The organism is Bradyrhizobium lablabi, from assembly GCF_018129385.1.
Taxonomy (GTDB): Bacteria; Pseudomonadota; Alphaproteobacteria; order Rhizobiales; family Xanthobacteraceae; genus Bradyrhizobium; species Bradyrhizobium lablabi_C.
Window position 1 is genome coordinate 1 of record NZ_JAFCLN010000028.1, and the last position, 56,781, is coordinate 56,781.

The 56,781-nt window shown below is 64.7% G+C and carries 53 protein-coding genes and 2 tRNA genes (1 of these 55 only partly in view); 25 read left to right on the plus strand and 30 right to left on the minus strand.

Going from position 1 to position 56,781, the window contains the following annotated elements; all coding sequences use genetic code 11:
• Window positions 1-101 precede the first annotated feature (101 nt).
• On the minus strand, window positions 102-1,067 hold the full coding sequence (locus tag JQ628_RS32060; protein ID WP_212229969.1) for a complex I NDUFA9 subunit family protein: 966 nt from the start codon (window positions 1,065-1,067) through the stop codon (window positions 102-104).
• A gap of 163 nt (window positions 1,068-1,230) precedes the next feature.
• Here JQ628_RS32060 and JQ628_RS32065 point away from each other — a divergent pair.
• The 8 genes from JQ628_RS32065 (at window position 1,231) to ptsN (ending at window position 8,194) form a co-directional block, all read left to right on the plus strand.
• A tRNA-Leu gene (locus JQ628_RS32065) sits at window positions 1,231-1,317 on the plus strand.
• 104 nt (window positions 1,318-1,421) lie between these two features.
• Window positions 1,422-2,036, plus strand: a complete 615-nt coding sequence (locus JQ628_RS32070) for a ribonuclease D (RefSeq protein WP_212229971.1) — start codon at window positions 1,422-1,424, stop codon at window positions 2,034-2,036.
• 118 nt (window positions 2,037-2,154) lie between these two features.
• Complete coding sequence (gene lptC, locus JQ628_RS32075; protein ID WP_212229973.1) at window positions 2,155-2,895, plus strand: LPS export ABC transporter periplasmic protein LptC; 741 nt, start codon at window positions 2,155-2,157, stop codon at window positions 2,893-2,895.
• On the plus strand, window positions 2,892-3,632 hold the full coding sequence (locus tag JQ628_RS32080) for an LptA/OstA family protein (RefSeq protein WP_433996180.1): 741 nt from the start codon (window positions 2,892-2,894) through the stop codon (window positions 3,630-3,632). Before lptC ends, JQ628_RS32080 begins: the two co-directional genes overlap by 4 nt.
• A 327-nt stretch (window positions 3,633-3,959) precedes the next feature.
• Complete coding sequence (lptB, locus tag JQ628_RS32085; RefSeq protein ID WP_212229977.1) at window positions 3,960-4,991, plus strand: LPS export ABC transporter ATP-binding protein; 1,032 nt, start codon at window positions 3,960-3,962, stop codon at window positions 4,989-4,991.
• A gap of 134 nt (window positions 4,992-5,125) precedes the next feature.
• A complete protein-coding gene (rpoN, locus tag JQ628_RS32090) occupies window positions 5,126-6,781 on the plus strand; it encodes an RNA polymerase factor sigma-54 (protein WP_212229979.1) in 1,656 nt (551 codons plus the stop codon).
• A gap of 147 nt (window positions 6,782-6,928) precedes the next feature.
• Window positions 6,929-7,531 carry a ribosome hibernation-promoting factor, HPF/YfiA family gene (hpf, locus tag JQ628_RS32095; protein WP_212229981.1) on the plus strand — a complete coding sequence of 201 codons (603 nt, stop codon included), beginning with the start codon at window positions 6,929-6,931 and terminating at the stop codon, window positions 7,529-7,531.
• A 201-nt stretch (window positions 7,532-7,732) separates the two neighbouring features.
• Entirely contained in the window at window positions 7,733-8,194 is a 462-nt protein-coding gene (ptsN, locus tag JQ628_RS32100; protein WP_212229983.1) for a PTS IIA-like nitrogen regulatory protein PtsN, read from the plus strand.
• A 41-nt stretch (window positions 8,195-8,235) separates the two neighbouring features.
• Here the strand turns inward: ptsN and JQ628_RS32105 are convergent, their stop codons facing one another.
• The 10 genes from JQ628_RS32105 to JQ628_RS32150 form a co-directional block, all read right to left on the minus strand.
• On the minus strand, window positions 8,236-8,742 hold the full coding sequence (locus JQ628_RS32105) for a GNAT family N-acetyltransferase (protein WP_212230116.1): 507 nt from the start codon (window positions 8,740-8,742) through the stop codon (window positions 8,236-8,238).
• A gap of 232 nt (window positions 8,743-8,974) precedes the next feature.
• Window positions 8,975-9,790 carry a phosphotransferase gene (locus tag JQ628_RS32110; protein ID WP_212229985.1) on the minus strand — a complete coding sequence of 272 codons (816 nt, stop codon included), beginning with the start codon at window positions 9,788-9,790 and terminating at the stop codon, window positions 8,975-8,977.
• A 200-nt stretch (window positions 9,791-9,990) separates the two neighbouring features.
• Entirely contained in the window at window positions 9,991-10,257 is a 267-nt protein-coding gene (locus tag JQ628_RS32115; RefSeq protein ID WP_212229987.1) for a DUF1150 family protein, read from the minus strand.
• Window positions 10,258-10,306: 49 nt separating this feature from the next.
• Entirely contained in the window at window positions 10,307-10,732 is a 426-nt protein-coding gene (locus JQ628_RS32120; RefSeq protein ID WP_212229989.1) for an Hsp20 family protein, read from the minus strand.
• Between the two features lie 148 nt (window positions 10,733-10,880).
• Window positions 10,881-11,963: a sn-glycerol-3-phosphate import ATP-binding protein UgpC gene (locus JQ628_RS32125; protein WP_212229991.1), complete on the minus strand. Its 1,083-nt coding sequence runs from the start codon at window positions 11,961-11,963 to the stop codon at window positions 10,881-10,883.
• A 1-nt stretch (window position 11,964) separates the two neighbouring features.
• Window positions 11,965-12,813 (minus strand): sn-glycerol-3-phosphate ABC transporter permease UgpE, encoded by an 849-nt coding sequence (gene ugpE / locus JQ628_RS32130; RefSeq protein WP_212229993.1) that lies wholly within the window; start codon window positions 12,811-12,813, stop codon window positions 11,965-11,967.
• Complete coding sequence (gene ugpA / locus JQ628_RS32135; RefSeq protein ID WP_212229995.1) at window positions 12,813-13,694, minus strand: sn-glycerol-3-phosphate ABC transporter permease UgpA; 882 nt, start codon at window positions 13,692-13,694, stop codon at window positions 12,813-12,815. Before ugpA ends, ugpE begins: the two co-directional genes overlap by 1 nt.
• A gap of 149 nt (window positions 13,695-13,843) precedes the next feature.
• Window positions 13,844-15,160: a sn-glycerol-3-phosphate ABC transporter substrate-binding protein UgpB gene (ugpB, locus tag JQ628_RS32140; RefSeq protein WP_212229997.1), complete on the minus strand. Its 1,317-nt coding sequence runs from the start codon at window positions 15,158-15,160 to the stop codon at window positions 13,844-13,846.
• Window positions 15,161-15,531: 371 nt separating this feature from the next.
• Window positions 15,532-16,737: a CaiB/BaiF CoA transferase family protein gene (locus tag JQ628_RS32145; RefSeq protein WP_212230006.1), complete on the minus strand. Its 1,206-nt coding sequence runs from the start codon at window positions 16,735-16,737 to the stop codon at window positions 15,532-15,534.
• Between the two features lie 150 nt (window positions 16,738-16,887).
• On the minus strand, window positions 16,888-17,316 hold the full coding sequence (locus JQ628_RS32150; RefSeq protein WP_212230008.1) for an organic hydroperoxide resistance protein: 429 nt from the start codon (window positions 17,314-17,316) through the stop codon (window positions 16,888-16,890).
• A gap of 168 nt (window positions 17,317-17,484) precedes the next feature.
• Here JQ628_RS32150 and JQ628_RS32155 point away from each other — a divergent pair, with 168 nt between their 5' ends.
• Window positions 17,485-17,946 carry a MarR family winged helix-turn-helix transcriptional regulator gene (locus JQ628_RS32155; protein ID WP_212230010.1) on the plus strand — a complete coding sequence of 154 codons (462 nt, stop codon included), beginning with the start codon at window positions 17,485-17,487 and terminating at the stop codon, window positions 17,944-17,946.
• On the opposite strand, the gene JQ628_RS32160 is transcribed toward JQ628_RS32155, so the two are convergent.
• The 3 genes from JQ628_RS32160 to JQ628_RS32170 form a co-directional block, all read right to left on the minus strand.
• Window positions 17,943-18,182 (minus strand): GIY-YIG nuclease family protein, encoded by a 240-nt coding sequence (locus tag JQ628_RS32160; RefSeq protein WP_212230012.1) that lies wholly within the window; start codon window positions 18,180-18,182, stop codon window positions 17,943-17,945. The genes JQ628_RS32155 and JQ628_RS32160 overlap by 4 nt on opposite strands.
• A 132-nt stretch (window positions 18,183-18,314) precedes the next feature.
• Window positions 18,315-18,390, minus strand: a tRNA-Ala gene (locus JQ628_RS32165).
• 78 nt (window positions 18,391-18,468) lie between these two features.
• The gene (locus JQ628_RS32170) at window positions 18,469-18,876 is read right to left on the minus strand and encodes a TIGR02300 family protein (RefSeq protein WP_212230014.1); all 408 of its coding nucleotides are present in this window, start codon (window positions 18,874-18,876) and stop codon (window positions 18,469-18,471) included.
• A gap of 144 nt (window positions 18,877-19,020) precedes the next feature.
• Between JQ628_RS32170 and aroA the strand changes: the two genes are divergently transcribed.
• From aroA to JQ628_RS32185, 3 genes are read left to right on the plus strand one after another with little or no spacing between them, the layout of a single operon-like run.
• Window positions 19,021-20,358: a 3-phosphoshikimate 1-carboxyvinyltransferase gene (gene aroA / locus JQ628_RS32175; RefSeq protein ID WP_212230016.1), complete on the plus strand. Its 1,338-nt coding sequence runs from the start codon at window positions 19,021-19,023 to the stop codon at window positions 20,356-20,358.
• 10 nt (window positions 20,359-20,368) lie between these two features.
• On the plus strand, window positions 20,369-20,986 hold the full coding sequence (locus tag JQ628_RS32180) for a hypothetical protein (protein ID WP_212230018.1): 618 nt from the start codon (window positions 20,369-20,371) through the stop codon (window positions 20,984-20,986).
• A complete protein-coding gene (locus JQ628_RS32185; RefSeq protein WP_212230020.1) occupies window positions 20,955-21,359 on the plus strand; it encodes a hypothetical protein in 405 nt (134 codons plus the stop codon). Before JQ628_RS32180 ends, JQ628_RS32185 begins: the two co-directional genes overlap by 32 nt.
• A gap of 12 nt (window positions 21,360-21,371) precedes the next feature.
• On the opposite strand, the gene JQ628_RS32190 is transcribed toward JQ628_RS32185, so the two are convergent.
• Entirely contained in the window at window positions 21,372-22,361 is a 990-nt protein-coding gene (locus tag JQ628_RS32190) for a Bug family tripartite tricarboxylate transporter substrate binding protein (RefSeq protein WP_212230022.1), read from the minus strand.
• Between the two features lie 198 nt (window positions 22,362-22,559).
• Between JQ628_RS32190 and cmk the strand changes: the two genes are divergently transcribed.
• The 11 genes from cmk to JQ628_RS32245 all read left to right on the plus strand — a co-directional run bounded on the left by cmk (window position 22,560) and on the right by JQ628_RS32245 (window position 33,361).
• On the plus strand, window positions 22,560-23,189 hold the full coding sequence (gene cmk, locus JQ628_RS32195) for a (d)CMP kinase (protein WP_212230024.1): 630 nt from the start codon (window positions 22,560-22,562) through the stop codon (window positions 23,187-23,189).
• 447 nt (window positions 23,190-23,636) lie between these two features.
• The gene (gene rpsA, locus JQ628_RS32200; protein WP_212230026.1) at window positions 23,637-25,340 is read left to right on the plus strand and encodes a 30S ribosomal protein S1; all 1,704 of its coding nucleotides are present in this window, start codon (window positions 23,637-23,639) and stop codon (window positions 25,338-25,340) included.
• 196 nt (window positions 25,341-25,536) lie between these two features.
• Window positions 25,537-26,517: a signal peptide peptidase SppA gene (gene sppA / locus JQ628_RS32205; RefSeq protein ID WP_212230028.1), complete on the plus strand. Its 981-nt coding sequence runs from the start codon at window positions 25,537-25,539 to the stop codon at window positions 26,515-26,517.
• Between the two features lie 171 nt (window positions 26,518-26,688).
• A complete protein-coding gene (locus JQ628_RS32210) occupies window positions 26,689-26,994 on the plus strand; it encodes an integration host factor subunit beta (RefSeq protein WP_212230030.1) in 306 nt (101 codons plus the stop codon).
• An 81-nt stretch (window positions 26,995-27,075) separates the two neighbouring features.
• Window positions 27,076-27,465, plus strand: a complete 390-nt coding sequence (locus JQ628_RS32215; RefSeq protein ID WP_212230038.1) for a LapA family protein — start codon at window positions 27,076-27,078, stop codon at window positions 27,463-27,465.
• Window positions 27,466-27,531: 66 nt separating this feature from the next.
• Complete coding sequence (locus tag JQ628_RS32220; RefSeq protein WP_212230040.1) at window positions 27,532-28,191, plus strand: phosphoribosylanthranilate isomerase; 660 nt, start codon at window positions 27,532-27,534, stop codon at window positions 28,189-28,191.
• A complete protein-coding gene (gene trpB, locus JQ628_RS32225; protein ID WP_212230042.1) occupies window positions 28,188-29,405 on the plus strand; it encodes a tryptophan synthase subunit beta in 1,218 nt (405 codons plus the stop codon). The genes JQ628_RS32220 and trpB overlap by 4 nt, the downstream gene beginning before the upstream one ends.
• Window positions 29,402-30,238 carry a tryptophan synthase subunit alpha gene (gene trpA / locus JQ628_RS32230; protein ID WP_212230044.1) on the plus strand — a complete coding sequence of 279 codons (837 nt, stop codon included), beginning with the start codon at window positions 29,402-29,404 and terminating at the stop codon, window positions 30,236-30,238. The genes trpB and trpA overlap by 4 nt, the downstream gene beginning before the upstream one ends.
• 95 nt (window positions 30,239-30,333) lie before the next feature.
• On the plus strand, window positions 30,334-31,275 hold the full coding sequence (gene accD / locus JQ628_RS32235) for an acetyl-CoA carboxylase, carboxyltransferase subunit beta (protein ID WP_212230046.1): 942 nt from the start codon (window positions 30,334-30,336) through the stop codon (window positions 31,273-31,275).
• A complete protein-coding gene (locus JQ628_RS32240; RefSeq protein ID WP_212230048.1) occupies window positions 31,272-32,615 on the plus strand; it encodes a bifunctional folylpolyglutamate synthase/dihydrofolate synthase in 1,344 nt (447 codons plus the stop codon). The genes accD and JQ628_RS32240 overlap by 4 nt, the downstream gene beginning before the upstream one ends.
• Before the next feature lie 5 nt (window positions 32,616-32,620).
• Complete coding sequence (locus JQ628_RS32245; protein ID WP_212230050.1) at window positions 32,621-33,361, plus strand: metallophosphoesterase family protein; 741 nt, start codon at window positions 32,621-32,623, stop codon at window positions 33,359-33,361.
• Here JQ628_RS32245 and JQ628_RS32250 read toward each other — a convergent pair.
• The 12 genes from JQ628_RS32250 to ubiE form a co-directional block, all read right to left on the minus strand.
• The gene (locus tag JQ628_RS32250) at window positions 33,358-34,377 is read right to left on the minus strand and encodes an ATP-dependent DNA ligase (RefSeq protein ID WP_349628150.1); all 1,020 of its coding nucleotides are present in this window, start codon (window positions 34,375-34,377) and stop codon (window positions 33,358-33,360) included. The two genes, JQ628_RS32245 and JQ628_RS32250, sit on opposite strands and share 4 nt — an antisense overlap.
• A gap of 136 nt (window positions 34,378-34,513) precedes the next feature.
• Complete coding sequence (gene trxA, locus JQ628_RS32255) at window positions 34,514-34,834, minus strand: thioredoxin (protein WP_212230054.1); 321 nt, start codon at window positions 34,832-34,834, stop codon at window positions 34,514-34,516.
• A 110-nt stretch (window positions 34,835-34,944) separates the two neighbouring features.
• The gene (addA, locus tag JQ628_RS32260) at window positions 34,945-38,418 is read right to left on the minus strand and encodes a double-strand break repair helicase AddA (protein ID WP_433996181.1); all 3,474 of its coding nucleotides are present in this window, start codon (window positions 38,416-38,418) and stop codon (window positions 34,945-34,947) included.
• Window positions 38,412-41,555 (minus strand): double-strand break repair protein AddB, encoded by a 3,144-nt coding sequence (addB, locus tag JQ628_RS32265; protein ID WP_212230058.1) that lies wholly within the window; start codon window positions 41,553-41,555, stop codon window positions 38,412-38,414. The genes addA and addB overlap by 7 nt, the downstream gene beginning before the upstream one ends.
• A gap of 209 nt (window positions 41,556-41,764) precedes the next feature.
• Window positions 41,765-42,487, minus strand: a complete 723-nt coding sequence (locus JQ628_RS32270; protein WP_212230060.1) for a nucleotidyltransferase family protein — start codon at window positions 42,485-42,487, stop codon at window positions 41,765-41,767.
• Between the two features lie 115 nt (window positions 42,488-42,602).
• Window positions 42,603-42,920 (minus strand): PilZ domain-containing protein, encoded by a 318-nt coding sequence (locus JQ628_RS32275; protein ID WP_212230062.1) that lies wholly within the window; start codon window positions 42,918-42,920, stop codon window positions 42,603-42,605.
• 96 nt (window positions 42,921-43,016) lie between these two features.
• On the minus strand, window positions 43,017-44,540 hold the full coding sequence (gene tsaE, locus JQ628_RS32280) for a tRNA (adenosine(37)-N6)-threonylcarbamoyltransferase complex ATPase subunit type 1 TsaE (RefSeq protein WP_212230069.1): 1,524 nt from the start codon (window positions 44,538-44,540) through the stop codon (window positions 43,017-43,019).
• Window positions 44,537-47,041, minus strand: a complete 2,505-nt coding sequence (locus JQ628_RS32285) for a PAS domain-containing sensor histidine kinase (protein ID WP_212230071.1) — start codon at window positions 47,039-47,041, stop codon at window positions 44,537-44,539. Before JQ628_RS32285 ends, tsaE begins: the two co-directional genes overlap by 4 nt.
• Before the next feature lie 184 nt (window positions 47,042-47,225).
• Window positions 47,226-47,684 (minus strand): dUTP diphosphatase, encoded by a 459-nt coding sequence (gene dut / locus JQ628_RS32290; protein WP_212230073.1) that lies wholly within the window; start codon window positions 47,682-47,684, stop codon window positions 47,226-47,228.
• A complete protein-coding gene (coaBC, locus tag JQ628_RS32295) occupies window positions 47,681-49,087 on the minus strand; it encodes a bifunctional phosphopantothenoylcysteine decarboxylase/phosphopantothenate--cysteine ligase CoaBC (protein ID WP_212230075.1) in 1,407 nt (468 codons plus the stop codon). Before coaBC ends, dut begins: the two co-directional genes overlap by 4 nt.
• A gap of 59 nt (window positions 49,088-49,146) precedes the next feature.
• Window positions 49,147-50,721: a 2-polyprenylphenol 6-hydroxylase gene (gene ubiB, locus JQ628_RS32300; RefSeq protein WP_212230077.1), complete on the minus strand. Its 1,575-nt coding sequence runs from the start codon at window positions 50,719-50,721 to the stop codon at window positions 49,147-49,149.
• Window positions 50,718-51,479 carry a bifunctional demethylmenaquinone methyltransferase/2-methoxy-6-polyprenyl-1,4-benzoquinol methylase UbiE gene (gene ubiE, locus JQ628_RS32305; protein WP_212230118.1) on the minus strand — a complete coding sequence of 254 codons (762 nt, stop codon included), beginning with the start codon at window positions 51,477-51,479 and terminating at the stop codon, window positions 50,718-50,720. The genes ubiB and ubiE overlap by 4 nt, the downstream gene beginning before the upstream one ends.
• Window positions 51,480-51,561: 82 nt before the next feature.
• Here ubiE and mutM point away from each other — a divergent pair, with 82 nt between their 5' ends.
• Window positions 51,562-52,443 (plus strand): bifunctional DNA-formamidopyrimidine glycosylase/DNA-(apurinic or apyrimidinic site) lyase, encoded by an 882-nt coding sequence (mutM, locus tag JQ628_RS32310; protein ID WP_212230079.1) that lies wholly within the window; start codon window positions 51,562-51,564, stop codon window positions 52,441-52,443.
• A gap of 312 nt (window positions 52,444-52,755) precedes the next feature.
• On the opposite strand, the gene JQ628_RS32315 is transcribed toward mutM, so the two are convergent.
• Window positions 52,756-53,481, minus strand: a complete 726-nt coding sequence (locus tag JQ628_RS32315; RefSeq protein ID WP_212230081.1) for a ParA family protein — start codon at window positions 53,479-53,481, stop codon at window positions 52,756-52,758.
• 228 nt (window positions 53,482-53,709) lie between these two features.
• Window positions 53,710-54,447 carry a ParA family protein gene (locus tag JQ628_RS32320; RefSeq protein ID WP_212230083.1) on the minus strand — a complete coding sequence of 246 codons (738 nt, stop codon included), beginning with the start codon at window positions 54,445-54,447 and terminating at the stop codon, window positions 53,710-53,712.
• A 242-nt stretch (window positions 54,448-54,689) separates the two neighbouring features.
• Between JQ628_RS32320 and ggt the strand changes: the two genes are divergently transcribed.
• Window positions 54,690-56,369 (plus strand): gamma-glutamyltransferase, encoded by a 1,680-nt coding sequence (gene ggt / locus JQ628_RS32325; protein ID WP_212230085.1) that lies wholly within the window; start codon window positions 54,690-54,692, stop codon window positions 56,367-56,369.
• Between the two features lie 132 nt (window positions 56,370-56,501).
• Here the strand turns inward: ggt and JQ628_RS32330 are convergent, their stop codons facing one another.
• On the minus strand, window positions 56,502-56,781 hold the 3' end of the coding sequence (locus JQ628_RS32330) for a serine protease (protein ID WP_212230087.1). It continues 1,076 nt past the right edge of the window; only the last 280 of its 1,356 coding nucleotides appear in the window; its start codon lies beyond the right edge, outside the window; it ends in the stop codon at window positions 56,502-56,504.

Sequence of the window (56,781 nt, forward strand, 5' to 3'; positions counted from 1 at the left end):
CGCCTCAAATGCCTCGGCTACCAAGCTCCCATCCAGGCTCTTGCCAATCCCACGGGACCGAACACGTTCGCAGGGACGACGTGGGAATAGAGACGCGCGCCCTACGCGCTCTTCTTCTGAAACTGCCCCGTCGCGCGGAAGCGCCAGAGATATTGCGGGACGATCGCTTCCATCGGCTCGGGGGCGATGCCGAGGCCCTCCAGCGTCAGCCCGGCGGCCTTCGCGGCTTCTGACACCACATTGTCGGTCTGCAACAGTTCGACCTGGTCGGGTGTCAGCTTGAAGGCGCCCGGCGCGAATTGCAGGAAGAATGCCTGGAATTTGGCGAGGCCGACCGACAGCGGCAGCAACGTGGGGTCGCGGCCGGTGGTCGCGCAGATCCATTGAATGATCTCGCGCATGGTCAGCACCTCGGGGCCGCCGAGTTCGTAAGTGGCGCCGGCCTTGGTCTTGCCGTCGACGGCTTCGGCCACGGCGGTGGCGACATCGCCGACATAAGCGGGCTGCATCTTCGTCTCGGCGCCGACCAGCGGCAGCACCGGCAACAGCCGCGCCAGCGCGGCAAAGCGGTTGGTGAACTGATCCTCGGGGCCGAACATCAGCGACGGGCGAACGATCGTGGCCGAGGGCACGGCCGCCAGCACGGCCTTCTCACCGGCCGCCTTGGCCCGGGCATAGCGCGAGGGCGATTTCTCGTCGGCGCCGATCGCCGAGACATGCACCATCCGGGCTCCCGCCGCGGCGGCTGCCTTGGCGACGGTGTCGGCGCCTTTCACCTGCACGGCGTCAAAGGTCTGCGCGCCGCCTTCGGCCAGGATGGCGACGAGGTTAACGGCCACGGCTGAATCGCGCATCGCCGCCTCGACCGAGGCGGGGTAGCGCAGATTGGACTGCACGACGTGGATCTGGCCGACCCGCCCGAGCGGCTGCAAATGTCCGGCGAGCTCCGGCCGGCGCACCGCGACCCGGATGCGGTAATCGCGCTTGGCCAGCGCCCGCACCACATTGCGCCCGAGAAAGCCCGAGCCGCCGAAAACCGTAACCAGGGTGTCCAGATTCGATGCCATGGGGTATTTCCTGGGGTCAGTTACTGCCGGGCCAAATTCGGCCGTTCGCCGTGATATTTAGCCGTTTCGCGATACGCCATCATGTCAGCCGTGTATAGCGTGTTTGGATCGCAAACTGGCAATTTGACAATCGCGTAACCGGTCCTTACTAACCCGGCCCAATGCCCAGGTGGCGGAATTGGTAGACGCGCTGGCTTCAGGTGCCAGTGGCTTCACGGCCGTGAAGGTTCGAGTCCTTTCCTGGGCACCATCTCTTTGCCCTCCAATGCTATTGAGAAGGCCTGCGGACGCTCGCTTGCGGCGGGATTGGGCGCTAGCTTGGTCTGGGAGCGATTCGACGAGGTTCCTGAAAACATGACCATCCGCCTGCATCGCGGCGACCTGCCCGATCTTTCGCGCTACACGACTTCGGTGGCGATCGACACCGAGACCATGGGGCTCAACCCGCATCGCGACCGGCTTTGCGTGGTGCAGATGTCGAATGGCGACGGCACGGCGGACGTGATCCAGATCGCCAAGGATCAGCGCGAGGCGCCGAACCTGAAGGCGCTGCTGGCCAATCCGAACATCACGAAAATCTTTCACTTCGCGCGCTTCGATCTGGCGGTGCTCTATCACACGTTCGGCGTGATGCCGCAGCCGGTCTATTGCACCAAGATCGCATCAAGACTTTCGCGCACCTATACCGACCGGCACGGCCTGAAGGATCTGGTGCGCGAGGTGCTGAACATCGAGCTTTCAAAGCAGCAGCAGTCGAGCGATTGGGGCGCGCAGAGCCTGAGCGAGGCGCAGCTCGCGTACGCCGCCTCCGACGTCCTGCATTTGCATGCGTTGCGTGAGCGCCTCGACGCCATGATGGCGCGCGAGGGGCGCACAGAGCTTGCAAAAGCCTGTTTCGAATTCCTGCCCACCCGCGCCAAGCTCGATCTCAGCGGCTGGGAGGCCGAGGACATTTTTGCGCATTCTTAAGACGGGATGCCGCAGGCTGGTTTTCGCCCCGTTTCGGTCACACTGGCGGGGGAAGGGGCGGGCTGCATTATTGGCCGACGCAGGGTAGAATAGCTGGCCGCCAGCTCCCGGAGCCGCTGTGAACTATATGCAAAACCCCGTCTATGATTCCGGCCTGGAGGCGCGCTTCGCCAGCGCAGCTCGCCACAGCCGGATGGTCCGGGTGTTGCGGATCGCGGTGCCGGCGGCGGTGGTGCTGGCGATGGCCGCGGTGGTGGCGGTGTCGGTCTTCAATCCGTTCCGGATGCTGGGGATCGTGAAACTGCCGGTCGATATCGGCAACCTCGTCGTATCCGGCACCAAGATCACGATGGAATCGCCGCACATGGCCGGCTTCTCGTCCGACCGGCGGCCGTATGAACTGACGGCGAAAACCGCCGTGCAGGACCTGACCAATCCGGATCACGTCGAGCTCAACATCATCCGCGCCAAGGTGCAGATGGAAGACCGCTCGACCGTCACGATGGATGCCCGCACCGGCCACTACGACAGCAAGCAGCAGACGCTGGACCTGCGCAAGGATATCTTCCTGCAATCCTCCACCGGCTATGAGGCAAAGCTTTCGCAAGCGCTGATGGATATCAACAAGGGGACGGTGACCTCGGAAGAACGCGTCGACGTCAAGCTTTTGAACGGCACGCTGGTGGCCGACAAGCTTCGCATCCTCAACAGCGGCGAGATCGTGCGGTTCGAGGGCAATGTGGTGATGAACCTGGTGATGGATCCGCCGGAGGCCGCAGCCGCAGAGCCGGAAACGCCGGAGCCTCCGCCGCCGCCGAAGACGCGGTCGATCTCGCCCAAGCCGGCCAATTTGAGATGATCTCGATGACAGATTATTCGCTCCGCAGCGCGCTTGCCTCGCGGAACGTCCTGAGCGCCTGCGCTGTCGCGCTGACGCTTGCACTGTTCGCGGCCGGATACGCATATGCGCAGGGCTCGATGTCGGGCGTACCCAACGCCATGCAGGGCTTTACGCAAAACCGCGACCAGCCGATTCAGATCGAGGCGGCCTCGCTGGAGGTGCGCGACAAGTCCAAGGAGGCGACCTTTTCCGGCAATGTGAAGGTCGTGCAGGGCGACACCACCATGACCTCGAAGACGCTGGTCGTGTTCTACGAGGAAAAGGCGCAGCAGCCATCATCGTCACCGCCGGTCAAGAAGACGGCGGCCAAGAGCGCTTCCGGCGCACCGATGCAGTCGGCTCAGCCGGGGCCGGGCGGCAGCTCGTCGATCAAGCGGCTCGAGGCGCGTGGCAATGTGGTGGTCACGCAAAAGGATCAGGTCGTGACCGGGGAGACTGCGATCTTCGACACCAAGGCCAATCTGATCACGATGCAGGGCGGCATCGTACTTACCCAGTGCAGCAACGTGTTGCGCGGCGACCGTCTGAAGGTGGACATGACGACCGGCGTCTCGCGGGTCGAGTCCGACAGCGGCAAGGTGCAGGGCCTGTTCATTCAGGGGCAGGGACAGGGGCAAGGGTGCGGCGGATCAGCGCCCGGGTCGGGCTCGCCGCCGGTGGCGATACCTTCCCTGATCCCGGGTAAACAGAAGTAAAATCAACAGGTTGTGTATTGGCCGGGGCGACCGAGGTTGAAGCCGGCGGTGCGAGCCTGTATCTAGGCTGCAGCATGATCCCGGAAAAGTGGGTACCGGTTTTCCAAAGGATCATGCTCAAACAATGAACTATACCCGACGGCGGGATAACCAGGTGTTCCGCTGGGCAAGGGACATCCCTTCATTCAATGTTCGCGCGGGACGAATCGAACTGCCCGCGTTTGTTGCGCGGGAATCGGAGCATGATCCGGAAAAGTGGGTACCGGTTTTCCGATGAGATCATGCTCAAACCAGCAATAGAGGCCTGAAGGGCTGAGCGAAGCGGGGATGGTGGATCTTCTCGGCATGTTCCGGCGGCGTCCGGCCAAGCGTAGCCCGGGCGGCTTTGCGCGCTCGCGCGAGGACATCACCGCGCTCGGCGACACCATGGGCGACATGCTGACAAACCCGGTGCGGGATGCGCCGCCGATCGCGCGCGATGCGGCGATGGCAGGCATGGACCTGCCGCGCGCGCTAGCCGATGTGGAGCCGCCGCGCGCCGAGCCGCCGCGCGCACCCGTCAAAAAGGCGAAGGCGAAGAAACCGGCAAAGCCGAAAAAAGCCAATGGCGCCGCCGCGCCACAGCTCCTGAAGCGGCCGGGCTTTCTGGCTGTGCATAGCGTGGAAAAGAGTTTTGGCAGCCGCCAGGTCGTGCGCGGCGTTTCCATCTATGTCCGCCGCGGCGAGGCTGTCGGCCTGCTCGGCCCGAACGGCGCCGGCAAGACCACCGTGTTCTACATGATCACCGGGCTGATCAAGGCCGACCGCGGCGCGATCGAGCTCGACGGCCACGACGTCACAAAGCTGCCGATGTATCAGCGCGCGCGGCTCGGCATCGGCTATCTGCCGCAGGAAGCCTCGATCTTCCGCGGCCTCACCGTGGAGCAGAACATCCGCGCGGTGCTCGAAGTGGTCGAGCCGAGCCGCAGGAAGCGCGAGCGTGAACTGGATTCGCTGCTCGACGAATTCAACATCACGCGGCTGCGTAAATCGCCTTCGATTGCACTGTCCGGCGGCGAGCGCCGCCGCGTCGAAATCGCGCGCGCGCTCGCGACGCGTCCGAACTACATGCTGCTCGACGAGCCCTTTGCCGGCATCGATCCGATCGCGGTCGGCGACATTCAGGATCTCGTCCGCCACCTCACCAACCGCGGCATCGGCGTGCTCATCACCGACCACAATGTCCGCGAGACGCTGGGCCTGACCGACCGCGCCTACATCGTCTATGCCGGTGAGATTTTGACCGAAGGCAGCCCGGACGAGATCGTTGCTAACCCCGATGTGCGGAGGCTTTACCTGGGGGAGGAATTCCGGCTTTAATCTGCTGCGCTGCGGTAACCACCTTTTGGGGTCGCGCGCTCTAGCCCAAAAATTGCATCCGTCAAGCCGTGTACATCGGCTTTGGTTTCGTCTAAGCAAGAATCGGACCAAGTTTTGGACGGTTTCTTGCCCAAATGGCACTGACGCAGAGATTAGAGTTCCGCCAGTCGCAGTCGCTGGTGATGACGCCGCAGCTGATGCAGGCCATCAAGCTGCTGCAACTGTCCAACCTCGATCTGACTACCTTTGTCGAGGAAGAGCTGGAGCGGAACCCGCTGCTGGAGCGCGCCAGTGACGAGCCCGAGGCCCCGGTACGAGGCGAGGGGTCCCCTGAAGGCGCCGAGTTTTCAGCATCGGCCGAGAGCGGCTACGGCGAAGATGGCGGCGGCGATACGGCCGGTTCGGCCGAAAGCTTCGAGCCCAGCCAGTTCGAGCCGGGGCAGGAGGAGTGGCTGAACCGCGACCTCGGCACCCGCGCCGAGATCGAGCAAACGCTCGACACCGGGCTCGACAATGTCTTCTCCGAAGAGCCGGCGGAGGCCGCCGCGCGCGCGGCGCAGGACGCGGCGCCCACCGCCTATACCGAATGGGGCGGCGGCGCCTCCAGTGATGAGGACTATAATCTCGAAGCTTTCGTCGCCGCCGAAGTGACGCTTGGCGATCATCTCGCCGAGCAGCTCGCGGTCGCCTTCACCGCGCCGGCGCAGCGCATGATCGGGCAGTATCTGATCGACCTAGTCGATGAGGCCGGCTATCTGCCCGCCGATCTCGGCCAGGCCGCCGAGCGGCTCGGGGCATTGCAGGCCGATGTCGATGTCGTGCTGGCGACGCTACAGACGTTCGATCCCCCCGGTATCTGCGCGCGTAATTTGAGCGAGTGTCTCGCGATTCAGCTGCGCGAGCTCAACCGCTACGACCCGGCAATGCAGGCGCTCGTCGAGAATCTCGATTTGCTGGCGAAGCGCGATATCGCCGCTTTGCGCAAGCTGTGCGGCGTCGACGACGAAGACATCACCGACATGATCGGCGAGATCCGACGGCTCGATCCAAAACCGGGATTGAAGTTTGGCGCCTCACGCGCGCAAACAATGGTGCCGGATGTGTATGTGCGGCCGGGCCCCGACGGCGGCTGGCATGTCGAGCTCAACAGCGACACGCTGCCGAAAGTGCTGGTCAACCAGACCTATTACAGCGAATTGTCGAAAACGATCCGCAAGGATGGCGACAAATCGTACTTCACCGACTGCCTGCAGAATGCGACCTGGCTGGTGCGCGCCCTCGACCAGCGCGCCCGGACGATTCTGAAAGTGGCGACCGAGATCGTACGCCAGCAGGACGGTTTCTTCACCCACGGCGTCGCGCATTTGCGGCCGCTGAATCTGAAGGCCGTGGCGGATGCGATCCAGATGCACGAATCGACGGTGTCGCGCGTCACCGCCAACAAATACATGGCGACCAATCGTGGCAGTTTTGAATTGAAGTATTTCTTCACGGCGTCGATTGCCTCCGCCGACGGCGGCGAGGCGCATTCGGCGGAGGCGGTGCGGCATCACATCAAGCAGTTGATCGACGCCGAAAGCCCGTCCGCGATCCTTTCGGATGACACCATCGTGGAACGATTGCGCGCTTCGGGCATTGATATTGCCCGCCGCACGGTTGCGAAATATCGCGAAGCCATGCGTATCCCTTCCTCGGTGCAACGCCGCCGCGACAAGCAGAGCATGCTCGGTAATGCCCTTTCGGCGCCTGCGACATCTTCGGACCGGTCCCGCGATACCGCAACCGCCTGATTGCATCGGCGGGAAATAGGGATACGCTCAATTCCCCCGCGAGCATGATCCGGAAAAGTGGGGACCGGTTTTCCCTCGCGACAAACGCGAAGCGTTTGCGCGGAGATCATGCTCAAACAGAGAGCAGAACCTTATCGAGGCATCCACATGACTCTTCGGATCTCGGGAAAAAGCATCAGCGTCGGCGAAGCGCTGCGCGGCCGCGTCAGCGAGCGCACGGACGAGGTGTTGCGCAAATATTTCGACGGCAATTATTCCGGCCACATCACGCTGTCCAAGGACGGTTTCGGTTTCCGCACGGATTGCGCGCTGCATCTGGATTCCGGGATTACGCTGGAGGCCGAATCCAACGCCACCGATGCCTATGCCAGCGCGGACCAGGCGCTGCTGATGATCGAAAAGCGCCTGCGGCGCTACAAGAGCCGGCTGAAGGACCGCTCCGCGCGCAAGGCCTACGCCGAGGCCGCCGCGATCGCCGAGCTGAGCGCGCCGACGCTCGATGCGCCGAGCTACGTGATCGAGGCTCCATCGGAGAGCGACGAGGAAGTCGACGGCTATAGCCCCGTGATCATTGCGGAGGCCACCACCTCGCTGAAGCGGCTGTCGGTGAGCGAGGCCGTGATGGAGCTGGACCTTACCGGGGCGGCCTGCCTGGTATTCCAGCATGGCTCCAGCGGCCGAGTGAACATCATCTACCGGCGGGCCGACGGCAATGTCGGCTGGGTCGATCCCCCTGCCGTTTCCCCCTGATTCGGCAAGCCCCGACCGCATGATTGGCCGCCAAAAGATAGGTGCAGGAACAGCCCCGCGGGTGTTGGCACCGGGCAGTCGTTGGGGTAGAAGCCCCTCCAAAATCGGGACCCGGGTCCAACCCCGCCTCCCGTCTCATCTTCTTGACGCTCGCGCCTTCAAGACTATTTCGCAACCTGACGGTTCACCTCGGAACGCCCCATGACGATTACGGATCTGGTCGCACCAGAGGCGATTCTCCCGGCGTTGAAGGTCAACAGCAAGAAGCAGGCGTTGCAGGAGCTGGCGGCGCGCGCGTCCGCGCTCACCGGCCAGAACGAACGCTCGGTGTTCGAGGTTCTGTTGCAGCGCGAGAAGCTCGGCACGACGGCAGTGGGCTACGGCGTCGCCATCCCGCACGGCAAGCTGCCGAAACTGGAAAAGCTGTTCGGGCTGTTCGCGCGCCTCGAGCGTCCGATCGATTTCGAGGCCATGGACGGCCAGCCCGTCGACCTTGTGTTTCTGCTGCTCGCACCTGAAGGCGCCGGCGCCGATCACCTCAAGGCGCTGGCGCGGATCGCGCGCCTCCTCCGCGACCAGGACATCGCCAAGAAGCTGCGCGCCTCGCGCGATGCGCAGGCGATCTATTCCGTGCTGGCGCTGCCGCCGGCGAGTGCGGCTTAAGGCCGCTGGCAACGGGCGGCCGCCAAGCGCGCATTTTCTGCCTACAGCATGTGCGCGAGATAGCGGACCTCCTTGCTGTCGTCGTGGATGCTGGCGCGGCCTGTTTCGACAAATCCAAGCGCGGCATGAAAGGCGTCCGATTCCGGATTGGGCGGACGGCTGTTGACTTCGCAAACCACGCGCGCGTGCCCTGCTGTTACCGCCTGCTCGAACAGGTCGCGGTAGAGCGCTCGCGCCAGCCCACGGCCCCGCGCGGCCGCGGCGACTACGATCCTGTCGACATAGACGAAGCGCGGAAAGCGCGCGCGAAACCAGAGAAAATTCGGGCTGTCGTAGGGGGCATCCTGGTCGAACGCCAGCAGGAACGCATCGACCTCGCCGGTTCGCCGCACGAGAAAAGCGTTTGCCGCAAGATGTTGCAGCCGCTCCGGCGCGAGCCATGACAACTCTTCGGCGTGCGCATTGTTGAGCGCGAGGATGGTAGCGCCAAGCGACGTGCCAGGCGCGACGTCAGCAACGGTAAGGTTTTGCGGCGTCGATGCACTCATCATGGCACGTGCGCTGTGGCAGATGGTGCGATCCTGGAGCATGATCCGGAAAAGTGTGCAGCGGATTTCCCTGCGACAAACGCGAAGCGTTTACGCGGAGATCATGCTCAAACAAAGAGTTAGGGCTGGATGAGGGTTCGAAGAAAAGTCATCTCGCTCCGGCGGCCGCAGCCGGCTTGCGCAGCATCACGATCAGCCCTTTCGATCGTACGCCGCATCGAGCGCGCTGCGTTCAGTCTTCCGAGCGCAGGGCCGCTTCGATGCGCTCGATCAGCCGTTCCCGCTGGGCAGGGCTGGGCACCGGGCCTGTGAGGAACCAGGTGCGCGCGATCGGCAAGTAGAGCTGTGTCGCCGCCGTCAGCGACGCCGGGGACATGCCGGCCAGCCGCGCGTACTCGGACTGCACGGCTGCATTGAGCGCGCGCGGCCGCTCCGGATCGTCGACGACATCCGGAGCAATCTCGGAAAGGGCGACGTGGGCTTGCGCAAGGTCAAGGGCGGCCGGCGCGCGAACCACAAAGGGCCAATCGATCAGTCTTGGACCCTCCGCCGTCATGATCACGTTGCCGGGGTGAAGGTCGACATGGCACAGCCCGTCCCCCGGCGCGAGGTGATCGATCAGGGCGAGGATGCCGGTGGCGATGTGCTTCGGAATCCTGTCAGCGTTGCTCCGCAACGCGCCATCCATCCAGTCGCGCAGGGGGAGTACGTCCGGCGGCGGCGGTGTCTTATGAACGGCCATGTAAAGGGTCGCGAGGATCGCGCCCGCCTGCTCGCGCGTCACGCCGCCGCTCCGCGAGAGCTGCAGCAGGGTCGGCCCGTCGAAGCGCGGCAGCACGATGCCGAAGCGCCCGTCAAGGGTCACCTTGTCGAGCACCTCCGGCGCCGGGCCGCCGGCGGCGAAGACGGCGCGGGTCATTCGCGCCTCGTGCCCGCTGAGCCGCCGCGAGACGCCGGCCTTGAACAGCTTTACGACCTGACCGGGCGCCCAGGCGTGGACATCAGCGAAGACGCCTTCGCCGATCTTCTCCCCCAGCGATCCCCGCATCGCCCCGTCCTCCCGCCGCGGCAGAGCAAACACCCGGTGGCGAGCAAAGGCAAACCCCGGGCATGACGAGAGTCCTGTGCAGCCGTCAAAAATACGCGGGCGGTCTCCGGATCAAGAAACCACCCGCGTATGGTTGAATCAGTCCGGCGGCGAATTTCGGCCGCGAGAAACCTGCTTGGCTAAAGCGTCAGACGCCCGCCTCAGTGGACGCTGACGGCCTGAAGCTCGTTGCTCCACGCATTCGCAATCGCTGCTTCCCGGCTATCGGTCAGCATGATCGGCGTGCCGTCGGCGGCATGCAGCGCGAACAACTTCAAGCCCGGTGCGATCTTTGGCGCCTGCGGGAAGAGCCCCGGCACATCCTCGGAACGGACCTGCTTCACATAGGCGATATGGCCTTCACCAAGATGGGCCAGCGCCTCTTCAGAGACCCTTTCGGGTTCGAACGTCACAGTTACATCACTCATGGTCTCGACTCCTCAGTCAGACAAGCGGTCGAGTCCGCTCCTCGTTCCATTATTCGTGTTCATTGATAGCTATTGTCTTAACGACCCGTTCAGGTTCCGGCCTGGCGAGGTCGATCGACAACAGCCCGTTCTTCAAGTCCGCGCCCAGCACCAGCATCCCCTCTGCCAGCACGAAGGTGCGCTGGAAGTGGCGCGCGGCGATGCCGCGATGGATGTATTGCCGGGCCTTGTCGTCCTGCTGGCGTCCGCGGATGACGAGCTGGTTTTCCTCAATGGTCACATCGAGTTGGTCGCGGGTAAAACCCGCCACCGCCAGCGTGATGCGCAGGCGTTCGGGCTGGCCGTTGGACCGGTCGCAGCGCTCGATGTTGTAGGGAGGATAGCCGTCAGCGCCTTTGACGACGCGATCGAGCGCACGCTCGATTTCGTCGAATCCCAGCAGAAAAGGGCTCGATAACGATGGAACACGAGACATACAAAGTCCTCTCGAAGCGACTTTGAGGGGCCCTTGCGGCGCCCCATGTGACCGTCTGGCGGACTGCCCTCCGGTCAAGGAACAATATGGGGGTGCTTGGGGATGCGTTCAAGCACCTCAAAAACCTGCCTGAATCGGCCCGAAAGCGTCAAGCCTCGACGCGCTTGCGGCCGTCGGCCGAGAACAAGTGCAGCTTTTCGCGGGCGGCTGCCACCCTGATCCGCTCCCCGATCGCGGGGCCGACCGCGCCGGGGATGCGGACGATCACCTCGCCCGGCGGCAGTTCGCCGGGGTTGGAGGCGACGCCCTGGGCCTCGCGCTCGCGGGTGCCGTAGACAAAGGTTTCGGCGCCGACTTTTTCGATGGCTTCCACGGTCAGGCCGAAAGCGACACCGCCGGCCACCGTCTCCTTGGTGATCTCAAAATCCTCAGGACGGACGCCGAGGATGCCGGCTTCGGTGCCGGCCAGTTGCGACTTGAGCTCGTTGTCCTGCTGTAGCGGCATCAGGTTCATCGGCGGCGCGCCGATGAAGGAGGCGACGAAGGTGGTGTTCGGCCTCTGGTAGATATCGAGCGGATTGCCGATCTGCTCGACCAGGCCGGCGTTCATCACCACCAGAATATCGGCGAGCGTCATTGCCTCGAGCTGGTCGTGGGTGACGTAGATCGAGGTCGTGCTCAGTCGTCGCTGGAGTTTTCGGATCTCGACCCGCATGGCGATGCGCAGCTTGGCATCGAGGTTCGACAGCGGCTCGTCGAACAGAAACACTTCTGGCTGACGCACGATGGCACGACCCATCGCGACGCGCTGGCGCTGGCCGCCGGAGAGCTGCCGCGGCTTGCGCTCCAGCATGGCCGACAGCTCGAGGATGCGCGCGGCTTCGGTGACGCGGGTCTTGATCTCGGGCTCGGGCATGCCGCGGTTGCGCAGGCCATAGGCCATGTTGTTGAACACGCTCATATGCGGATAGAGCGCGTAATTCTGGAACACCATCGCGATGTCGCGGTCGGCCGGCTCGATCTCGTTGACGACGCGACCGCCGATGTCGATCTCGCCGCCGGTGATGGTCTCGAGGCCCGCGACCATGCGCAGCAGCGTGGACTTGCCGCAGCCGGACGGGCCGACCAGCACGCAGAACTGACCGTCGCCGACCTCGAAATCGACGCCCTTGATGGCTTCGAAGCCGCCGACATAGGTCTTGCGGACGTTGCGTAGGGTTACGTTGGCCATTTCACTTTTCCGTCTGGACCAGTCCGCGCACGAACAGCCGCTGCATGAAGATCACGACCGCGACCGGCGGCACCATGGCGAGCACCGCGGTCGCCATCGCGAGCTGCCATTCGGCAAGCTCGTCGGTCGCCACCAGCATCTTCTTGATGCCGATGACGATGGTCTGCATCGAATCCTGTGTGGTGATCAGCAGCGGCCAGAGATATTGATTCCAGCCATAGATGAACTGGATCACGAACAGCGCCGCCATGGTCGTGACCGACAACGGCAGCAGCGTATCCCAGAAGAAGCGGAAGGGTCCGGCGCCGTCGATGCGCGAGGCCTCCAATAGTTCATCCGGAACGGTCATGAAGAACTGGCGGAACAGCAGCGTGCCGGTGGCCGACGCAATCAGCGGCAGGATCAGCCCGGCATAGGTGTCGAGCATCTTCAGGTCGGCGACCACCTTGTAGGTCGGATAGATGCGCACCTCGACCGGCAGCATCAGGGTGATGAAGATGATCCAGAAGGCGGTCTTGCGGAACGGAAAGCGGAAATAGACCACCGCATAGGCCGAGAGGATCGAGATGAAGATTTTTCCGACCGCAATGCCGATCGCCGAGATGAACGAATTGATCAGCATATTGGCCACCGGCTCGCGGCTGGTGCGCGATCCGCCGACGAAGATGGCGCGGTAATAGTTTTCCAGCGTCTGGCTGCCGGGCGTCGCGGGCATGTGGCCGCCGACCACGGTCGCCGCGTCATGGGTCGAGGCGATCAGCGCTAGGTAAACCGGAAAAGCAACGATCAGTACACCGAGCGTGAGGATGGCGTAGGCGATGAAATCACTTAAGGGACGGTGCTCGACCATCAGTACTGCACCTTGCGTTCGACGTAGCGGAACTGGATCGCGGTGAGCGCGATCACGATCACCATCAGAATCACCGACTGCGCCGCCGAGCCGCCGAGATCGCCGCCGAGCCGGCCGTCGGCGAAGACCTTGTAGACCATGGTGGTGGTGGCGCCGGCGGGGCCGCCGCCGGTGACGGCATCGATGATGCCAAACGTGTCGAAGAACACGTAGACGATGTTGACCACCAGCAGGAAGAAGGTGGTCGGCGACAGCAGCGGGAAGACGATGGTCCAGAACCGCCGCATCGGACCCGCGCCGTCGATCGCGCCGGCCTCGATCACGCTTTTCGGGATTGCTTGCAGGCCGGCGAGGAAGAACAGGAAATTATAGGAGATCTGCTTCCACACCGAGGCCATCACCACCAGGATCATGGCGTGGGTGCCGTTGAGCAGGGGATTCCAGTCGATGCCCATACCGCGCAGCGGACGCGACAGCATGCCGAGTGACGGCTGGAACATGAAGAACCAGAGAACGCCGGCGACGGCGGGCGCCACGGCATAGGGCCAGATCAGGAATGTCTTGTAGGGGCCGGCTGCTTTCAGGTTCTTGTCGGCCTGCGTCGCAAACAACAATGCGATGGAGAGCGAAAGCGCCCCGACCGATATGGAGAAGACCACGGTCGTCAGCATGGCCGCGTAGTATGCGGGCGACAGAAACAGCGTTTGATAATTTTCCAGGCCGACGAATTCGGAGACGAGGCCGAACGCATCCTCGCGCAGGAAGGATTGCCAGACCGCCTGGCTCGCAGGCCAATAGAAGAAGACAATGGTGATGACGAGCTGCGGGAACAGCAGGCAATAGGGCAGCAGCTTGTTGTTGAAGACGGTGGACTTTTCCATGCAGACCCATCGTCATTGCGAGGAGCGAAGCGGCGAGGCAATCCATCGGTCCGCTGTGCGGCGCTATGGATTGCTTTGCGGAGCTTGTCATCCGGCGGCGCTTTCGCGCCGACCGGATGGCTCACAATGACTTCCCCCGAGTTGTCGCTCTATTTTGCAGTCTTCTCGAACGTCCGCAACATGGCGTTGCCCTTGGCGACGGCCTCATCGAGTGCCTGCTGGGCGGTCTTCTTGCCGGCCAGCGCGGCCTCGATCTCCTCGGCCCAGATATCGCGCATCTGCACCATGTTGCCGAAGCGCAGGCCGCGCGAATTCTCGGTCGGCTCCTTGTTGGTGAGTTCCTTCAGCGGCGTCTGTAGGACCGGGTTCTTCTCGTAGAAACCGTCCTTGATCGACTTCTCATAAGCCGCCTTGGTGATCGGCAGGTAGCCGGATTCCTGGTGCAGCCTCGCCTGGCGGTTGGTGTCCGACAGGAAGGTGAAGAACTTGGCGACGCCCTTGTACTCTTCCGGTTTCTTTCCGCCCATCACCCACAGCGAGGCACCGCCGATGATCGAGTTCTGTGGGGCGCCCGCGACATCAGGATAATAGGGCATCGGAGCCGAGGTGAAGTCGAACTTCGCGGTGGCCTTCGCGGTGCCGTAATAGCCCGACGAGGTCAGGAAGATCGCGCATTCGCCGGAGCCGAAGCGGGCTTCGTTGGCGCTGGTGCGCCCGCCATAGTCGTAGGTCTTGTCCTTTTGCAGGTCGACGAGGTTCTGAAGATGCTTCACATGCAGGGGCGAGTTGAACTTCAGCACGGTGTCGAAGCCGTCGAGGCCATTGGCCTTGGTGCCGATCGGCACGTTGTGCCAGGCGGAAAACTGCTCGATATGCGCCCAGGTGACCCAGGCGTTGGAGAAGCCGCAGGTGCTGTGGCCGGCCGCCTTCAGCTTCTTGGCCGCCTCGAACACTTCAGGCCAGGTCTTCGGGATTTCGGTGACGCCGGCCTTCTTCAATTCATCCTTGTTGATCCACATCACCATCGATGACGAGTTGAACGGGAACGACAGCATGTCGCCCTTGGCGGTGGAGTAGTAACCGGTGATGGTCGGCAAATAGGCCTTCGGATCGAACGGCTCGCCGGCATCCTTCATCAACTGGTAGACCGGCTTGATGGCGCCGGTCGCGCCCATCATGGTCGCGGTGCCGACCTCGAACACCTGCATGATATGCGGCGCGTTGCCCGCCCGGAACGCCGCGATGCCGGCGTTCATCGTATCAGGATAGTTGCCCTTGTAGGACGGCACGACCTTGTAGTCGGACTGGCTGGCGTTGAATTCTTCGGCAAGCCTGTTGACGACGTCATTGTTGGCACCGGTCATGGCGTGCCACCACTGGATCTCGATCGCCGCATGCGCGGGCGAGGCGGCGAAAGCCAGCGTGACCGCGACGGCCGCAGCCGTGCCGAATTGTCGAAGAGCCATCAAATTCCTCCCGGTTGGAACCGTCATCGATTTGTTGCGCTAGCAGCCGCGGATGACGTGCAAATGACCGTATAAGCGAGCCAATCCTAGGGGGGAAGTGAACCTTAGGGGAAGCGGGAAAGATTGGTGCGATGCGGCGCGCCGGGCCCGTCTCTTCACCTATCCTGTGGGAGAGGTCGGATTGCGAAGCAATCCGGGCGAGGGGCTTTTCGGTCCCACGGGAGACCGTAATCCCTCACCCGGATCGCATCTGGCGATGCGCCATAGCCGAAGCTTGCTTCGGCGTTCCTGGGTGACGGCCGCTGCAAGCGGCCTATGCCTCTCCCGAACGGGAGACGTGGACCGTCAATGCCGCAACATTTGAGGCTACCTTACCGCTTCCGCTCCGAGCCGCAGACGACGCCTTTGGCAACCAGCGATTCGATCTCGCCCTTCGAGTAGCCGAACTCGCCGAGCACTTCGGCCGAATGCTGCGAAAATTTCGGTGGCGTGCGGCGCAGGCTCGGCTTGGTCCGTTCCAGCCGGATCGGGGAGGCGACGCCCTTGTACCAGTCCTTGGCAACGATATCGCCGCGATGGATGGTGTGCGGATTGGTCAGCGCCTGGTCGATCTTTTGCACGGGGCCGGCGGGCAGGCCCGCCGCGAGCAGGCGGTTGCACAAGGGTTCGGCCTCATGCTGGCTGAACACCGCGGCGAGTTCTGCGCGCAGCGCCTCGCGGTTGGCGATGCGGTCCTTGTTGCGGGCAAAGCGCGGATCGGTGCCCAGTTCAGGCTTGCCGATTTCCCTGGCCAATTTCCGGAAGGTGCCGTCATTGCCGACGCCGATGAAGATGTCGTCGGTCTTCGTCGGGAAGATCGCGTAGGGCACGAGGTTCGGATGCTCATTGCCGGTGAGCGAGGGCGGCTTGCCGTGCATGAAATAATTCGCGGTGTGCGGATGCATCACGGCGAGCCCGGTTTCGTACAGCGTGGTCTCCAGGAATTGGCCGCGGCCGGAACGCTGCCGCTCCGACAGCGCCATCAGGATGCCGATGCAGGCGTAAAGGCCGGTGGTGATGTCCACCACGGGCACGCCGATCCGCATCGGGCCGCTCTCGGGCGAGCCGGTCGCCGCGATCATGCCGGTCATGGCCTGGATGATGGCGTCATAGCCGGGGTTGCCGCCGCGCGGGCCGTCGGCGCCGAAGCCGGAGATGCGGCAATGCACGAGGCGCGGAAATTTCTGGCGCAGCACCTCGTTGCCGATGCCCCATTTGTCGAGCGTGCCGGGCTTGAAATTCTCGATCAGGACGTCGGCGGTCTCCAGCATCTTCATCAGCACGGCGCGCCCGCTTTCCGAGGCGAGGTCGAGACCGATCGAGCGCTTGTTGCGGTTGATGCCGACGAAGTACGCGGCGTCCTCTTCATGGAAGGGCGGGCCCCAGTCGCGCACCTCGTCGCCGGCGGGCGGCTCGACCTTGATGACGTCGGCGCCATGGTCGGCGAGGATCTGCGTGCAATAGGGGCCGCCGAGCACGCGCGTGAGATCGATCACGCGCAGGCCTGCCATCGCGCCCGGGGCGGGTTGGGAAGTCATGAAAAGCAACCTTCACTCAGGAATGGGATCGGTCCAGAGCTAGCGGGCTTCGGCTGAGGCAGCAATGCCTTCGGGTGCACAGGCATATGCTGCGCGCGAAAACGGCCCGCTGCGGAAGCAACGGGCCGTTTCGGTGAAGTGGCGTATTGGTCAGACGACGGTCAGGCGGACGTCGACATTGCCGCGGGTCGCGTTCGAGTAGGGGCAAACCTGGTGGGCTTTTGCCACCAGCGCCTCGGCGTCAGCCTTGGCGAGGCCCGGCAGCGAGACCGCAAGGTCGATGTCGAGGCCAAAGCCGCCCTCCGAGCGCGGGCCGATGCCGACCGTGGAGGTGACGGAAGCGTCCGCAGGCACCTTCACGCCGCCGCCCTGGGCCGCCACCGCCTTCATCGCGCCGATGAAGCAGGCGGCATAGCCGGCCGCAAACAGCTGCTCGGGGTTGTTGCCGGTCCCGCCGCCGCCACCGAGTTCCTTCGGGGTCGAGAGCTTGACGTTGAACGCGCCGTCCGCGGTGGAAGCGGTACCGTCGCGGCCGCCGGTGGCTGTTGCGGTGGTCTTGTAAAGCACTTTTACCGACATGGTGGTCTCCCTTGGGGTTGGGGCTGAGCTTGTTGGACGGGGTTTTGTATTGCACACAGTTAGATTGTGCACAATATAAAATATGCGGCCTCACATTTAATTGTTCGCAATTGAATGCAGGCCCGGTCCGGCCCATCATGAGGGCCGAAAGCGCCTTACGAGGGTATCATGGCAAGGAAAGTGGCGGCGGACCAATGGCTGCGGCTCGATAATCAAATCTGCTTCGCGGTCTATTCGGCCGCGCATGCCTTTAACAGGGTCTACAAACCGCTATTGGACCGGCTCGACCTGACTTATCCGCAATATCTGGTGATGCTGGCGCTGTGGGAACACGACGGCGTGCCGCTCAAGGATATCGGCGAACGCCTGTTCCTGGATTCGGGAACCCTGACGCCGCTGCTCAAGCGGCTGGAGGCGGCCGGGCTCGTCAAGCGTACGCGCTCGACCGAGGATGAACGTCAGGTGCTGATCGCACTGACGGCGCAGGGTCAGGCGCTAAAGGAGAAAGCGCGTTCGGTGCCGCAGTCGATCCTGGAGGCGTCGGATTGTTCGGTCGGGGAGCTCGTCGCGCTGAAGAGTGAGATCGTGGCGCTGCGCGACCGGTTGAATGCGGCGTTGGGGGAGGGCTAGAAGCGCTTCTTGGCAAAGGCGCGGCCAGAGTGGGACTTGAGATATTTTTCGAAGGCCAGCGCTTTGTATTTGTCAGGGAAGGCGCAGTACCAGACCAGCTTCCATGGCTTGAATTTGGATGTGTGGGCGGATCGGCCGGCGTTGTGTTCGGGGATACGGCGCTTCAGGTCCTCGGTAGCGCCAATGTATTCTTGGTCGGGGAATTCGATGCTGCGGATGATGTAGACGTACCACATCGAGATTGATGTCCGCGGCGAGGATTGATCCCACTACCAGCCCGTCTTCGCCCAAGAGGGCTTCGCCGGGCACCACGCTTCACCCTTCAGGCAACTCGTGGCTGCGCCACGCGTAGCCCGAAGGGTGAAGCGTGGTGGAGCCAGGCGGGATCGAACCGCCGACCTCTTGCATGCCATGCAAGCGCTCTCCCAGCTGAGCTATGGCCCCTTGACCTGATCGGCGCGCCTGGGCGACGCGCGGGGTACTCCCAGAACACAGTTCTGGTTTTATCTCAAGTATCTTCTCTCAGCTCTCTTCGTCGTTGCCGACATCGCCGATGATGTCGGTGACGTCCTCATCGCCTTCCTCCTCGTCGGCGATGAAGGTCGAATCATCGTCCTCATCGTCATCGATGGTCTCGTCGACCTCGATATCGTCCTCCGATTCGGGAACGACGGCCTTCACCTTGCCGGTGTTCTCCTCGGCGTCGGCTTCCTCGAGCGACACCAATTCTTCGGCTTCCGCGGGCTCCGGCATGTCGGCGGCAGTGGCGGGCGCAGCGGCCGCAGCGCCGCGGCCGCGCGGCGGGGCGACGGGCGCGATCGGCACGACCTCGCCGGTATAGGGAGAGATCACCGGATTCTTGTTCAGGTCGTAGAACTTCTTACCCGTCGTCGGGCAAATGCGTTTGGTTCCGAGGTCGGATTTGGCCACGTCAAGGTCCTGGGAATTTTTCGAAAAACGGTGCTTCACTTGGCTAGTTGAGGGGCTGCTGTCAATAGCGGTTTGCGGGCAAATTTCGAGCCCGTGACGCCTTCTGCCGCATGTGATACTGCGGCCGCGCGAAAGGACACAATCTTGACCCATTCAGGCCCGGCAACCCCCCTCGAAGCCCGCTCCTCGGGCCCCCTGAGCGGAAAAGTCCGCGTCCCCGGGGACAAGTCGATCTCGCACCGCTCGCTGATCCTGGGGGCGCTGGCGGTCGGCGAGACCCGGATTTCCGGCCTGCTCGAGGGCGAGGACGTGATCAACACCGCAAAATCGATGCGGGCGCTCGGCGCGAGCGTGGAGCGGACCGGCCCGTTTGCCTGGACGGTGCGCGGGGTGGGTGTCGGCGGCTTTGCGGAACCGGCCGCGGCGCTCGATTTCGGCAATTCCGGCACCGGCTGCCGGCTGGTGATGGGGGCGGTCGCGGGCTGCCCGGTCACCGCCGTGTTCGACGGCGATGCTTCGCTGCGCTCGCGGCCGATGCGGCGGATCCTCGATCCGCTGGAGCTGATGGGCGCCAGGACCGGCGACATCAAGGAGGGCGGCCGCCTGCCGCTGACGCTGCATGGCGCGCGCGATCCCGTGCCGATCGTCTACCGGACGCCGGTCGCCTCGGCGCAGATCAAGTCCGCGGTGCTGCTGGCGGGGCTGGCCGCGCCCGGAATCACCACCGTGATCGAGACGGAAGCAAGCCGCGATCACACCGAGCTGATGATGAAACATTTCGGCGCCGACATCACTTCCGAGCGAGAAGGCAGCCACGGCCGAAAGATTTCGCTCGCCGGCCAAAGCGAGCTGCACGGCGCCGAGGTGGTGGTGCCCGCCGATCCGTCTTCCTCGGCGTTCCCGATCGTGGCGGCGCTGATCGTCGAGGGCTCCGACATCGTGCTGTCCGACGTCATGACCAATCCGCTGCGCACCGGGCTGTTCACGACGCTGCGCGAAATGGGCGGCTCGATCGAGGAGAGCGAGGTGCGGGGCGACGCCGGCGAGCCGATGGCGCAGCTGCGCGTGCGCGGCTCAAAACTGCGCGGCGTCGAGGTGCCGCCGGAGCGCGCGCCTTCGATGATCGACGAATATCTGGTGCTGGCGGTTGCGGCCTCCTTTGCCGAGGGCACGACGGTGATGCGCGGCCTACAGGAATTGCGCGTCAAGGAATCCGACCGGCTGGCCGCCACCGCCGACATGCTGCGCGTCAACGGCGTCAAGGTCGAGATATCGGGCGACGATCTGATCGTCGAGGGCCGCGGTCACGTCCCGGGCGGCGGCCTTGTCGCCACCCACATGGACCATCGTATTGCCATGTCCGCGCTGGTGATGGGCTGCGCCGCCGACAAGCCGGTGAAAGTCGACGACACCGCCTTCATCGCCACCAGCTTCCCGGACTTCATCCCGATGATGCGCGCGCTGGGAGCGGAGTTTTCATGAGGCGGCCGGGATGAGCGCAGCCTTCGACCGCGATGCGCTGCTCGATGCGTTCGACAGGATCGGGCGCGCGGCAGTCGAGGCGGGAACGAAGCTGCAAATCGCGGTCTATGGCGGATCGGCGCTGATGCTGGCGAGCAATTTCCGCTTTGCCACGGAAGATGTCGATATCGCTGAAATCGGGCAGCAGTGGCCGGCCTGGCTTTCAACGGCTGTCCGGCAGATCGCCGAGGAAAATAACTGGTCGGACGCCTGGCTCAACGACGCGGTGACGTTTCATCTCAGCCATCTGGCGCGCGCGGACCGCGATCTCACGGCGTTCGGCACCTTTCCGCGGCGGCAGGAGAAGGTGGGGCTTTGCGTCTTCGTGCCGACAGCCCGATACATGCTTGCCTTGAAGCTCAAGGCACTGCGGATCTCCAGTTTCGAAAAAGGCCAGCAGGATATGACTGATGTCGCGCATCTCCTGAAGGCGCTCCAATTGACGGAAGTCGAGCCGGCAATCGCGATTTTCGCCGAATTCTTTCCCGTTAGCGCCGCCGATGCCGACAAGCAGCGCTTCGTGCTAAGACATCTGCTTTCCGGAGCCACGACCGTCGATGCGCCCCATTACCCTCGCTCAGACCGCTGAACGCGTCGCGTCCGGCCAATCGGCGGACAAGGCGCTGCCGGAGTTTCTCGACGAGTTCTACCTCGCCACAAGTCCGGAGCAGCAAAGCGCGATGCTTGCGGAAGAGCCGCGGCCGACGGGGGACCCGCGGCTGGACGGACTGTTCGGCGCGGTCGCCGAATATCTTGCCCATGAGTTCGGTTTGCCGCGCGTTCCCTCCTGGGCCTACATGCCGGGCCGATACCTCGATCGGGCCTGGCACACCTCGCCGATCGCCGACAAGGGATTTCGGGAATATCTCACCTTCGCCAGCCCCGCCGAGTTCGCCTCGCGCAACATCTTTACCGAGGAGCGGCCGTTGCGCCGGGCGCGCGGTCCCCGGCCGTCGCAATGAGGCCAGCGCGCCTTACGACGGCGCAATTCCAAGGCTGGTCACCGCCTCGATCCAGACCGGCGATTCTTCCTTGTAGAGTTTTTGGGTGGCCTCAAAGGTCATTGCCGTGTCGTCGACGCCGAATGATTTCATGACCTGAAGCACCTTTTCGCTTCTACCGCCGGCCACCAGCAGCTTTGACAGCTTTTGAATGATTTCCGGCGGCGTGCCCGCGGGCACGGCGCAGCACTGGAAGCCGGTGAGCTGGAAGATGCGCGAGGTTGCGCCCTGCTCGGTGAAAGTCGGCACGTCAGGCAATACCGACATGCGCTTGCGCGAGACGGCGACCGCGCGGCCGCGGCCGCTCTGAAGCACGGACAATGCCGCCGAGTAGCTGCCGTGGGCGCCGTCGATGAATCCGCCGGCAAGATCGGTCCACATCGGCGCCTCGCCGCGATAATGCACCGCCTCCATCTTCAGGCCGTACTGCTTGTTCATCTCGGCAACCGCCATATGCGCGTAGGAGCCGGCGCCGTAGGTGCCGATGTTGACCTTCTCGGCCTTCTTCGCATAGGCGATGAATTCGGCGAGCGTCTTGGCGCCAGTCTTTTCGGCGACCGCAAACGGCAGGCTGCCCGCCGGCATGATCGAGACGAGGACGAAATCCTTTTCGGCGTCGTAGGGGATGTCCTTGATCAGCACGCGGTTCATGATCATCGTCGTCGAGATCGTGAACATCAGCGTGTAGCCGTCGGGCGCCGCGCGCTTGGCTTCCACCGCCGCGACCGAGCCGGAGGCGCCGGCCTTGTTTTCCACCACCACGTTCTGGCCGGTCTCGGCGCGGATGTATTCGCCATAGGTGCGGGCGAACAAATCCGTCTGCCCGCCGGCCGGATAGCCGGCGATGATCCTCACTTGCCGGTTCGGCCAGTCGGTCTGCTGCGCCTGGGCCGCGCCGATCAGCGGTAACGCCGAGGCGGCGGCAGCACTTCCGATAAAGCGACGTCGCGAAATCGCGCTCATTGGTTTTTCTCCTCCGGCCCATGCAATTTCTTTTGAGTGAATTGCTTCCGAGCCCCGGTGGCCAGCATAGAGGCGCGGGAGGAGGCAGGCGAGGACATTTGGACGCATCAATTTTGCTGGAATTCTGTGCGGCGGAAGATGCCGTTCTGGTGTGCCACGGCCTTGACCATCTCGCCGCTGTGTCGCACATGGCTCCCCATGATCATCGCCATCGACGGACCGGCGGCCTCCGGCAAGGGCACGCTCGGCAAGCGGCTCGCCCACCATTACGGCTTTCGCCATCTCGACACCGGCGTGATCTATCGCGCGGTCGCCAAGGCATTGCTCGATATCGGCGCCGATCTCACCGACGAGGCGCGCGCGGTTGCGGTTGCGATGGAGCTCGATCCGGAAAAATTCGGCCATCCCGAATTGAAGACGCAGCGAATCGGCGAGGCCGCCTCAGTGGTGTCGGCGATCCCGAAGGTGCGGGAAGCGCTGGTCAATTTTCAGCGGCAGTTTGCGGCAGATCCGCCAGGCGCCGTGCTCGACGGCCGCGACATCGGCACCATCATCTGCCCGCATGCCGATGTGAAAATCTTCGTGGTGGCCGACCCGCGGGTGCGGGCGCGGCGACGCACCCTGGAGGCCCGCGCGCGCGGCGAGGATGCCGACGAGGCGGCGGTGCTGGCTGACATCCTCAGGCGCGATGAGCGCGACCGCAATCGCGCGATTGCGCCGCTGGTAGCGGCGCCGGACGCGCACACCCTGGACAATTCCAATCTCGATATCGAGGCCGGCGTCCGCGCCGCCATCGCGATCGTCGAAGCTGTCCGCGGCGGAAAATAGTTTCTCAGTTCCTCGCCCGAGAACGGTAGTTTCCGCGCGAAATCGCGGTCAACAAGCCTTGAGACGCGGGTCGGCCTTCGTCAAATGCGAGCGTTAACGCCCCGTAAACGGGCCATTTTTGCTTGCCGCTGGTGGCCCGGAGGATTATATCAGCAGCGTCCGGGCTACCCCCGATGAGATCAGGGCAGTCCGAGCGGGCCGGTCAGGGAATTCGACACCCTGCCGTCATCTGGAGGAAAGCCCGCTCCCCGTCTTGCACGCCGGCCCATTCGGCCGGCACATCCAGGGTCCCGGGAAAATCACCGTATCGGATATGCAGCCATGCTGCCGGCCCGCTGTTGCGCGTTTGCGTGACCAGCGGTCGTCGGGTTTGCGGAACCCGACACTGCATTTTCGATGCGCCCCTTAACCCGAACTGCCGGCAAGTATCCCGCATCTGGAGAACAAATGGCTTCGAATACTGCTGCTTCCTATAATCCTACCCGCGACGATTTCGCCGCGATGCTCGACGAATCCTTCGGCGGTGGCAACCTTCAGGAAAGCTCCGTCATCAAGGGCAAGGTCGTCGCGATCGAGAAGGACATGGCCGTCATCGACGTCGGCCTGAAGACCGAAGGCCGCGTGGCGCTGCGCGAATTCGCAGGACCCGGCCGTGAAAGCGATCTCAAGGTCGGTGACGAAGTCGAGGTGTTCCTCGACCGCATCGAGAACGCGCTCGGCGAAGCTGTGCTGTCGCGCGACAAGGCCCGCCGCGAGGAAAGCTGGGGCAAGCTCGAGAAGGCGTTCCAGAACAACGAAAAGGTCAACGGCGTCATCTTCAACCAGGTCAAGGGCGGCTTCACCGTCGATCTGGATGGCGCAGTGGCCTTCCTGCCGCGCTCGCAGGTCGACATCCGCCCGATCCGCGACGTCGCCCCGCTGATGAACAACTCGCAGCCGTTCCAGATCCTCAAGATGGATCGCCGCCGCGGCAACATCGTGGTGTCGCGCCGCACGGTGCTGGAAGAGACCCGCGCCGAGCAGCGCCAGGAATTGGTGCAGAACCTCGAAGAGGGTCAGGTGATCGACGGCGTCGTCAAGAACATCACCGATTACGGTGCGTTCGTCGACCTCGGCGGTATCGACGGCCTGCTGCACGTCACCGATATCGCCTGGCGCCGTGTCAACCATCCGACCGAGGTGCTCACCATCGGCCAGACGGTGAAGGTCAAGATCATCAAGATCAACCACGAGACCCACCGCATCTCGCTCGGCATGAAGCAGTTGCTGGACGATCCGTGGCAGGGCATCGAGGCGAAGTACCCACTCAATGCGCGCTTCACCGGCCGCGTCACCAACATCACCGACTACGGCGCGTTCGTCGAGCTGGAGCCGGGCATCGAAGGCCTGATCCACGTCTCGGAGATGTCGTGGACCAAGAAGAACATGCACCCCGGCAAGATCGTTTCGACCTCGCAGGAAGTCGAAGTGCAGGTGCTGGAGGTGGATTCGGTCAAGCGCCGCATCTCGCTCGGTCTCAAGCAGACCATGCGCAACCCCTGGGAAGTTTTCGTCGAGAAATTCCCTGTCGGTTCGACCGTCGAGGGCGAGGTCAAGAACAAGACCGAGTTCGGGCTCTTTTTGGGCCTCGAGGGCGACGTCGACGGCATGGTGCATCTGTCCGACCTCGACTGGAAGCTTCCGGGCGAGCAGGTGATCGACAATTTCAAGAAGGGCGACATGGTCAAGGCCGTGGTGCTCGACGTGGATGTCGAGAAGGAGCGCATCTCGCTCGGCGTCAAGCAGCTCGAAGGCGACCCGTTCGCCGAGCCGGGCGACGTCAAGAAGGGCGCTGTCGTGACCTGCGAAGTCCTCGACGTGAAGGAATCCGGCATCGACGTGAAGATCGTCGGCACCGATTTCACCACCTTCATCAAGCGGTCTGAGCTGGCCCGCGACCGCAACGATCAGCGCGCCGAACGCTTTGCCGTCGGCGAGAAGGTCGATGCCCGCGTGATCCAGTTCGACAAGAAGGCCCGCAAGGTGCAGGTCTCGATCAAGGCGCTGGAAGTCGCCGAGGAGAAGGAAGCCATCGCGCAGTACGGTTCCTCCGATTCGGGCGCCACGCTGGGCGACATCCTGGGCACCGCGCTCAAGAACCGCGACAAGTAAGCGTTCGCGCATCTGTCACACGCAAATCAGGCCCCGGTTTCGACCGGGGCCTTTTTTCTTCCTTCTCCCACAAGGGGAGACGGGAAGAGGGGAGGCCTTGTTTTCTTCAAATTGCACCGCAATTGGTGTAATCGGATAAGCGAAAAGTCACGCTGCTGCTGCAAGACGCGGCGACTGTTTTTTCAGGAGATTTTCGATGTCGCTCGATTCAGACGTGATCGTCGATCGCCGCCGGATCCGCCGCAAGCTGACCTTCTGGCGTGTGGCCGCCGTGGTGGTTGCGATTGCCGCCATCGTCACCGTCGGCCTGATCGCGACGCCGGCCGGCCGCGGCGCGCTGACGACGTCGGGCTCGATTGCCCGCATCAATATCGACGGCCTGATTCGCAGCGACCGCGAGCGCGTCGAGGCGTTGGAACGGCTCGAAAAGTCTTCCGCCGCCGCGGTCATCGTGCACATCAATTCGCCCGGCGGCACCACTGCCGGTTCCGAGCAGCTCTACGACGCCCTGACGCGGCTCAAGGCGAAGAAGCCTGTGGTGGTCGTGGTCGAGGGGCTGGCGGCTTCCGGCGGCTATATCACGGCGATCGCGGCCGACTATATCGTCGCCCAGCAAAGCTCGCTGGTCGGCTCGATCGGCGTGCTGTTCCAGTTTCCGAATTTTTCCGAGCTGCTGAAAACCGTCGGTGTGAAGGTCGAGGAAGTGAAATCCTCGCCGCTGAAGGCCGCTCCCAACGGATTTGAGCCGACCAGCCCGGAAGCGCGCGCGGCGATCGACGCGCTGGTGAAGGATTCCTATGCCTGGTTCCGCGGCCTCGTGCAGGCGCGGCGCGGCATGGACGAGGCTCAGCTCGAAAAAGTCGCGGACGGACGGGTTTTCACCGGCCGGCAGGCGGTCGAGCTGAAGCTGATCGACGCGCTCGGCGACGAGAAGACCGCGGTCGAGTGGCTGGTGGCGAACAAGAATGTCAAGAAGGACCTGCCGGTGCGCGACTACAAGCTGACGCCGCGTTTCGGCGACCTCACATTCCTGCGGACGGCGGCCTCCGTGACGCTCGATGCGCTGGGTCTGAGCACCATCGCGCGGAATATCGAGCAGGCGGGCGTCACCCAGGCGGTCGACCGCCTGGCCCTCGATGGCATGCTCGCCTTGTGGCAGCCGGCCGGCTCGAACTGAGCGGCCGAACAGGCATTTTGGGTGCCATTCCCGCATTGCGGGTATTGTGACAAATCCGGCCCGGGCGGTTTGTCACGTCATTTCGCGCCGCCCAAAATCGATTTAGCGTCTTGACAGTTCAAGGCATTTTCACGGAAATGGATATCCGCAAGGTCCCGGGTCCCATTCTCGATGATCAAATCCGAACTCGTTCAGCGCATTGCCGAGCACAACCCGCATCTCTACCAGCGGGATGTCGAGAACATCGTGAACGCGATTCTCGATGAGATCGTCGCTGCGCTGGCGCGCGGCGACCGCGTCGAGCTGCGCGGTTTTGGCGCGTTTTCGGTGAAACATCGTCCGGCGCGCGCGGGACGCAATCCGCGCACGGGCGCCCATGTCCCGGTCGACCAGAAGAGCGTGCCGTTCTTCAAAACCGGCAAGGAAATGCGCGAGCGGCTGAACCGCGAGGACGGTACGCCCGAGGCCGGCGCCTAGTCTCATCCGCCTGTTCAGACCATGGCGGTTGCGGTATGCGGGACGTGCTTCCCGCCGTCCTGATTCAGACGAGAGATGGTCATGCGAAAATTCGTCAACACGCTCGTCATCATCCCCCTCGGCGTCTTCTTCGTCATCTTTGCGGTCGCGAACCGCCATCTGGTCACGGTCTCGTTCGATCCCTTCAATTCCGCGACACCCACGGTCGCGGTGACGCTGCCGCTGTTCGTGGTGATCATCGCCTTCACGATGTTCGGTGTGCTGGCCGGCGGCATGGCCACCTGGTTCCGGCAGGGCCGCTGGCGGCGCGCGGCGCGCCAGAGCGAGGCCGACGCCCGGCAGGCGCGGTCACAGCTCGCTGACCTGCGCGCGGAGGCGGCCCGCAGCGGCGAGCAGCAGCGATTTCTGGCGCCGGTCCAGGGCGGTTTTTACGGTTCCGCCGGGCGAGACAAGCGCGGCGCGACGTTGTAGAACCCGCCCCGTCACGACCCCGTCAAAAACCGCTTTCACGGCCCCAAGGAACGGCCTCAAGGAACCATGCCCCTGCTCGTCAAGATTTGCGGCCTGTCCACGCGCGAGACGCTCGACGTCGCGCTTGCGTCTGGCGCCGACATGGTGGGCTTTGTGTTCTTTCCGCCCTCGCCGCGGCACCTGTCGCTCGAAAAGGCGCGTGAACTCGGCGCCGTGGCGAAAGGCCGCGCGACAAAGGTGGCCCTCACCGTCGATGCCGACGATGCGACGTTCGAGAACATCATCGATGCGCTGAGGCCCGACATCCTGCAAATCCATGGCCAGGAAACCACCGCGCGCGTGCGCGACATCAAGCAGAAATTCGGCCTGCCCGTCATGAAGGCGCTGGCGGTTGAGACCGCAGCCGACCTTGCCGCGCTGCCCGGCTATGCCGCGGTCGCCGACCGTATCCTGTTCGACGCCCGCGCCCCGAAGGGCGCCACCCGCCCCGGCGGGTTAGGCGCGGTGTTCGACTGGCACGTGCTGGAAAACCTCGATCTCAAATTGCCCTTCATGGTCTCGGGTGGCCTCAATGCCGGCAATGTCGCGGAGGCCGTACGCGTCACCCGCGCCGGCGGCGTCGACGTCTCCTCCGGCGTCGAGCGTACGCCGGGCGTCAAGGACGTCGAGATGATCCGCGAATTTATCCGCGCCGCGCGCGCCACCCAGGAATTGACGGTCCGATGAATCAACGCCTGCCAAATTCCTTCCGTACTGGTCCCGACGAGCACGGGCACTTCGGCAATTTCGGCGGACGCTTCGTCGCCGAAACCCTGATGCCGCTGATCCTCGATCTGGAAAAGGCCTACGCTGCGGCGAAGGCTGATCCGTCCTTCCAGCGCGAGATGAACGGCTATCTCAAGGACTATGTCGGCCGGCCGTCGCCGCTGTATTTCGCCGAACGTCTCACCGAGCATCTCGGCGGTGCGAAGATTTACCTGAAGCGGGAGGAGCTGAACCACACCGGCTCGCACAAGGTCAACAACGTGCTCGGCCAGATCCTGGTCGCGCGCCGCATGGGCAAGAAGCGCATCATCGCCGAGACCGGCGCCGGCCAGCATGGCGTGGCAACCGCAACGCTGTGCGCGCGCTTTGGCCTCGAATGCATCGTCTATATGGGTGCGGTCGACGTCGCGCGGCAGGCGCCCAACGTGTTCCGCATGGAGATGCTCGGCGCAAAGGTCGTCCCCGTGCAATCCGGTACGCGCACGCTGAAGGATGCGATGAACGAGGCGCTGCGCGACTGGGTCACCAACGTGCACAACACCTTCTATTGCATCGGCACGATCGCCGGCCCGCATCCCTATCCGATGATGGTGCGCGACTTTCAGTGCGTGATCGGCAACGAGGTTCGCACGCAGATGCAGGAGGCCGAGGGCCGTCTGCCGGATTCGCTGGTTGCCTGCATCGGCGGCGGCTCCAATGCGATGGGCCTGTTCCATCCCTTCCTCGACGATCCCTCGGTCGAGATCTTTGGCGTTGAGGCGGCCGGCCACGGGTTGACGCAACTGCATGCGGCCTCGATCGCCGGCGGCCGGCCGGGCGTGCTGCACGGCAACCGCACTTACTTGCTCATGAATGACGACGGCCAGATCCAGGACGCGCATTCGATCTCGGCGGGCCTCGATTATCCCGGCATCGGCCCGGAGCATTCCTGGCTACATGAGACCGGCCGTGTCACCTATCTGTCGGCAACCGACGACGAGGCGCTTGACGCGTTCATGCTGCTGTCGCGGCTGGAAGGCATTCCGCCCGCGCTGGAATCCGCACACGCCATCGCCAAGGTGATGGAGCTCGCGCCGAAGCGGCCGAGGGATCACCTGATGGTGGTCAATCTTTCCGGCCGCGGCGACAAGGACATTCCGCAGATCACGGAAATCCTGAAAGGCAGGAAGCAGTGACAACCCGTATCGATACGCGTTTTGCCGAACTCGCCAAGGAAGGCCGTTCGGCCTTTGTCACCTACGTGATGGCAGGCGATCCCGATCCCGCCACTTCGCTCGATATCGTCAAGGCGCTGCCCAAGGCCGGAGCCGACATTATCGAACTCGGCATACCCTTCACCGATCCGATGGCGGATGGTCCCTCGATCCAGGCTGCGGGCCTGCGTTCGCTCAAGGGCGGCATGACGTTGAAGAAGACGCTGGATATGGTGCGCGGCTTCCGCAAGGACGACAACGCGACGCCGCTGGTGCTGATGGGTTACTACAACCCGATCTACATTTACGGCGTCGACAAGTTCCTTGCGGACGCAAGGAGCGCCGGTGTCGATGGCCTGATCATCGTCGACCTGCCGCCGGAGGAAGATGAAGAACTGTGCCTGCCCGCGATGCGTGCCGGACTTAATTTCATTCGGCTGGCGACGCCGACCACCGACGACAAGCGCCTGCCGGCGGTGCTCGCGAATACCTCCGGCTTCGTCTATTACGTTTCGATCACCGGTATCACCGGCGCCGCGGCGGCCGATTCGAAGGTAGTCGGGGAAGCGGTGGCGCGCATCAAGCGTCATACCAAACTTCCGGTCTGTGTCGGCTTTGGCATCCGCACGCCGGAGGCGGCGCGCGCGATCGCACAACACGCCAATGGCGCCGTTGTTGGCACCGCGCTGGTCGATGCGCTGCGCACCAGCCTGGACGAAGAGGGCCGCGCGACATCGAAAACTGTTACCGCCGTGGCCGATCTGGTAGCCTCATTGGCGCAGGGTGTTCGCGGGGCGAAGCAGGCGGCGGAATAGCTGCCGCGAAAGAAGCACAGTGAGGCGGCTTGCCGGGAACTATCCCGGCCGCCATATAATTCGGACCGTGCGTTGACCGCATTTCGGAGCGAACCATGAACTGGCTCACCAATGTCGTCCGGCCAAAAATCCGCAACATGCTGCGGCGTGAGACGCCGGAGAATCTGTGGATCAAGTGCCCGGATTCCGGGCAGCTCGTGTTCTACAAGGATGTCGAGGCCAACCAGTTCGTCATTCCCGGCTCGAACTACCACATGCGCATGGGCGCGGTGGCGCGGCTGAAATCCGTCTTCGACAACGAGACCTGGTACGACATCGCGCTGCCCGAGGTGACGCCCGATCCGCTGAAATTCCGCGACGAGCGCAAATATGCCGACCGCATCAAGGATGCGCGTGCCAAAACCGGGCTGAACGATGCCATCAAGGTCGGCTTCGGCAAGCTGGAGGGCATGGGCGTCGTCATCGCCGTGCAGGATTTCGATTTCATGGGCGGCTCGCTCGGCATGGCCGCGGGCGAAGCGATCGTGCGCGGGCTGGAGCTTGCGGTCGAGAAGAAGTGCCCGTTCATCGTGTTCGCCGCTTCCGGCGGCGCGCGGATGCAGGAAGGCATATTGTCGCTGATGCAGATGCCGCGCACCACGGTCGGCGTGCAGATGCTGCGCGAAACAAAACAGCCCTACATCGTGGTGCTGACCAACCCGACCACCGGCGGCGTCACGGCGTCCTACGCCATGCTCGGCGACGTGCAGATCGCGGAGCCCGGCGCGCTGATCGGCTTTGCCGGCGCGCGCGTCATCGAACAGACCATCCGCGAAAAACTCCCCGATGGTTTTCAGCGCGCCGAATACCTGCTCGACCACGGCATGGTCGACATGGTGGTGCACCGCCACGAGATGCGCCCGACGCTGGCGCGGCTGTGCCGGTTGTTCACCAAGGCGCCGGCGCCGGAAACCGTCTCGAAACCCGCGCCCGAAGTCGCTTCGGCGGCCCAGATCGTATCGGCTCCCGAGACGGTGCCGGCTGCGCCCCACGCGTGAACGCGCCGGCGGCCAAACCGTCGTCGTCGCTCGCCGAAGTGGTCGCGCGGGTCTCGGCGCTGCATCCGGTCAGGATCGACCTCAATCTGGATCGCATTAGCCGGCTGCTCGAGCGGCTCGATCATCCCGAACGAAAATTACCGCCGGTGATCCATGTCGCCGGCACCAACGGCAAGGGCTCCACGATCGCTTATTTGCGCGCGACGCTCGAAGCCGCGAATCTGCGCGTCCACGCCTACACCTCGCCCTACCTCGTGCGGCTCAACGAATGCTTTCGGCTCGGGCGCGCGGGCGGCGGTGTCCTCGCCGGCGATGACGAAATAAGGGAGGCGCTGGAGCGCTGCGAGCGCGCCAATGCCGGCGCGCCGATCACGGTGTTCGAAATCAAGACCGCGGCCGCGTTCCTGCTGTTTGCGCAAAACCCGGCCGACGCATTGCTGCTGGAGGTCGGCCTCGGCGGGCGGCTGGATGCCACCAACATGGTCGAAAAGCCTGTGGCCAGCGTGATCACGCCGGTCAGCATGGACCACACGGAATTTCTGGGCACCACGCTGACGTCGATCGCGGGCGAGAAGGCCGCGATCATCAAGCGCGGCGTGCCGGTGATTGTGGCCGAGCAGGCGCCGGAGGCGATGGCCGTCATCGAGGCGCAGGCGGCCCGCATGCGCTCGCCGCTGCATGCCGCAGGCCAGCAATGGCATGTCAGCATCGAGCACGGCCGCCTCGTCTACCAGGATGACCGCGGCCTGATGGATCTGGCCGCACCAAAACTGTTCGGCCGGCATCAGTTCGACAATGCCGGACTTGCGATTGCCACGCTGCGCGCGATCGATACGTTCAGGATCAGTCCGGCCGCGTTCGAGGCCGGCATCGTCAATGCCGAATGGCCGGCGCGGATGCAGCGGCTGGCTTCCGGCAGGCTCGTTGACCTCGCGCCCGCCGGTTCGGAAGTCTGGCTCGACGGCGGGCACAATGCCGAAGGCGGCCGCGTTGCCGCCGCCGCGCTCGGCGATCTCGAGGAGCGCGTGCCGCGTCCGCTCGTCATCATTGCCGGCATGATGGGCAACAAGGATGCCTCCGGATTTCTGGCCAACTTTGCCGGCCAGACCCGCCACATCATCGTCGTGCCGATTCCGGATCAGGACAACGTGATGCCGCCGCAGCGCCTGGCGGACGCCGTGCGCCAGCTCGGCATGCGCGTGGAAATCGCGACCGGCGTCGACGCGGCGCTACGCACGCTCGCGGGCCTCGCCTACGAAGTACCGCCGCGCATCCTGATCACAGGCTCGCTCTATCTTGCCGGTCATGTGCTCGCCGCCAACGGCACGCTGCCGGGATAGCAAGAATGCGCTTTGCCGCCATCGCCGACGTGCACGGCAACCATCTCGCGCTCGAGGCCGTGCTGGCCGACATCCGCGCCCATGGCATCAGCGAGATCGTCAATCTCGGCGACATGGCGAGCGGGCCGCTCGACGCGCGCCGCACCATGGATGCGCTGATGGCGCTCGATGCGATCCATGTCGCCGGCAATCACGACCGCTGGCTGATCGATCGTCCCTTCGAGAAGATGGGCCCGTGGGAGCGTCCGGCTTATGAGCAGCTCGATAGCAGCCATCTCGATTGGTTGCGCGCCGTACCGATGACGCGCGTCTATCGAGATCAGGTGTTCCTGTGTCATGCGACCCCGGCGGACGATAACGTCTACTGGCTGGAGGAAGTGAAGCCTGACGGTTCGGTCGTCATGGCGTCGCTGGACGCGATCGAGAAGGGAGCGGCCGGAATTTCTCAGCCGCTGATCCTGTGCGGCCACACGCATATCGCACGGGCGGTGCGGCTTCGCGACGGTCGGCTGGTGGTCAATCCCGGCAGCGTCGGCAGCCCCGGCTTTTCCTACAACGTGCCGCATCCGCATGTCGTCGAGGCAGGAACGCCCGATGCCCGCTACGCGATCCTGGAATTGTCGTCGGCAGGCTGGAGCGTGACGTTCCGGCACGTGCCATACGACAACGAAACGATGGCGGCACTGGCGCGCCGCGCTGGCGACGCCGAGTTTGCTGCGGCGCTGGCCACGGGCCGGGTGCGTTAGCGCAGCAGCTTCATCGGATCGGCGGCCTTCTGCTTGAGCTGATCGAGGGTGCATTGCTTCGGCGCCTTGTCGGGACGCCAGCGCAGGATCGAGGTGCCGTGGCGAAAGCGTTCGCCGCTGAAATGGTCGTAGCAAACCTCGATCACGAGTTTTGGTTTTAGCGGACACCACTGCGCCGACCGCTCCGTCGACCAGCGGCTCGGCCCGCCCGGTGCATTGCCGGTGAAGCCGGGCGGGCCGATCAGCGGCTCCAGCTTTGCCGTCAGCGCAGGCTTGTCCTCGCGTTTGATCGCGGAGGTGAAGCCGACGTGATGCAGCAGGCCCTTGTTATCGTAGAGGCCGAGCAGCAGCGAGCCGACCGTCTTTCTGCCGTTGAGCTTGTTGCTCGCGTAGCGAAAGCCGCCGATCACGCAATCGGCGCTGCGGAATTTTTTGATCTTCTGCATGCCCTCGCGATTGCCGGATTGATAGGGCAGGTCGAGACGTTTTGCGATCACGCCGTCCGAGCCGCCGCCGGCTTGCCGAAGCCACTTCTTCGCAACCGCGTAGCTGGTGGTTACGGATGACAGGTGGAACGTCTTGTTCGATTTGAATTGCGATTTTGCGAAGGCTTCCAATGCGGGCCGGCGCTTGCTGAGCGGCTGGCTTGCCAGCTTTCCATCCTTCGCGGTCGCCAGCAGATCGAACGCGAGAAACAGCGCCGGCGTCTCCTGCGACAATTTCCTGATGCGGCTGGTGGCCGGATGAATCCGTTGCAGGAGTTCGTCGAACGAAAACGATTTGCCGTGCGGCACCACGATCTCGCCGTCGAGCATGAATGCCGTCGCCTTCAGTTGCAGCGCGGCCTGCACCAGTTCCGGAAAATACCGGGCGAGATCCTCACCCGACTTGGAGCGAAGGTCGACGCGCTCGCCCCGCCGCGACAGCAGGCAACGAAAGCCGTCCCATTTCGGCTCGTATTGCCATTCGGCGCCGCGCGGGATCGCATCGACCGAGCGCGCTTCCATCGCCGCGATGCGGGCAGATTTTGGGGCGGTCTTTCGGCGCGGGGCGGGCAAGGTGCAGGGCTTTCAAACGCGAGACATGCCCCACCAACGCAAACGGCCGGCGAATCGCCAGCCGTTGCCAGAAATTATTGTAATAGAAGCGCGATCAGACCGCGGCGGAAATCCACTGCTGGAGCTTGGCCTTCGGCGCAGCGCCGACCTGGCGGGAAGCCATCTCGCCGCCCTTGAAGATCATCAGGGTCGGGATCGACATCACGCCATACTTCGATGCCGTCTTCGGGCTCTCGTCGACGTTGAGCTTCACGATCTTGACCTTGTCGCCCATCGAACCTGCGATCTCATCGAGCGCGGGCGCGATCATGCGGCAGGGGCCGCACCATTCGGCCCAGAAATCGACCACGACAGGCCCTTGCGCTTTCAGCACTTCGGCTTCGAAATCGGCATCAGAAACCTTGCCAACGGCCATGGGAGTACCTCGTTCAGTTGAAGAAAAAGGGCGCGGGGTGAGAATCGCGCCCGGGATCATGCGAGGAAACGTATGAACGCACCCTTTCCGGGTCAAGCTTGGTCACACCGTCATGCTCGAAATGCCAGTCCGGCGTCCAGCGCGGGGGTCGAAATTTCCATCAAATCAGGCGTTTCGGTCCAAAAAAGCGCTGCCCGGACCGTCCGCTGGGGATAAAGTTTTCCGAGCACCGCCCGGTAAAGCGCGAGCTGGCGGACATAGCCTTGCGGCGCCTCCTCCGCCTTGGCAGGCGGGGCGTGGTTGGTCTTGTAGTCGACGATCAGCACTTCGGATGGCGTCACCACCAGACGGTCGATCTGGCCGGAAACCAGCGCCGGCGGCTGCCCCGGCCGCTCCAGCCGGCCGACGATCGGCACTTCGGCGCGGCTGCCGGGCGCGAACACCGCCGCGAACCTGGCATCAGCGATCAGGGCCAGCACCCGTTCGGCAAGCGCGATGCGTTCGGCCTCAGGCCAGCCATCGGCGTTGCGGGCGAGATATTGCAAGGCAAGATCGCGGCGGCGATCGAGGGCGACATCGGGCAGCGATTGCAGCAGCCGGTGCACCAGCACGCCGCGCTGTAGCGCGCGGGCGCGCTGCGTGACGGATTCGCCGGTGCGGAATTTTCGCCCTTCATCCTTGCCGGGATCGGACGGGCGCAACTGGCGCGCCGCGGCGTGCTCCGGTGCAGCGGGCGCGTGCAGCCAGTCCGGCAGCGGCGGAGCGACGCTGGCTGCAACGTCGAAAGCGGGTTCTGCGCCGGGCCCCGCATCTTCCGCGCGCCGGTAGCTCTTCACCACGCCGTCGCCGGCCGGGATTTCCTCGAACGTCAAGTCTGACTGCTCAAGGCCGCGCTTGACCAGATCGTACCAGGAATATTCGCGCACACTGTTCCGGTTGCCCGGCATGCAGCCCGAGATGATCAGCCGGTCGGCCGCGCGGGTCATGGCGACATAGAGCAGGCGGCGATATTCGTGCTCGGTCTCGTCCAGCATCGCGCTGCGCGCATCGGCCACCAGCGGCGGATCGTCCGCCTTGCGTCCGGCCCACACCACCACCTTGTTGCCGTTTCCTGTCGGCAGATGAATGAGGCGCAGGCGCTGGGTATCGGACGGCGAGGTCGTGGTGTCGGCCATGATCACCACGGGGGCTTCCAGCCCCTTGGCGCCGTGCACGGTCATCACACGCACCTCGTCGCGCGAGATTTCCATGTCGCGCTTTACCTCGGTGTCGGCGGCGCGCAGCCAGGCCATAAAACCCTGGAGCGATGCCGGCGCCTTCCTTTCGTAAGACAGCGCCAGTTCAAGGAACTCGTCGAGCGCATCATTGGCTTCGTGTCCCAGGCGGCGCAGGATGCGTGCGCGGCCGCCATCGCCGCCGAGCAGCCAGGCATAGAACGTAAACGGCGTCTGGTTGCGGAAACGATGCTCGCACTCGGCGAGCCGACCGAGCGCATCCTTGAACCTGCCATTCCCGGCGGCATGGGTAGCCAGCGCGTCGCGCAGCGATCCCTCGCGATTCCATGCCAGCGTGAACAGCTCGTCCTCGCTGAGGCCAAAGAGCGGGCTCTTCAGCGCGACCGCGAGCGCCAGATCGTCCTGCGGCAGCAACAGGGCGTCGGCGAGATGCATCAGATCGATGATGGCAATGTGCTCGGTGAGCTTGAGCCGGTCGGCGCCGGCGACGGGAATGCCGGCGTGCTTCAGCGCCTGGATGACGGCGTCAAACAAATTGCCGCGACGCCGCACCAGCACCAGCACGTCGCCATAGCTGAGCCGGCGGCGGTTGCCGCGGCGTCCGGTCATGGTGCCACCGGCGACCAGTTTTCTGATCTCGGTCTGGATGCGCTTCGACAGCTTGACCTCGGCACTCGTCACCGGGACGCCGTCGAACGGCGCGCGCCAGCCTTCGATGTCCTGCTTGTCGTCGGCGACCGCAAGCTCCCAGAGATCGATCTGGCTTGGCCCGGCATCGGGCAACGACTCGTGCAGCGGATAGGTCTTTTCCGCGTGAATGCTGCGGTAGATCGTCTCCTCGCGGAACACATGGTCGACCGACTTCAGGATCGCCTGTCCCGACCGGAACGAATAGGTGAAGGGGATCGACTCGAATTTCAGCCGCGCGGCTTCGAACTTCCGCTTGAGCTCCCAGCGCCGTTCGGCAAATTCGCGCGGCGCGGCGCCCTGAAAGGAGAAGATCGACTGCTTCTCGTCGCCGACGGCGAACACGGTGCGTGCCAGGCCGTCGCGCGCGCCCGCGCCGGTGGTGAATTCCGAAATCAGATGCTCGATGATGTCCCACTGCCGAGGGCTGGTATCCTGCGCCTCATCGATCAGCACATGATCGACGCCGCGGTCGAGCTTGTAGTGCACCCAGGCCGCCGCGCCGCTTGCCAGCAGGGTCAGCGTCTTGTCGATCAAATCGTCATAATCGAGCAGGCCGCGTTCCAGCTTTTCGCGCCGGTAGTTTGCGGCCACCGCGATCGCGATATGCAGCAGAGCTTCGGTCCGGTCGCGCGTGACGACGGCGCGGCGCTTTTCGATCAGCCGCCCGAGCCGGGCCGCCTCGGCGTCGAATCGGCCGCCGAGCTCGGCATTTGCCTTCCGGAAATTGTTGGTCACGACCGAGGCGCGTGGGCTCTTGCCGTCAGTGAGGAAGACGCAAAGATATTCGTCGACCTGGGCGGTGTCGGTCGCGCGCATGGCTTCGAGGAAACGATCGGCCTGCGCCTGATCGGCTTTGCTGCTCGCAGCGAGCGCGGCGGCAGCCCGCTGCCAGAGCGACCGGGGCAAGTTCGGGCCATCGACGATCTCGCGATCGATATCGTCGAGGCGATCCGCGTCATCGACCCCGAGCGCCGCCGAAACTTGCGCCGCCGCGGTAGCGGCGCTGCCGGCGGCATCGGTCCAGGCCATGAAGTGATCGCGGCTGAGGCAGGCCTCGCGCAAGACTTCCTTGAAGGTGACGTCGGCCGCATTCGCCATCGCGGCGAGCAACGCGCGGCCGATGGCGCTGTCGGGCGCGCGCGAAGCATCCAGCATCACCGCCAGGCTGGCGCGCTCCAGCATCTCGGTCTGGTCGCGGTCATCGAGCACCGCGAAGCGGGCCGGCACGTTGGCCTCGAACGGGAATTGCTGCAACAGGCGGGTGCAGAGCGCGTGAATGGTCTGGACCTTCAGCCCGCCCGGAGTCTCCAGCGCCGAGGCAAACAGCTCGCGCGCCGAGCGGCGCAGGCGCGGCGTCGGCTGGGCGATGCCGGCGTCACGGATCGCTTCATCGAGCGCGTCGTCGTCGAGCGTTACCCAATGGCCGAGCGTCGTGAACACGCGCTCGGACATATTGGCGGCGGCGGCCTTGGTGAACGTCAGGCACAGGATTTTTTCCGGGGCCACACCCGACAGCAGCAGGCGGATCACGCGCTGCACCAGCACATGGGTCTTGCCGGAGCCGGCATTGGCCGACACGAAGGCGGATGCGGCGGGGTCGGAGGCGCGCGCCTGCGCGTCGCGGACCGGCGCGGGAATGGTGCGCGGGGCCATCAATATTCCTCCAGCGCGATGCCGCCGGCGGCGGACCATTCCTTGACGCGGGCGAGGTTGTCATAGTCACCATAGCGCGCCGTCCACATCGACAGCACCAGCGAGCGGTAGGGCTCATCCGGGCTATCGAACCGGCGGATCAGCGCCTCGAGCTGTGCGCGGGCATAGTCGGCCGCATCGTCGGGCAATTGCGGCGTGTCGTTCTGCTTGATCTTCAGCTCCAGCGTCTTGTGCTCGCCCGGCGGATTGTTGCCGCTCAGCCTGACATAGGCCAGCTCGCCGACGGAGCCGCCCGCATCGATGCCGTCGAATCCGCCCTCGCGCAGAATGGCCGCCTCCAGCGTGAGCTGCGGCGACAACCCCATCCGCACCTGCTTTCCGGTCGGCGGCTGGCCGGTCTTGTAGTCGAGGATGATGTAGCCGCCGTCGCTGTTGCGTTCGATACGGTCGGCGCGCGCCGTCAATATGAACTTCCTATCTCCGCCGAGCAGGATTTCGATCTTGCCTTCGGTCTCGGCGACGATCGAGGCGATGTCGCCGCGGCGTGCGGTTTCCCAATCGGCGAACCAGCGTGCGATGCGCTGGAAGCGCGGCCACCACAGCGCGCGGGCTTCCGGCCGCTCCATCAGCGGGGCAAAGTGCTTTTCGCCGATGCGGCGCAGATTGCCGAGGATGTCGTCAGGCAGGGTGTTCGCGAACGCCTTGGTGAATTCGCCCAGCGATTCGTGGATCGCGGAGCCGCGGTCGGCCGCCGACAACGGCATGTCGACGGGATCGAGCGGCTGAAGCCTGAGAATGTGGCGGGCATAGATCGTGTAGGGATCGCGCAGCCAATCCTCGATGGCGGTGACCGAAAGCTTCGCAGGACGCGCCTCAAGCGGCGGCCTGGGCTGCGGCTGCTCGATCGCTTTCACTGCCGCGGGCTGGTCGATCGCGTCGGCGTAGTGAACATAATGGGCGCCGGCCGCCTTCGCGGCCTGCCAGCGGTCTTCGCCCGCGACGGCTTCCAGCCGGTGCAGGAAGCGCGAGGCAACCGCCGGCGCGCCGCCGACCTTGGCCGCATGGGTGAGGATCACCTCTTCATGGCCGAGCAATTGCGCAAAGTCGTGCGCGGAAAGGCCGATGCGCCGTTCCGGCAGATCGAGACCGAGTTCGTGACGCATCGGCCGGCTCAGCCAGGGATCGACGCGCGGCGCCGGCGGCCACACCGCTTCGACCAGCCCGCCGAGGATGACGCGGTCGGATTCCGTCAAGCGCGCTTCGAGTTGGCCGAAGATATGGAGCTGCGCACCCGGCAGTTCGCGCCGCCGCACCAGCCGGTCGGCGAAGGCCGTCTGGAATAATTCGGCGTAGTCGCTCCGCTCGACCATCAGGCCGGTCTTCTGCTGCCGGTCGAGCAGCTCGTCAAAGGCGGATGCAAGGGCGAGCCCGTCCTGATCTTCGAAGGCCGTGGCCATACCGTGTTCGTCGGTGGAAAGATTCACCAGCGTCTCGCGATGACGTTCCGCAAGTTCGGCAAAATCATGCGGTCTGGAACCGGAAAGGCTTTCGAGTGGCGCCAGGGCCTTGCGCAGGGCCGCGATCAGCGATCCGGCCCGATCGAGTTCGCGGTCTTTCAGCCGGGCTCGCGGTTCGGCGCGGTGGAGCGATGAAGTCTCGCCCTTGTCCAGCTTGCGCAGTTCGTCCCGGAACCGCTCGAAGTCGGCGGCGAGGCCCTCGCTTCCGGCCTGCGGCCGCGTGCCGCGCAGCAGTGCGAGTTCGAGCGCCGCGATGCCGCGCGTCAATGCGCCGGGCGCACCGCCCAGCCGGACCATCGGATGCTTGAGCAGCGCCAGCAGCGTTGGCGGCTCCAATCCCTTGGTTGCGGCTTCCGCCACCAGTCGCGCAAAGATGCCGGCGGGCGTTTCCATCAGGGCATCGCCGCCGGAATCATTGAATTCGAGATTCCAGCGCGCCAGCGCCGCCGTCACCCGCCGCGCCAGCGCGCGGTCCGGCGTCACCAGCGCCACCGATTTGTTCAGATGCCGCGCCTCGCGCATCGCGACCGCAATCGCAAGCGCTTCCATTTCCGGATTGGGCGCCTCGATCACGGCGAGCTTGTCCATGCCGGCTGCGATCTGCGCCGCGATGTCCAGCCGCTTCAGCCGGTCGTGCCATTCGGCGGTGGCGTGCGAGGGCCGCATCGCCTCCGACACCAGCACCTCGCGGCCGCCGGGCGCGGGTTTTCCGAGCGGTTGGACGTCGCGGCGCTTGATGCCGAAGCGCGACAGCAGCGCGTGCATCGCATATTGCGGATGGTTGGAAGCGGGCGGCGTGGTGAAGATGCCGTGCGAATTTTTGATACCGCCGATCGATCGCCAGGCCTCCTCGTCGAGGTCGGTGTCGAGGCCCGGCAGCACCACCGCGCCGTTCGGCAGCCGTGCCACCGCGTGCAGGAATTTTGCGGTCGCCGGCATCGAGCCGGTCGAGCCTGCCGCGATGACCGGGCCGTCGTGATGTTTGGTCAGGCGGGCGGCTTCCGCGTCGATCAGCATGTCACGGCGCGCCGCCGGCTCGATCCGGTTTTCCTCCGCGAGAAAAGCCGGCCAGTATTCGCGGGCGATCTGCAGGAATTGCAGCGTGTGCTGCCAGTATTTATCGAACTGGTCCGGCACGAGGCTATCAAGCGCGTTCCAGTCGACGGCGCGCGTCACCATGTCGTCGATCAGCCGTGCGAGATCGCCGGCCAGCGTCAGGGTGGAGGCGGGGCCGCCGACCACCAGCGGTGACAGCACCGGGCGCTTCGCCCAGGCCGCGACCAGACGCGTCAGCGCCAGCCGCCGTTGCAACTCGCCGAGGTTCGGCGGAATGTCGAGCGGCGCGATGCTGCCCGGCTCGTTGTCTTCCGAGAACGCCAGTTCGTCCTCGTCGATATCGCCGAGCGCGACGATGCGCGGCAGGATCGCGGCATCGGTGCCGAGCACGTCGAGAAAGATCTCGCGCGCCAGCCGCCCGGCGCGGCGGGTCGGCAAGTACACCGTCGCCTGCGCCAGTCGTTCCGGATTTGCGCGCGCCTCGAATCCGTCCACCAGCCGGCCATCGACCAGAGCAGCGATGACGGTGCGCAGAAGCGGCACGGAAACGGGAACGCTGAAAACGCGCATGGGCATCCTGATTCGAAAGTCAGGGCGCCAATATAGGGAGGGAATTCGGGTTGGGCACCCTTCATCGTCGCCTCAAACCGTCATCACCCGCGAAGGCGGGTGATCCAGTATCCCAGAGGCGGTGGAGACAAATTCGAGGGGCTGCGGCGTACTGGATGCCCCGCCTTCGCGGGGCATGACGAGTTTGGTTTGTGGCTAAGCCTCGGCCTCTACGCCACGCTTTCCAGAAACGCCTCTTCCGCGGCGGCGACCGCGTCGGGGGTGCCGACGTGCATCCAGACGCCGTCGAGGCGGAGGCCGAACAGCCGTTCCTGCTCGTTGGCGCGATCGAACATTTTGGTCAGCGAGAATTCGCCTGATGGCGCATCGGCGAACAGCGAGGGCGACATGATCGCTGCGCCCGCATAGACGAACGGAACCACCTGCAACTCGCGGCGCTTGCGCAGCGCGCCATCCGGCAGCATCGAGTAATCGCCGCGGCCGTTATAGCCGATGCTGCTGGTGGTCGGCGCCATCAAGAGCAGGATGTCCATGCGCGCGGGATCGAAGGCTTCCGCCAGCCGCGCCAGATTGGGCCGCACGCCGTCGATCCACATGGTGTCGGCGTTGACATGGAAGAACGGCGCGTTGCCGAGCAGCGGCAGCGCCTTGACCACCGCCCCGCCGGTGCCGAGCACCTGGTGGCGTTCATCGGAGATGATCACGCGCGGGCCGGTGCGGCCCTTGGTGTGCTCGATGATCTGATCGGGCAGATAGTGCACGTTGACCACGGCTTCGGTGACGCCGGCACCGCCGAGCTTGTCCAGCACGTGATCGAGCAGCGGCTGGCCGGCCACCTCGATCAGCGGTTTCGGCTTGTGGTCGGTGAGGGGGCGCATGCGTACGCCGAGACCGGCGGCGAGAACCATGGCTTTGGTGGGGCGGACGGACATTCGGCGGAATTTCTCGGACTGGCTTTGCCGCGGATCATATCACGGCGATTCGGCTGCTGTGTAACCTTGACGCCATAGTCACCGGACATGACGGCCATACGACGGCCGCAAGGGCTCAAACCTCGGCCGCGGCGCGGCGCCCAGCCTTTTTCTTCTTGTCGCCTTGCTTGAGGAAATTGACGCCGATCTGGTCGCCGTTGACCCAGGCCAGCTCGCAGCGGCGATAGGCTAGCCCGGTGGACGACAGCAGCAGGAAAAATTCTTTCAGATGCAGGCCCTCGACCGAGCCTTCCACCGTGAGCTTGGCACCGGTCTCGGAGACGTCCTCCATGGTGCAGTCGCGACGCCAGGTGCCGTCGATACCCATCATGTGCGCCGGAATGCCGCGCTCGAAGGTAACGCGCTCGCCCCTGCGCCGTTCTGTTGCCACCATGGCCTCTCGTCCCCCGTGCCCCAATGCGGCAGCACCGCACATCGTCGTGTGGACCCCCTCCGAACATTAGTGCCGTGGCGGCTAACAGAAGGTAAATCAGGGAACCGGCGGGGGGACGTTGGCCTCGTACCATTCGCGAAAGCCCGCCAGCGCCGGGTGAGCCAATGACCGGGAGAGATAGGTCCAGATCCGCGGCTGGTGCTTCAGGTATTGCGGCTTGCCGTCGCGGCGGTTGAGCCGCGCGAAGGTGCCGAGCAGCCGCGTGTTGCGCTGCGCCGACATGATGGCATAGAGCTCGGCGAAACCGGCAGCATCGAAACTCTCGTCCGCCTCGCGGCGCGCCTTGGTGTAGCGCGTCAGCAGCGCGAGCTCGAGCTGCTCCGGGATGTCGATCCGCGCATCCTGGAGCAGCGACACGAGGTCGTAGGCGGCCGGCCCCAGCACCGCATCCTGGAAATCGATGATGCCGATGCGCGCGATGCCGTCGCGATCGCCGAGCCAGATGATGTTGGGCGAATGAAAATCCCGCAGCACCCAGGTTCGTGCTGTCGACGCCGCCTTGGAGTCCAGTAGCTCGCGCCACATCGCGGCAAATTGCGAGCGTTGCTCGGTGCTGAGTTCGACGCCGCGATCGGGCAGGTACCATTCCGGCATCAAGCCGATTTCGACCAGCATCGCATCGGTATCGAAGACAGGAATGCTGTAGGTGATCTGCGGCGCCAGAGGCAGCGTCTCCGGCAACGCCTCGCGATGCAGCTCCGCCAGCATGTCGGTGGCGGCCTCATAGCGGTCGGCAATCGGCTGCGGCGGATCGCCTTCGATCACGCTGCCGGTGCCAAAATCCTCGGTGATCAAAAATCCCGCATCGAGATCGGCGTAACGGATGGCAGGCGCCGACAGTTTTCGCGCCCGCAAGCCGTTGGCGATGGCCACGAAGGGTTTCACGTCCTCGGCCAGATGCACCGCCGCGCTGTAGGATTTTCCGTCATAGACCGCAGGTCCATCGGGACGCTTCGGTGAGTTCATCAGGATGAAGGAGCCGGCATCGCGGACCAGCCGCGCATAGGAGCGGATCGAGGCATCTCCCGGCATCCGCAGTCGCTTCGATTCGCCAAACCCGGCTTCGTCGAGGAACTGGCGCAGCGCCTTCAGCCGTTCGACGACCGCGGCCGCCTTGCCGTAGCCGGTGATCTCGGCGGCACGTGCGGTCGAGCCCAGCGCGGGCCGGTGGCTGAGCGCGATATCGATGCGGTCGGCGGGAAGCGCCTCCGGCGCGCGCTCCGGCCATTCGATCAGCGCCACCGTGCCTTCCGGCAGTGGCGAAAGGCCGATCTCCTCCAGCTCGGACGCATCGTTGATGCGATAGAGGTCGGCGTGGACAAGCGGAAGCGCCAACTCGTAGCTTTGCGCCAGCGTGAAGGTCGGGCTCGGTACCTCCAGCTCATCGTCGCCTGCGAGATACCGGATCATCGCCCGTGCCGCCGCGGTCTTGCCGGCGCCGAGATCGCCCGACAGCGTGATGGCGTCGCCGGGGCCGATCAGGAGCGCGAGGTCGGCCATCAGTTGCGCGGTCGCGGCCTCGTTTGGAAGCGCCAGCGAGAATGTGGTCCGTGCCGTCATTCGGCAGCGTTGCGCGCGGCCTGGTCGGCCGGGAATTCGCAGGTGACGGTCGTGCCCTGGCCGACGATGGAATCGACGCGCACCTTGCCGCCGTGGAGTTCGACAAAGGAGCGCACCAGCGAAAGTCCGAGACCGACGCCGCGGTGCCGCGAGCCGTTGGAATGGCTTTCGAACCAGTTGAATACCTTGTCCTTGACCTCGGCAGGAATACCCGGTCCGGAATCGGTGACGGTGAAGACGACGCTATGCTCGGTGCGTCGCGCGCGAACGGCAACGGCGGCATCTTCCGGCGAGAAACCGACGGCGTTGGCAAGCAGGTTATAGAGCACCTGCACCACGCGCCGCTCGTCGCCCGTGAAGTCACCGATGCCGGGATCGACTTCGACGTTCAGCGTGATGCGATCGGTGGCGAGGCGGTCCTGAATGCCTTCGGCTGCGGCCGCGATCGCCTTGCCGACATTGACAGGACCGAGCTCCAGCTTCATGGCGCCGGCATCGATGGTGGCAAGGTCGAGGATGTTGTCGGTGAGCGCGAGCAGCGCATTGGTCGATTTGGTGACGTAGTCGAGATACTCGGCCTGTTTCGGCGTCAGCGGCCCGGTCGAGGGATCGCTGAGGAAATGCGCGAAGCCGACGATGGTGGTCAGCGGCGAGCGCAGCTCGTAGGACACGTGCTGCACGAAATCGACCTTCATCTGGTCGGCGGTTTCCAGCGCCTCGTTACGTTCGCGCAAGGCGCGCTCGACGTTCTCGGTGTCGGTGATGTCCTGGAAGGTCAGCATGGTCGCGCCGTCGGGTAACGGCATGGTCATGCATTCCAGCACGCTGCCGTCCTTGCGCTCCAGCTTCAGCGCGACCTGGGCGCGGTTCTCGATCGCGGTAATCGCCTTGCGCAGCGCTCCCCAGACGATGGAATCGTCGAACAGAGGCCGGCACAGGCTTTCAACGGTCTCGATGTGCGGCTCCTCGCGCAGCGCTTCCGGCGAAAGCTTCCACATCTTGGCGAAGGCCGGGTTGAACAACTGGGCGCGGCCGTTGCTGCCGAACACCGCGACGGCCTCGGCGAGATTATCAAGCGTTTCGCGCTGGACACGGGTGAGGCGGTCGTACCGCCGCGCCATGTCGAGGCTTTCGGTGACGTTGTCGAACAGATAGGTCACGCCGCCTTCGAGGTTCGGCGTCGTGACGACGGAAATGGCCTGGCCGTCCGGCAGGAACCAGGTGTAGGTTTCCGGTTCCACCGCGCGATACGCCTCGTGCAGCTTGGCCTTCCAGGCGCGGAAATCCGGCTGCTCCGGCAGTTTCCGGCTGGCGCGCAGGCGGTCGAGCACGCTCGAATCATCCGGATTGGAATCGAGGAACGCCTGATCGAGGCCCCACAGCCGCCGGTAGGATTCATTATAGAAGGTGAGCCGTCGCTGGGCGTCGAACACGGCGACGCCGGAAGAAAGCTGGTCCAGCGTGCGGCGATGCGCCTGCGTCATGCGAGTCAGCGCCGCGCGCAGCTCGGCCGCCTCGCCGGCGTCGATGGCGATGCCACCGCTGCCGCCATTGAGTTTTAGCGCATGCACGTCAAACGTCTTGCGCTCGCCTCCAACCACGATGGGGAGCCGCGCCGCGTAGCTGGCGTTGTCGTTCAGCGCCCGGCCGAGCTGGCCGCGCTGGTCGGTCTCGAGCAGCTCGAGATTACGACCAATGGCGTCCGCGGCGCTCTGCGCTTCGGTGGCCTTCGCATAGGCAGCGTTGACGTAGCGCAGCTCGCCTTGCGCGCTCCTGGCCCAGATCGGCCAGGGTGCGGCGGCGGCGAGGTCGCGCAGCAATTCGGTTTCTTCCCAGAGCGCCTTGTAGCGCAGGTTCGCCTCGGCAAGTTCCCGCCGCACGCCGCCGAGTTCGCGAATCCGCACGATGGCCTGTCCGCCGATCGCGCGGCCCATCGCCTCGATGGCGCGGCCGGTCGAGGTGGTGAGGTTAAGCAAAAATCCCTCGCCGGCTTCGCGCAGCGCGTCGACGGCGCGCTCCATCTGGAGCGCCGGTTCCGGCGGCAGCCAGGTTCCGAACGCGAGGATTCGCTGCGGCGAATCTGCCGGCACCAGCAGCGCCACGTCGCCGCTGATCCGCGGCCGGTCGTCGCCCGCCGCCCATGAGATCAGCACCTGCGGTTCGGCGAACAGCAGCGCGCGCAGCCGGTCGCCTTGCGCCTGCAAGCTGGCGATCTCGACCCGCAGCCGCAATTCGCTGCGTGCGGCGCGCACGCGCGTGCGCATCAACAGGATCGCCGCCACCACGGAGAACCCGAGCAGCGCCAGCGCGGTGGTCAGGACGGCGAATTCCTGGTGATTGAGGTCGAGCCAGGCCGAAATCGTGTCCGCAATGGCGAGCTCGGCGGCCACGGCGGTTCCGAACGGCAGCACAAGCGTAGTGACGAGTCCGCTCATGCCGTGGCGCGCCAGTGAGGTGCACGACAGCAGGGTTCGACGCATCGCCGCGACTACGCCTGACATACTTTGCCCCAAGAACGCACGATTCCACGCCCCGACGTTTCCCCACATCGACGCGCGAATCATTTGAGAATAGTCCCAAGGCGACTCGACCGGTAAGAGTCCGAACCGTGAACGTGAATCCTCCACTGAAAAAAGTGCGAGGGCTTTACGAAATGTTTCCGTAATGGCGCGGCTGCCGGCTCAGCTAGCGCCCGGTCGAGCCAAAACCGCCGCTGCCGCGGCCGGTGCCGGAGAGCTCTTCCACCACAACCAGCGCTGCCCGCACCACGGGCGCAATCACCATCTGCGCGATGCGCTCGCCGCGCCGGATTGGGAACGACGTTTCGCCATGATTGATCAAAATCACCGAGATTTCGCCGCGATAATCCGCATCGATCGTGCCGGGTGAATTGAGCACGGTGACGCCGTGCTTGGCGGCGAGGCCCGATCGCGGCCGCACCTGCGCCTCATAGCCAGACGGCAGTGCGATGGTCAGGCCCGTTGGAACCATTGCGTGCTTGCCGGGAGCGAGGATCATCGGCGTGTCCTGTGGCACCGCTGCGAGCAGATCGAGCCCGGCGGCGTCAGCGGTCTGGTAGGCCGGCAGCGCGAGGCCTTCGGCATGCGGCAATTGCCGGATATCCACTTTCACCGTAGCGCTCACGAATTTGTCTCCACCGCTTTCGCAATCTTCGCCACCAGTTCGGCTGCGACCTGTTCCTTGGTCATGACCGGCCAGGAATCGACATCGATATCATCGCCGTCGCGCGTCAACAGATGCACGGTGTTGCGGTCGCCGCCCATCACGCCTGTGGCTGGCGAGACGTCGTTGGCGACGATCCAGTCGCAGCCCTTGCGCTTGATTTTGGCCTTGGCGTTATCGATCAGATGCTCGGTCTCGGCGGCAAAACCGATCACCAGCGGCGGACGCTTTTCCGTCAGTTTGGAGACCGTGGCCAGGATATCGGGGTTTTCAACGAGCTGGAGCGGCGGCATGCCGGCCGGCGTCTTCTTCAGCTTTTGCGCGCCTTCCGTGGCGACGCGCCAGTCGGCGACCGCGGCAGCGAAGATCGCGATGTCAGCCGGAAGCGCGGCCTCGACATGATGCAGCATGTCGCGCGCGGATTCCACGTGAGTCACCGTGACGCCTGCCGGGTCGTGCAGATCGACGGGGCCGGTCACCAGCACGACGTCGGCGCCGGCCGCTTGCGCCGCGGCGGCAATCGCAAAACCCTGCTTGCCGGAGGAGCGGTTGGCGATGTAGCGCACCGGATCGATCGCCTCATGCGTGGGCCCGGCGGTGATCAGCACGCGCTTGCCCGCCAGTGGCCGCGGTCTTGGCGGACGCAGCATATGCTCGGCGGCAGCTGCAATCTCGGTCGGCTCCGACATCCGCCCGACGCCGGCTTCGCCCGCCTCCGCCATCTCGCCGGCATTGGGGCCGACGGTATGGATGCCGTCGCGGCGAAGCTGCATCACATTGCGCCGGGTCGCGGGGTTATTCCACATCAGCGGGTTCATCGCCGGCGCCAGCAGGATCGGCTTGTTGGCGGCCAGCAAAATCGCGCTGGCGAGATCGTCGGCGTGGCCCTGCGCCATCTTTGCCATCAGGTCGGCGGTGGCGGGCGCCACCACGATCAGGTCGCACTCGCGGGCGAGGCGGATATGGCCGGCGTCGAACTCGCTCTCGGGATCGAACAGATCCGTATAGACGCGCTCATGCGACAGCGCGCTCGCCGCCAGCGGGGTGACGAATTGCTGCGCAGCCTTGGTCAGCACGCAGCGGACCTCGATGCGGCGCTCCTTCAGCCGCCGGATCAGGTCGAGCGCCTTGTAGGCGGCGATGCCGCCGCCGATGATCAGGGTGACCCGCGGGTTTCCGGTGGCCGCAGTGGAGGGTTGCTGGCGTTCTGTGGATTGCGGGGACGGCGCCGGGCCGATTTGCTGCGAAGCATCGCGCAATATCACCCGCACCTCGTCCTCGACCGAGCGGCCATTGCGGGCGGCGCGGAGCCGCAATTCTTCATGAATGGCGTCGTCGAGCTTGCGGATGCTGAGATTGGCCATGGCTGCCGTCCCGGAGCTATATTGCTAGCAATGCTAGCAAATCAACGCTAGCTTTGCAATCAGAGCCGAAGCACGGCGAACAGGACGCCAATAAACGTCAGCGCCATGATCCAGAGCGCCAGCGTGCGCCAGCGGTTCTTGCTGCGCTCGGCCCGGCCCAGCGCGGCGACGGTCTCCGGCGACAGCACCACGCCATGGCGGACCATGCCTTCCAGATGCTCCAGCACGGTCAGCGCCCGGCTGGCGATGGCCGGCAGGTTGGCGGCGACGCGGCCGAGTTCGCCCGCGCCGGCCATGGCGCCCTGGATGCGGCCGATCGGGCCGAGATTGCGCTCGATCCACTCGCGCACCACGGGGTCGGCGACCTTCCAGATATCGAGTTTTGGGTCAAAGCCGCGCGCCACGCCTTCCACCACCACCATGGTCTTTTGCAGCAGGATCAACTCGGGCCGCGTCTGCATGTCGAACAGGCCGGTGACCTCGAGCAGCAAGGTCAGCAGCTTGGCCATCGAGATTTCTTCGGCGGTGCGGTTGTGGATCGGCTCGCCGATGGCGCGGATCGCTTGCGCAAAGTTCTCCACCGAGTGATGGCCCGGCACATAGCCGGCCTCGAAATGCACTTCGGCGACGCGGCGATAGTCGCGGGTGATGAAGCCGAGCAGGATCTCGGCGAGGAAGCGCCGCTCCTTCAGCCCGAGCCGCCCCATGATGCCGAAATCGACCGCGACCAGCCGCCCGGTGTCGTCGAGGAACATATTGCCCGGATGCATGTCGGCATGGAAAAAGCCGTCGCGCAGCGCGTGCCGCAGAAAGCTCTGGATGATCTTGCGGCCGAGATCGGGCAGGTCGACATGCGCCTGCGCCAGCCGCGCGTGATCGTTCAGCGCGATGCCGTCGATCCATTCCATCGTCAGCACGTTGTGGGTGGTGCGGTCCCAGTCGACGGTCGGCACGCGGAAATCCGGATCGTCGCGGGTGTTCTCCGCCATCTCGGAGAGCGCCGCCGCCTCCAGCCGCAGATCCATTTCCATCGCCACCGAGCGCGACATGGTGTTGATGACTTCGACCAGCCGCAGCCGCCGCGCTTCCGCCGAATGCGCTTCGGCCTTGTGCGCGACGTAGAAGAAATCGCTGAGGTCGCGCCGGAAGCGCGAACTGACATTGGGCCGCAGCACCTTCACCGCGACCGGATGGCGCACGCCGTCGCGCAGCACCTCGCCGCGATGCACCTGTGCGATCGATGCCGCGGCCACGGACGGCCCGAGGCTCGCAAAGGCCTGCGCAACGGGCTTTTCCAGCGATTGCGCGATCGCCGCCTCGGCTTCGCTCTGCGAAAACGGCGGCAGGCGATCCTGGAGGCTTTCGAGGTCGCGCGCCATCACGACGCCGACCACGTCGGGGCGGGTGGCCAGAAACTGTCCGAGCTTGAGATAGGCCGGGCCCAGCCGCGTCAGCGCGCGCGACAGCCGGGGCCCGGATTTGGCGCCGGGCCGCTCGATCAATCGCGCGAGCTTCATCAGGAGCTGCGCGGGCGGCGGCACCAGCGCGGGATCGATGACGCCGAACACGCCCTCGCGCGCGAACACCAGGCCGGCGCGGGCCAGCCGCGCGATGTGGGTTGTCGCAGAGATCACAAACGCCAGCCCGAATGCAACGCCACGATGTTACCCGAGAGGCTCTGCCATTTGACGCGCGAAAAGCCGGCGGCGCCGATCATTTCGGCAAAGGCGTTTGGCTTTGGAAATTTGCGGATCGACTCGACGAGATACTGGTAAGAGTCCGCATCGCCCGTGACGGCGCGGCCAAGCGGCGGGATCACCCGGAACGAGAACAGGTCATAGAGCTTGTCGAGGCCGGGCACGTCGACGGTGGAAAATTCCAGGCACAGGAACCGGCCGCCGGGCCGCAGCACGCGCCAGGCCTCCTTCAGCGCCAGGTCGATCTGCGGCACGTTGCGGATGCCGAACGCGATGGTGTAGGCGTCAAAGCTGCGATCGGGAAAGGCCAGGGCCTCGGCATTACCCTCGACGAACGTCACGCGGTCATCGAGATGCTGAGCAGCCGCGCGGTTGCGGCCGACTTGCAGCATGTCGGCGTTGATGTCGCAGACGGTGGCGCGAAAGCCGGCCCCCGATTTCTTCGCCGCCCGGAACGCGATGTCACCGGTGCCGCCGGCAACGTCGAGCAGCGCGAACGGCGCGTCTGATTTCGGCGGGTTGAGCGTGGTGATCATGATGTCCTTCCAGGCCCGGTGCAGGCCGGCCGACATCAAATCGTTCATCAGGTCGTAGCGCGAGGCGACGCTGCGAAACACGTCGTTCACCAGCGACTGTTTTTCGCCCAGGGGCACGTCCCTGTAGCCAAAATGCGTGGTTTGCTCCGGCCGATCCATCACTCAACACTCCACAGGCACTAACCATAGCGCGCCCGGCGCAATGGAGCTATCACGTCACCTCCATAAGGTGAATGACCCGATGCCTGAATTACCCGAAGTCGAGACGGTTCGCCGCGGCCTTCAGCCGGTCATGGAGGGGGCAAAAATCCTGAAAGCGGAAGCCCGCCGGAAGGATTTGCGCTTTCCCTTTCAAAAGGATTTTACTGCGCGCCTGAACGGTCAGACCGTCACCGGGCTTGGCCGGCGCGCCAAATATCTGATGGCGGACCTGACCTCCGGCGACGTGCTGCTGATGCATCTGGGCATGTCGGGCTCCTTCCGCGTGCTGAAGGGCGAGGCGGAGGCGACGCCGGGCGACTTTCATTATCCGCGCAACGAGGATCGCGCCCACGACCACGTGGTGTTTCACATGTCCTCCGGCGCGGCGGTCGTATTCAATGATCCGCGCCGCTTCGGCTACATGAAGATCATCGCGCGCAACGAGTTGGAGGAGGAACCGCTGCTCCGGGGGCTCGGGCCCGAGCCGCTCGGCAATGAATTTGACGCGGCGATGCTGGCGGCGTCCTGCTTCGAGAAGAAGACCAGCCTGAAGGCGGCGCTGCTCGACCAGCGCGTGGTGGCAGGGCTTGGCAACATCTATGTTTGCGAGGCGCTGTTTCGCGCGCAGCTGTCGCCGCGGCGATCGGCGGCGACGCTGGCCAACAAGAAGGCTGAGCCGACCGATCATGCCAGGCGGCTGGTGACCGCCATTCATGGCGTGCTGAACCAGGCGATCAAGGCGGGCGGCTCGTCGCTGCGCGACCATCGCCAGACCACAGGCGAGCTCGGTTATTTCCAGCACGCGTTCCAGGTCTACGACCGCGAAGGCGAAAAGTGCCAGACCGCGGGCTGTAGCGGCATCGTGCGCCGCTTCAATCAGAACGGCCGCTCGACCTTCTGGTGTCCGAAGTGCCAGAAGTGACCGGGCCGACGGCAGGGCTATCGCATATGATCCATTTGAGCGTGTGAGCGAGCCCGGCCTTCATGGTTCGAGACGCGCCGCAAGCGGCGCTCCTCACCATGAGGGTCTAGGATGTCGCCGCGAAACAAGACCTCATCCTGAGGAGCCCGCCAAGGCGGGCGCCTCGAAGGATGGCCACAACGAAGCCGCCTCATCAAGTCCTTGCCCATATGCGATAGCCTTGGGACCGGCGGGATGGACCACCCGTGTCCGTGTCGGGCAGGTCCGGGGCTAGAGTCCCGCTCGACACAGACACAGGTGATTACGGCAAGCTCAGATGAACCGTGCCGCTTCGGCAGGCGCCTGAATCCCTGATATCGAAACGATCGGCAGATCGCTCGCGGCTTCCTCTCGTCCGGCGACGACGGCAAGGCCGAGCCGTTCCTCGATCCAGTTCCAGAGACCGCGGATCTCCTCGGCGGCTTTGCTTTCCGGCGCGTACTCGCTGACTGCAAGGCCGGCGCGCAGCGCGTCCTGGTGATCGTTGCGCATCGCGATGAAGGGTTGCGCGACGACATCGGGAATATCGAGCGCGGATCCGCCGAGCGTGCCGGCGGCGGTGCTGATGCGCTGGCCGCGGATCGGGGTCTGGTTGAGCACGAAGGCGAACGGCGCATTCGCCGCGCGCAGCTCGCGCAGCGTCAAGGCGGTCGCCTCGATGTCGGCGATGCTCGGGCGTGCCGGGATCAAGCAGAGATCGGCGAGACGAATGGCTGATGTCGTCGCGGCGCCGGCGGCGGCGGTATCGACGATCGCCAGGGTCACGCCCTCGTCCTCGATCGCGGCCAGGCGCGGCGCGATATCGCCGGCGGCATAGACGGGCTCGACCAGCTTTTCCGCATCGGCCCGCCGTCCTTGCCAGTGAGAGAGCGTGCCGAGCTGGCAGGTCTCGATCAGGCGGACGACGTGTCCGGCCTCCATTGCGGCAAGCGCGAGGCCGACGGCAAGCGTGCTCTTGCCGGAGCCACCCTTGTGGGTGGCCAATACGATCGTGTGCATGGAACGTCCCTTGGATTCGCTGGCCGGGTACGCGGGTACGCCACACTCCTGAGGTGCATCGCATTTGCGCGCTGCGGGGCAATTCTTGCCCAGGACGTGCCCGGCCCGATCCGCCAAAGCGGATCGCGGAAGTCCGAATCAGTATCTTCAATGATGCCCGATAATCGCGGTGTGTCTATCCCGTTTATCTACTGGCGGTTGACACCAAAAAGCACAGGTGTCCGAAGCTCAGAGACAGGCATCCCAGCTCGCATCCGCGTCGCGCGCAGCCTGCGCCGAAGGTCGGGTATCTGCCAGCTTGCCGCCGGCCTCGGCGTGATCGGTGATGCCGCTGTTGAGTTTCGCCTCGACCCACTGCCAGAGCGAGCGGATTTCGTCGGCCGATTTGCCTTCCGGCGCGAATTCGCTGACCGCAAGTCCCGCGCTGAGCGCGTCCTGATGGTCGTTGCGCATGGCAATGAAGGGTTTGGCGACGACATCGGCCATGCCGGATGTCGTGTCGTCGCCGATCGCGGCAGCGGCGTTGTCGACGCGCCGGCCGCGCGCCGGCGTCTGATTGAGCACGAAGGCGAAAGGTTTTTTGCAGGCGCGCACCACGCTCAGTGTTGCGGCGGCCGACTCGATGTCGGCGATGCTGGGACGCGCGGGGATCAGGCACAGGTCGGCGTGGCGAATCGCCGCTGACGTCACCGCGCTGGTGCCGCTCGCGGTATCGACGATGGCGAGCGTCGTGCCGTCATGCGCCAGGGATTGCAGGTGCTGCTCGACGTCGCGCGCATCGTAGACCGGCTCGACCAGCGGTTCGGCATAGGCGCGGCGCCCTTGCCAGCTCGACAGCGTTCCCTGCATATCGGTTTCGATCAGGCGGACGCTGTGTCCGGCCTGGATTGCCGCGCGGGCAAGGCCGATCGCCAGCGTGCTCTTGCCGGCGCCGCCTTTTTGGGTAGCCAAAACGATGGTCTGCATCGATGATCCCTGCTCACGGGTATGCGGTTCGCCACGCCAAGGTGCTTCGCATTCGCGTTGCCGGATATTTTGCCCAAGACGCGCCGAGCCTCGATCCGGAGGGATCGTGGAAGTCCGAATCAATCATGACAGTTTTATGATGGAGAATTATAGGTAGCTGCCTATTCCGTAGCAATACTGGAACGCGAGCCGGAAAAGCTGTCGAATACAACAAGACAAAGAAGAACGAGCAGGGAGCAATCATGAACAGCAACTGGCGCCATCGCACGGCGACGAGCTTTGTGTGCGAGAAGCAGCCGGCGAGTTCCAGCCGCGGCATGGTGGTGAGCAACCATCCGCTGGCATCCGCCGCGGGGGCCGAGATGCTGGCCGCCGGCGGCAACGCGATCGATGCGGCGATCGCCACGCTGTTCACGCTGACGGTGGTGGAGCCGATGATGGTCGGCATCATCGGCGGCGGCATGGCGCATATCCGCCTCGCCGACGGCAGCCACCGCTTCATCGACGGCCAGAGCACGGTGCCGCTGGCGGTGCGCCCGGATACCTACACGTCGAAACCCGGTTCGGCGCACGATGTGTTCGACACCGTCGGCGATGAGAATCTCAACGGCCCGAAAGCGGTCGCGGTGCCGGGCTCGCTAAAAGCCTGGTGCGAAACGCTGGCGCGGTTCGGCACCATGAGCCTTGCCGACGTCATGCAGCCCGCGATCAAGCATGCCTCGCGCGGTTACGCCGCGACGCCTTATCTGCATGAATGCATCACCGACAGCGCCGTGGAGATGCGCAAGGACAAGCCGATCTCGGCGATCTATCTGCCGAAGGGCGAGCCGCTGAAGCCCGGCGAGCGCGTCGTGCAATCGGAATATGCGGAGACGCTGGCCTACATCGCGCAGCATGGCGAGGGCGCGCTCTACAACGGTCTGCTCGGCAATGTCCTCGTCGACTACATGAAGGCGAAAGGCGGTTTTATCGCGCACGAGGATTTGCGAACCTACCAGACCGTCGAGCGGCAACCGATCCGTTGCGACTACCGCGGCTGGGAAATTCTGGGGCCGCCGCCGCCCGCAGCCTCCGGCGTGCACATCACGCAAATGCTCAACATTCTCGAAGGCTGGGACATCACCACAAGCGGCTTCGGCACCGCGCAGACCATCCACTACCTCGCCGAAGTCCTGAAGATCGCCTTTGCCGACCGCGAGGCGGCGAGCGGCGATCCCGCCTACGTCAACGTGCCGGTAGAGCGCCTGACCTCAAAGACCTATGCCGACGAGCGCCGCCGCGCCATCGATCCTGCCCGCGCACAAAAATGGGGCGCGGGCATCGCGCAGCTCGAAAGCGCCGACACCACCCACATGACGGCGGCGGATGCGTTCGGCAACGTGGTCGCAACCACGCAGACCATCAACAATCTGTTCGGCGCGAAGATTTTGATTCCCGGCCTTGGCACGATCCCGAACAATTACATGAATCTCTACGATCCGCGTCCCGGCCATGCGCTGTCGCTGGCGCCGGGCAAGCGGGTCACCACCTCGATGTCGCCGATGATGGCGCTGCAAAACGGCAAGCTGCGCTACGCGCTAGGCCTGCCCGGCGGAAAGCGCATCTTTCCAAGCGCGATGCAGGCGCTGATCAATCTGATCGACCACGGCATGAGCTTGCAGGAAGCGGTCGAGGCGCCGCGGGTATGGACGGAAGGCAATGCGCTCGAGGTGGAGCAGGGCGTGCCGGAGAGCGTGCGCGCAAAACTCGCGGCGATGGGTCACTTGATACAGGTGATGCCGACGGTGGCCGGCGGCATGAACGCGATCGAGTTTGGCGACGACGGCCGCATGCTCGGCGCCGCCTGCTGGCGCGCCGACGGCACGCCGGTCGGGATTGCCGGAGGGCTGGCGCGTGCGGGGGTGAGGTTTACATTGCGGTGAGGGGCAATATCTCGCCTCACCAAAACTCGTCATACCCGCGAAGGCGGGTATCCAGTACGCCGCGGCGTCTCGGCTTTATCGCGACTGCTCTGGAATACTGGATCATCCGCTTTCGCGGATGATGACGGCGAACTACTTCCGCACACAGATCACGCGCACCACGGACGATTTCGCATCCGTCCCGCCGCCCGACGCACTCACGCCGTTCGCCTTCAGAAACTCGCGCACCGCATCGGCCGGCACCAGTGCGGCCTGCGCCGTGGGCGTGCCGTTCGTTGCAAGTCCCGCGACCTGCACCGGCTTGAGCTGCACGAGGCCGGCAAATTTTCCATCCGCATCGACAGCCGCGGCGCCGGAAAAGCCGAGTGCGGGCGGCGGCGATACCACGGTATCGCTGACCTGCACCTTCGCG

Coding starts and splice junctions, on each gene's coding strand:
- JQ628_RS32270 (WP_212230060.1), bottom strand. CDS start 42,487: ATGTCCGTCCGCCCCACCAAAGCCATGGTTCTCGCCGCCGGTCTCGGC.
- coaBC (WP_212230075.1), bottom strand. CDS start 49,087: ATGGCCAATCTCAGCATCCGCAAGCTCGACGACGCCATTCATGAAGAA.
- ptsN (WP_212229983.1), top strand. CDS start 7,733: ATGACGATTACGGATCTGGTCGCACCAGAGGCGATTCTCCCGGCGTTG.
- JQ628_RS32155 (WP_212230010.1), top strand. CDS start 17,485: ATGGCAAGGAAAGTGGCGGCGGACCAATGGCTGCGGCTCGATAATCAA.
- JQ628_RS32115 (WP_212229987.1), bottom strand. CDS start 10,257: ATGAGTGATGTAACTGTGACGTTCGAACCCGAAAGGGTCTCTGAAGAG.
- tsaE (WP_212230069.1), bottom strand. CDS start 44,540: ATGACGGCACGGACCACATTCTCGCTGGCGCTTCCAAACGAGGCCGCG.
- JQ628_RS32185 (WP_212230020.1), top strand. CDS start 20,955: ATGCGCCCCATTACCCTCGCTCAGACCGCTGAACGCGTCGCGTCCGGC.
- JQ628_RS32160 (WP_212230012.1), bottom strand. CDS start 18,182: ATGTGGTACGTCTACATCATCCGCAGCATCGAATTCCCCGACCAAGAA.
- JQ628_RS32080 (WP_433996180.1), top strand. CDS start 2,892: ATGATCTCGATGACAGATTATTCGCTCCGCAGCGCGCTTGCCTCGCGG.
- JQ628_RS32320 (WP_212230083.1), bottom strand. CDS start 54,447: ATGCAGACCATCGTTTTGGCTACCCAAAAAGGCGGCGCCGGCAAGAGC.
- ugpA (WP_212229995.1), bottom strand. CDS start 13,694: ATGGAAAAGTCCACCGTCTTCAACAACAAGCTGCTGCCCTATTGCCTG.
- trxA (WP_212230054.1), bottom strand. CDS start 34,834: ATGGCCGTTGGCAAGGTTTCTGATGCCGATTTCGAAGCCGAAGTGCTG.
- lptB (WP_212229977.1), top strand. CDS start 3,960: ATGGTGGATCTTCTCGGCATGTTCCGGCGGCGTCCGGCCAAGCGTAGC.
- rpsA (WP_212230026.1), top strand. CDS start 23,637: ATGGCTTCGAATACTGCTGCTTCCTATAATCCTACCCGCGACGATTTC.
- JQ628_RS32285 (WP_212230071.1), bottom strand. CDS start 47,041: ATGTCAGGCGTAGTCGCGGCGATGCGTCGAACCCTGCTGTCGTGCACC.
- sppA (WP_212230028.1), top strand. CDS start 25,537: ATGTCGCTCGATTCAGACGTGATCGTCGATCGCCGCCGGATCCGCCGC.
- JQ628_RS32145 (WP_212230006.1), bottom strand. CDS start 16,737: ATGACTTCCCAACCCGCCCCGGGCGCGATGGCAGGCCTGCGCGTGATC.
- mutM (WP_212230079.1), top strand. CDS start 51,562: ATGCCTGAATTACCCGAAGTCGAGACGGTTCGCCGCGGCCTTCAGCCG.
- trpB (WP_212230042.1), top strand. CDS start 28,188: ATGAATCAACGCCTGCCAAATTCCTTCCGTACTGGTCCCGACGAGCAC.
- JQ628_RS32220 (WP_212230040.1), top strand. CDS start 27,532: ATGCCCCTGCTCGTCAAGATTTGCGGCCTGTCCACGCGCGAGACGCTC.
- JQ628_RS32180 (WP_212230018.1), top strand. CDS start 20,369: ATGAGCGCAGCCTTCGACCGCGATGCGCTGCTCGATGCGTTCGACAGG.
- JQ628_RS32070 (WP_212229971.1), top strand. CDS start 1,422: ATGACCATCCGCCTGCATCGCGGCGACCTGCCCGATCTTTCGCGCTAC.
- JQ628_RS32210 (WP_212230030.1), top strand. CDS start 26,689: ATGATCAAATCCGAACTCGTTCAGCGCATTGCCGAGCACAACCCGCAT.
- JQ628_RS32275 (WP_212230062.1), bottom strand. CDS start 42,920: ATGGTGGCAACAGAACGGCGCAGGGGCGAGCGCGTTACCTTCGAGCGC.
- JQ628_RS32315 (WP_212230081.1), bottom strand. CDS start 53,481: ATGCACACGATCGTATTGGCCACCCACAAGGGTGGCTCCGGCAAGAGC.
- JQ628_RS32125 (WP_212229991.1), bottom strand. CDS start 11,963: ATGGCCAACGTAACCCTACGCAACGTCCGCAAGACCTATGTCGGCGGC.
- addB (WP_212230058.1), bottom strand. CDS start 41,555: ATGCGCGTTTTCAGCGTTCCCGTTTCCGTGCCGCTTCTGCGCACCGTC.
- rpoN (WP_212229979.1), top strand. CDS start 5,126: ATGGCACTGACGCAGAGATTAGAGTTCCGCCAGTCGCAGTCGCTGGTG.
- JQ628_RS32060 (WP_212229969.1), bottom strand. CDS start 1,067: ATGGCATCGAATCTGGACACCCTGGTTACGGTTTTCGGCGGCTCGGGC.
- JQ628_RS32110 (WP_212229985.1), bottom strand. CDS start 9,790: ATGCGGGGATCGCTGGGGGAGAAGATCGGCGAAGGCGTCTTCGCTGAT.
- ugpE (WP_212229993.1), bottom strand. CDS start 12,813: ATGGTCGAGCACCGTCCCTTAAGTGATTTCATCGCCTACGCCATCCTC.
- JQ628_RS32105 (WP_212230116.1), bottom strand. CDS start 8,742: ATGAGTGCATCGACGCCGCAAAACCTTACCGTTGCTGACGTCGCGCCT.
- JQ628_RS32190 (WP_212230022.1), bottom strand. CDS start 22,361: ATGAGCGCGATTTCGCGACGTCGCTTTATCGGAAGTGCTGCCGCCGCC.
- accD (WP_212230046.1), top strand. CDS start 30,334: ATGAACTGGCTCACCAATGTCGTCCGGCCAAAAATCCGCAACATGCTG.
- JQ628_RS32150 (WP_212230008.1), bottom strand. CDS start 17,316: ATGTCGGTAAAAGTGCTTTACAAGACCACCGCAACAGCCACCGGCGGC.
- ugpB (WP_212229997.1), bottom strand. CDS start 15,160: ATGGCTCTTCGACAATTCGGCACGGCTGCGGCCGTCGCGGTCACGCTG.
- JQ628_RS32215 (WP_212230038.1), top strand. CDS start 27,076: ATGCGAAAATTCGTCAACACGCTCGTCATCATCCCCCTCGGCGTCTTC.
- ubiE (WP_212230118.1), bottom strand. CDS start 51,479: ATGGATCGGCCGGAGCAAACCACGCATTTTGGCTACAGGGACGTGCCC.
- JQ628_RS32245 (WP_212230050.1), top strand. CDS start 32,621: ATGCGCTTTGCCGCCATCGCCGACGTGCACGGCAACCATCTCGCGCTC.
- cmk (WP_212230024.1), top strand. CDS start 22,560: ATGATCATCGCCATCGACGGACCGGCGGCCTCCGGCAAGGGCACGCTC.
- ggt (WP_212230085.1), top strand. CDS start 54,690: ATGAACAGCAACTGGCGCCATCGCACGGCGACGAGCTTTGTGTGCGAG.
- JQ628_RS32120 (WP_212229989.1), bottom strand. CDS start 10,732: ATGTCTCGTGTTCCATCGTTATCGAGCCCTTTTCTGCTGGGATTCGAC.
- hpf (WP_212229981.1), top strand. CDS start 6,929: ATGACTCTTCGGATCTCGGGAAAAAGCATCAGCGTCGGCGAAGCGCTG.